Below are 57,055 nucleotides of genomic sequence, written 5' to 3'. Positions count from 1 at the left end.
GGCGCGCTTCTCGTCGAGCTGACCCGCGATGCGCGCAAAGCCTTGCGGGTCCTTGGCGTAAAGATCCGGATCGGCGAGTCTGGCTTCCAGCTTGCCGATTTCGGCAGCGAGATTCTCCATCTCCTTCGGCAGGTTCTCCAACGCGTATTTCTGCTTGTAGGAAAGCTTGCCGGAAGCCTGGCGCGGGCGCGGCTCCGCGCTTTTGGCTTCCTTGCGCTCAGGTTTCTGGGCGCCGTTCGGCCTGCCCGTCGCGGCGGGCTTGCCGCCGCGCTGGGCCAGCATGTCGGTGTAGCCCCCCGCATAGACGATCCAGCGCCCCTGGCCTTCCGAGGCGATGGTCGCCGTCACCGTGCGGTCGAGGAAATCGCGGTCGTGGCTGATGAGGACAACCGTGCCGTCGAAGCCGGCGACGAGTTCCTGCAGGAGATCAAGCGTCTCCATGTCGAGATCGTTGGTCGGCTCGTCGAGCACCAGCAGGTTGGCCGGCCGCGACAGCAGCCGCGCCAGGATCAGCCGCGCCCGCTCGCCGCCCGACAGGTTGCGGATCGGGGTGCGCGCCTGCTCGGGCTGGAACAGGAAATCCTTCATCACCGAGACGACATGCTTCTGCTCGCCGCCAACGAGAAGGCTGTCGCCGCGCCCGTCGGTCAGGTAATGGGCGAGCGTCTCGTCCTCGTTCAGGACACGCTTCTGGTCGATGCTCGCCATTTCGAGGTTGGCGCCGAGCCGCACGGAGCCCGTGTCGGGCTGCAACTGGCCGATCAGCATGTTGATCAGGGTCGTCTTCCCCGCGCCGTTGGGCCCGACGATGCCGATGCGGTCGCCGCGATGCACGCGGATCGAGAAATCGCCGACCACGGTGCGGTCGCCGTAGCTCTTGGTGATGTTCTCGGCCTCGATGACCAGCTTGCCCGATTCGGCCGTCTCGGCCTGGGCCATGCGCGCCGAGCCCTGCGGCCCCTGGTGGCCCCGGAAACTGGCCCGTAGCGCGTGCAGTTCGCCCAGACGGCGGACATTGCGCTTGCGCCTGGCCGTCACGCCATAGCGCAGCCAGTCTTCCTCGCGCGCGATCTTGCGACCGAGCTTGTGGTGCTCGCGCTCCTCCTCCTCGAAGACGGTATCGCGCCATTCCTCGAAATGGGCGAAGCCCTTGTCGTGCCTGCGCGTCGTGCCGCGGTCGAGCCAGACGGTGGCGCGGCTCACCCGTTCGAGGAAGCGGCGGTCATGGCTGATCACGACGAGGGCGGAGGTCGACCGCGCGAGCTCGCCTTCCAGCCATTCGATGGTCGGCAGGTCGAGATGGTTGGTCGGCTCGTCGAGAAGCAGGATGTCGGGCGCAGGTGCCAGCACGCGGGCGAGCGCGGCACGCCTTGCCTCGCCCCCCGACAGGCTTTCGGGAAGCTCGTCACCGGAAAGGCCCAGATGCTCCATCACATAGGTCGCGCGGTAGGGATCGTCGGCGGGGCCGAGACCTGCCTCGACATAGGCACGCACCGTGGCCGCGCCCTGCCAGTCCGGCGCCTGGGGCAGGTAACGCACCGTCGCCGAAGGTTGACGGAAGACCTCGCCCTCCTGCGCCTCGACCATGCCGGCGGCGATCTTGAGCAGGGTCGACTTGCCCGACCCGTTGCGGCCCACCAGCGCGATCCGCTCGCCCGGCAGGACCATCAGCGAGGCGCCCGCCAGAAGCGGCGTGCCACCGAAGGTCAGGTGAATGCCGTCGAGATTGAGGAGTGGTGGGGCCATCAGCGCGCCTCCGGGCCGGTATGGGCGATCAGCATGGCACGTCCCGCGCCAAGCCTTGCCGACAGCCTGTCGGCAACGGCATTGGAAAGCGTGAGCGAGGAGCCGAAGGCGACCTCGTGCCGGTCGAGCGGCCACTTCGCCCCGATCAGCGTCAGGCTGGAGAGCGGCGTGAAGCCCACCACGCTGAACAGCGTACCGGGAGGGTAGTCGAAGGCGCTGTCGCCCGGCAGGAGCGGCACGCCCTCCTGGTCGCCGCTGGACAGGAGGATGTCGAGCCCGCGTTCGGCGAGATTGAGCGCCATGGCCATGTGAAGAAAGGCGTGGTCGGGCCGGGGACCGCCGAAGGCACCGGCCAGCAGCAGCGACGTCGCGCCGCGCTTAATGGCAGCCTCCACGGCGATCTCGCCATCGGTGACATCCTTTTCGGCGGGGAAGACCTCGCGGGCGATGTCGGGGAAGCCGGCTGCCATGTCCGGCCCCACGGAATCGAAATCGCCCGTCCACAATTCCGGCACGAGACCGAGCGGGCCGGCATGGCGCATGCCGGAATCGGCGGCGATGGAACGCCGCCCTTCGAGCTGGCGCGAAAGCCGTGGCGTAGGCACGACGTCTCCGCCGAGAAGGATTGCAAAACGTGTCATGGGAGGAGGCCTCTATCACGCTCCCTCGCCCCATAGGAAGCCGCCAGGGCAAGACGGCTGCCGGTTGCGCGCGCGCGCCATCCGCCTTATGTCGGTTGTTGCAACTAACGGGGTGCCGGGCGCTGATCGCGCGCCGGCTGAGAGACCGAATGGAGCATATGCTCCGGTCAACCCGCCGAACCTGATCCGGCTAACACCGGCGGAGGGATTAGATGCTACCGGCAACGGCGCCTCGATTCCCCTGACAACACGAGAAGAGGAGGCGCAAGCATGCGCGCAGTTTCATTGTTCACGTCCACCGCTTTGGCCCTGGCGATAGCCCTGCCGGCTGCTGCCCAGGACATACTGACCATCTACACCTATGACAGCTTCACCTCCGATTGGGGTCCAGGCCCCGTGATCGAGGCGGCCTTCGAGGCCGAATGCGGCTGCGAGGTCAATTTCGTGGCCGTGGCCGACGGCGTCGCGCTGCTCAACCGCCTGCGGCTGGAAGGCCAGAACACGCAAGCCGACATCGTGCTCGGGCTCGACACCAATCTGGTGGTCGAGGCCAAGGACACGGGGCTCTTTGTCCCGCACGACATCTCTCTCGATAATGTCGACGTGCCGGGCGGCTGGGAGGACGATATCTTCGTGCCCTACGATTATGGCTACTTCGCCTTCGTCTACGACACGGAAGCGGTGGAGACGCCGCCCGCGAGCCTGCGCGAACTGGTCGAGGGCGGTCCGGAGCCGGCAATCGTCATCCAGGATCCGCGCACCTCGACGCCGGGACTGGGCCTGATGTTGTGGGTCAAGCACGTCTATGGCGACGAGGCGGAAGCAGCCTGGGCACAACTGTCCGAGCGCGTGGTCACCGTGACCCCCGGCTGGAGCGAATCCTACGGTCTCTTCACCTCCGGCGAGGTGCCGATGGTGCTTTCCTACACGACCTCGCCGGCCTATCACATCATCGCGGAGGAGACGGAACGCTATCAGGCGGCCGCCTTCGAGGAGGGGCACTACATGCAGATAGAGTTGGCCGGCATCACGACGCGTGGGCAGGAAAATCCGCTTGCCCGCCAGTTCATGGAATTCATGACCGGGCCGGGCTTCCAGGACGCGATTCCCGAGACCAACTGGATGTATCCCGCAGGTGCCACTTCCGAACCGCTGAACCCGGCTTTCGACCGCATGGTCGCGCCGTCGCAGCCATTGCTCTTCACCCCCGAAGAGGTGGCGGAGAACCGTCGGGCATGGGTCGATGAATGGCTGTCCGTGATGAGCCGCTGAGGCGCGGCTTCCCGATCGAACCGAGGGTCGGGGCGGGTCTTGCCGCCCTGGCCGCCATCGCCGTTCTGATCGGCGGTGCCTTTGCCGGGATGATCGGCGAGGCGGCGCGCGACTGGTCGGGCGCCGTCTCCGCCTTCGATGGCTACATGATGCGCGTGGCCCGCTTCACGCTCTGGCAGGCGGCACTCTCGACACTTCTTTCGGTGGTGCCCGCCCTCTTCGTGGCGCGTGCCCTCGCACGACATCCACGGTTTTTCGGCCGGGCGGCCATCCTGCGGCTCTTCGGCGTGCCGCTGGCGCTGCCGGCTCTCGTCGCCGCGCTGGGCGTGCTCGCCCTCTATGGTCGGGCAGGCTATTTCGCCGAGCCGCTGGGCTGGCTCCATGGCGGCCGGTGGCCGGGCATCTACGGTCTGTCGGGCATTCTGGTGGCGCATGTCTTCTTCAACCTGCCGCTGGCGACACGGCTTTTCCTGCACGCGCTGGAAACGATTCCCGCCGACCAGTGGCGGTTGGCCGCCCAGCTCGGCATGAACGGCCGCGCAACCTTCCGCCTCCTCGAATGGCCCGTGCTGCGCGCCAGCCTGTCGGGTGTGGCGGCACTGGTCTTCATGCTGTGCATCACCTCCTTCACCATCGTCTTGCTGCTCGGCGGGGGCCCGCGCGCAACGACGCTCGAAGTGGCGATCTACCAGGCGCTGCGTTTTGATTTCGATCCGGCGCGCGCCATCGCGCTCATCGGCCTGCAACTGGCACTGGTGACGGCGGCGATCTTCCTCATTACCCGGCTGGGGGCCGACGCTGCCGCCGATCGCGGCCTGCCCGTCGCCCCTGCACGCCCGGCGCTGGCCGGACCGCTGGAGCGCGTGTTGAACGCGGTCCTGATCCTCGCCGCACTCGCCTTCGTGGCGGGCCCGATGGCGGCGATCGTGACCGCGGGTCTTGAGGCCGATCTGGCGCGGCTGGCCGCCGACCCCGCCGTCCATGCCGCCACGGCGACCAGTCTCGTCCTGGCAGTCCTTGCAGCCATATTGTCGGTATCGCTGGCCTACGCCATGGTGAGCGCGCGCGGCGTTCTGGCGCAGGCCGGCCGCCGGGGCCGCCCCTCCCTCCTCGAAAGGGCGATGGGCGAATGGGCGGCCTTCGTGCTCGTCATCCCGCCGATCGTGATCGGCGCCGGCTGGTTCGTGCTCCTGCGCCAGACGGGACAGCTCTTCGCGCTGGCCCCGGTGATGGTGGTCACCGTCAATGCGGTGATGGCCGTTCCCTTCGCCATCCGCGCGATCCGGCCTGCCCATGACGCGGCGGCCGCACGCCACGACCGGCTGGCGGCATCGCTTGGCATGTCGGGCATGTCCCGCTGGCGCCTGGTCGACTGGCCGGTCCTGCGCCGCCCTCTCCTGACGGCCCTCGCCTTCGCGATGGCCCTGTCTCTGGGAGATTTGGGGGTGATCGCGCTATTTGGCAGCGATGCGGTACAGACCCTGCCCTATCTTCTGCTGCAGCGCATGGGCGCCTACCGCACCGCGGATGCGGCGGGGCTTGCATTGTTCCTCGGCATATTGTGCCTGCTCCTGATGAGCCTTGCCGATACCCGCCCGACAGCGAGACGATGATGTCAGACGACAATTCCCCGCGCGGCGCGGCGATCGAGCTGGACGATGTCTCCTTTGGCTTCGACGGCGCGCGGATGCATTTCGACCTTGCCGTGGCAGCCGGCACGGTGGTCGCCATCATGGGGGCCAGCGGGTCGGGCAAGACAACGCTGCTCAACCTGATCGCAGGCTTCGAGAAACCCGAGGCCGGCCGGGTCCTGATCGGGGGGCGCGATGTGACGGACTGGCCCCCATCCGCGCGACCGGTCTCGATGGTGTTCCAGGAAAACAACCTGTTTGCCCATCTCGACGTCGCCGCCAATGTGGGGCTCGGGCGTTCCCCATCCCTGCGGCTGTCGGAAAAGGACAGGACGGATGTTTCAGCGGCGCTGGAGCATGTCGGTCTCGGCGGCAAGGAGCGGCGCTTGCCCGGCGAACTTTCAGGCGGCGAACGCCAGCGCGTCGCGCTTGCCCGCGTGCTTCTGCGGCGGCGTCCGGTGCTGCTCCTCGACGAGCCCTTCGCCTCGCTCGGGCCCGGCCTGCGCCGCGAGATGCTGTCCCTGTTGGCAGATCTGCAGGCGCGGTTGGGCATGACCGTGCTCATGGTCACGCACCATCCCGAGGATGCACGCGCCCTCGCCGGGCACGTTGCCTTCCTGAGCGGCGGCCGCATCGAAGCCTTCGGTGAAGCGGACCGGTTTTTCTCCGACACTGGTCCACAGGGATTTCGCAACTATATCGAAGGGTGAAACGGGTCGCGGCGCCGCGACAACGTCACAATTGCCCGGCAGGTGCCTTCCGTGTGCCAGCTTGCAAGCCGACGACCCATGCGGCTATGCGTGTGGTGACCAGGGGTTGATTGCGTCGGTGATCGCCCACGACGAAAGGATTCTGCAGCTGTACCAGCGCCCTGCCAAGCAACGGGAAGCCTCGACGCGGCTCCGCGCGGCCCTCCGGCCGGCGGCGGCCCTGATGCTTGTCGGCCTGGCGCTTTCCGGTTGCCAGGTGCTTCAATCGGCCACCGGCGACGCGACATTGCGGCCGTCCGGCTCGCCCGTGACCGTCGATACGCTGACCCGCAACGACCGGCTGGCCTCCATCGCGCGCGAACAGCACCCGCGTATCCTGGCGACCTATGGCGGCGAATATTCGAATCCCACCGTCGAACGCATGGTGGCCCGCGTCGTCGGCAATCTGACGCTCGATCCGGACAATCCCAACCAGACTTACCAGATCACGATCCTCAATTCGCCCAACATCAACGCCTTCGCTCTGCCGGGCGGCTATCTCTACGTGACGCGCGGACTCCTGGCCCTTGCCAACGATTCGGCCGAGCTTGCTGCCGTGCTGGCGCATGAGATGGCGCATGTGACCGCCAATCACGGCATCCAGCGCCAGCAGCGCGAGGCGGAAGAGCAACTGGCCTCGCAGGTGGTCAGCGATGTGCTCGGCGGCACCGCGCCCGGCAGGCTCGCCCTCATCCGGGGCCAGTTGCGGCTGGCGCAGTTCTCGCGCAACCAGGAACTGGAAGCCGACGCGGTCGGCATTCGCGCGATCGGACGTGCCGGCTACGACCCCCACGCGGCGGTTCGCTTTCTTCAATCGATGGCGGCCTATGGGGAACTGCGTTCGGTCAACGCGAATACCGACCAGCGCCTCGATTTCCTGGCCACCCATCCCAACCCGCCCCAGCGCATCGAGCTGGCGCGCGGCCATGCCCGGCAGTTCGGCCCGCCCGGAACCGGCACGCGCGACCGCGACAGTTTCCTCTCCGGCATCGACGGCATGCTGTATGGCGACACCCCCGACGAAGGTTTCGTGAGGGGCCGCGTCTTCCTGCATCCGGTGCTGGGCATCTCGCTGACGGTTCCAGAAGGCTTCGTCATCGACAACACGGCTGCCGCCGTCACGGCCTCCGGGGCCGGCGACATCGCCGTTCGCTTCGACGGGGTGACACTGAACGACGGCGTAACCCTGGCCGACTACGTGCGCAGCGGATGGGTGGCCGGTCTCGATCCGGCAAGCATCCGCTCGACCGTGATCAACGGCAACGAGGCCGTGCGGGCACGCGCCCGCGCGGAGGGCTGGCAATTCGACGTCACCGTGATCCGCGTGGGAGGCCAGGTCTACCGGCTGCTGACAGCGGCGCCGGTGGACAGCAATCGTCTCGAGCCGGTGGCAAACGCCGTCACCGCCAGCTTCCGCGCCCTCTCGGAACAGGAACGCCAGGGGCTACGGCCGCTCAGGGTCCGGGTGGTGACGGTGCAGGCAGGTGACAATGTGGCGACACTTGCCGCCCGCATGAGCGGCGTCGAACAGCCCCAGCAACTTTTCAGGATCATCAACGGGCTCGGTCCCGGCGAAACACCTTCGGCCGGGACACGCGTCAAGATCGTGACGGATCGCTGACGCGGCTCACAGGCCGGGTGCGGCGAGTTCGGGATTGCTGCGCACGAGCGCCGTGCGCAGTTTCTCGATGGCGCGGTTCTCGATCTGGCGCACGCGCTCCTTCGAAATGCCGAGCATGGCGCCCAGCACTTCCAGCGTCGCGCCTTCGTCGCGCAGGCGCCTTTCCCGGATGATCTTGAGCTCGCGCTCATTGAGCGCGCCCAGGGCCGCATTTAGCCAGGCGGACCGGCGCTCCGTATCGATCGCTTCGCCCACCACCTGGTCGGGCAGCGGCTCATCTGAGGGCAGGAAGTTGATCCGTTCGGCGGCCGCGCCGCCTTCTTCGGTAACAGGCTGGTTCAGCGAGGTATCGGGCCCCGACAGCCGCGCGTCCATGTTGGCCACGTCGGCGACCGAGACCCCGAGCGTCCCCGAAATCTGCCGGTAGATGTCGCTGGTGGAGAGTTGCTCACCCCCGCTCGAAAGCTTGGCACGCAGGCGGCGCAGATTGAAGAACAGCGCTTTCTGCGTCGAGCTCGTGCCGCCGCGCACGATCGACCAGTTGCGCAGCACATAGTCCTGCATGGAGGCTCGGATCCACCAGGTCGCGTAGGTGGAAAAACGCACTTCGCGCGTGGGGTCGAAGCGGGCCGCGGCCTCCAGCAGACCGATATGGCCTTCCTGGATGAGGTCGCCCATCGACAACCCGAAATGGCGAAATTTCGAGGCCATGGAGATCACGAGCCGCATGTGGGCCATGGTGATGCGATGCAGCGCCTGCTGGTCGCGCTCTTCCTTCCAGCGCACGGCGAGCTCGTGTTCCTCTTCACGTTCGAGGTAAGGAGCTTTCATCGCCGTCTGGATCATCGTCCTGCGTGACAGATCGTCCATCGTCGTACTCCCGCTCTCGGTTGCTCTGCGGAATACTACGCCTCGGACTTCGCTCCGGATCAGGCGCGCAAATGCGCGCGCCAGCAACGCAGTGTCTCCAAAAAAGGAACGATCGGAACGCTCATACGTTCCGCAGCCCGCCAAGCGATGCTGGAAAACGAAAAAGCCCGGCGCAGGGGCCGGGCTTTGTCGAGAGCGTTACCGCGTTCAGATCACGCAGCTTCTTCCTGCTCGGTGTCTTCGTTGTCGGCCTTCGCGCCGCGGCGCGGACCCTTGGCGAGGTTGACCTCGATCAGCCGCACGGCCTCCGTCTCGGAGACCTTGTTGACGGCCGCGATCTCGCGCGCCATCCGATCCAGCGCCGCTTCGTAGAGCTGACGCTCGGAATAGGACTGCTCGGGCTGGTTTTCTGCGCGATAGAGGTCGCGAACGACCTCGGAAATCGAGATCAGGTCGCCGGAATTGATCTTGGCGTCGTATTCCTGCGCGCGGCGCGACCACATGGTGCGCTTCACGCGGGCGCGGCCCTGAACAACCTTCAGCGCACGATCCACGTAATCGGTCTCGGCGAGCTTGCGCATGCCGGTGGAGGTCGCCTTGCCGATAGGGACCTTGAGACGCATCTTGTCTTTGAGAAAATCGACAACGAAAAGTTCCAGCTTGTGGCCGGCAACCTCCTGCTCCTCAATCGCGACGATCTGGCCGACGCCATGCGCCGGATAGACGATATATTCGCCGGTCTTGAAGCCCTGGCGGGTCGCCGATTTCTTCTGCTGGTTTGCCATACGCCCGATACTCCCTGTTATCGCGCCAGCCGGGGGGCCGGCGGTTGGGTCTGACCAATTGGTCAAGTCCTGGCCGTGACAAGCGGATTTGCCCGGAGCGGCAGAAGCCTGGGCGGCAAAAAGCCAAGGCTCAGTCCCGAGTCACCTCGGTCCGGGTTCGGTTGTCGCCTTTCGATGATTGGAGCGCACGCGCCAAATTCGACTTTATCTACGGCATGTATCAGATGTGTAACACAAAAAGCTGAAAGAATCAACAATTTGCGGCACGTTGCCGATTACAGGCCCGCGCGGCAATGCCAATATTTCGCACCTGCGGCATGATGTCGCCGCGCCGATCAGGGGCGTCAATCGCCCTCGCCGGGCTCCGCCGAGAAGAACTTCTCGTACTTGCCTTCCACACCGTCAAATTCCGCCGCATCGGCGGGCGCATCCTTCTTGGCGGTGATGTTGGGCCATTTCTGCGCGTATTCGGTATTGATCTCCAGCCACTTCTCGAGACCCGGCTCCGTGTCGGGCTTGATCGCCTCGGCCGGGCATTCCGGTTCGCACACACCGCAATCGATGCACTCGTCGGGATGGATGACGAGCATGTTTTCACCTTCATAGAAGCAGTCGACGGGGCAAACCTCGATGCAGTCCATGTACTTGCACTTGATGCAATTGTCGGTGACGATATAGGTCATACGGCTTCGCCTGGGGATGGATACGAGCGTGAGGTAGCGCCTTTGCCGGCCCCTTGCAAGGTCGCCTATTGCGCCGATCGTCTTCCTACCGGAATGGATGTCCAAAAGGACCGACGCCTCATTCGGCGTCCCTCAGCCGGTCCAGCGCCCGACGTTCCTTCTTGGTCGGTCGGCCGGCGCCGTGATCACGCGGGGCTGTCTCATCGACGGGCGAAGGACGGCTTTCGGCCGGCGGCGTCAAATCCTCATAGAGCAGCCGCGCTTCCTCGGCCGGCCCGCGCCGGCTGCCCGGGGCCAGAACCCGATAGACCAGCACGCGCCGTTCGAGCGTGATGGTCAGCACGTCGCCTGGCCCGACCTGACCGGAGGGGAGTTCGAGCTTGTCGCGGTTGCGCCTGATCTTGCCTGCGGCCACGAGCCTGGCCGCAAGCGATCGGGATTTCACGACGCGCGCGAAGAACAGCCAGCGATCGATGCGCTGTCTGCCGGCCTCGGCCATCTACTTCTTCAGCTGGTCCTTGAGGGCGGCGAGCTTGGCAAAGGGAGAATCGGGATCGATCTCCTTCGGCCTCGGTTCGCGGGCCGGCCTCGCTGGCTTGTTGCCTTGCGCGCCGGCTGCTTCCTGCGGACGCTGGGGCTTGCCCTTGAAGCGCCGCGGACCGCGATCGCCGCCACCGCCCTTGCGTTCGGCATCGCCCTTCGGCTCGCCACCGCGTTTCTCGCCCGGCCTGCCCTGGCGATTCGGCCGAGCGCCCTGCCCCTGGCGGCCGCGCCCGCCATCGAAGCGGCCGGGACGCCAGAGCATCACGGTCTTGGGACCTTCTTCCCCGGAGACCTCCGCGGCGGGCGTCGGATCGCCGGCACCCTCGTGGGTCTCGGGGACGGGCGCGGGGCTCTGCGCTGCGGAAGCCGGTTCGGCCGGCTGCTCAGGCGCGGACTCTGCCGCAGCCTGGGCCTCGGGTGAAGCGGGCTGGCTTTCGTCGGCGGCTGGCTCGGCCACGGCATCGGCTGCCGCGGCGGGCGCTTCGCTCCCGGCAGCGGCGGCGGCTTCCGGCTCGGACGCTGCGGCCTCCGGCTCAGGCGTCTGGGCGGTCTCGTCGCCAGCATCGTGCTGCCCGGTCGCCTGGGCGACGGCGGGTTCCAGCGGCGCGGTGCTCGCGGCCTTGGCCTCGGCAGCCGCCTGGTCGAACCCGGCGAGCTTCGCCTCGACTTCCGCCGCCTGCGCTTCCTGCCCGCGATAACCGAGCGCCCTGAGGATTTCTTCCATGTCCTGGGGCGTGGCCCCGAGGATGGACATCATGCCCGGCGTCACCATGAAGGCACTGCCGTCATAGGCGCCATCGGGCCTGGCGCCCTGCCCGGGCTTCCAGGCCAGTGCCGGCCGGATGAGGTCGGCGAGGCGCTCCAGAATGTCGACGCGCACGGCGCGCTTGCCGACGATGCGGAAGCCGGCCAGGCGGTAGAAGTTCTTCTCGAAGCTCTCGTCGACCGCGATGGAGGTGCGGCCGGCGGCAAGCGCACCGACCACGTCGCCGAAGCCCGGCTTGTCCTTGGCATCGTTCTGGAGTGCCCAAAGCAGCGACAGGAGCCCCGCCGGCGCCGGCTTGATGAGTGCCGGCACGAAAATGTGGAAGGCCCCGAACCGCACGCCAAGTCGACGCAGCGCGCCGCGCGCTTCCTGATCGAGCGCGCGAATGTCCTCCGCGACGTCGCGGCGATTGAGGATGCCGAAATTCTCGACGAGCCGGAACGCCACGCCGCGTGCCATGCCAGACAGCTGCTCGGCGGACTTGAGGTCGTTCAGCGGCTTCAGCGCCGTTTCGATCTGATAGGCGACGAAACGCTCGATCCGTGCGGCGACCTTGTCGCGCGCGGGGCCCGTCAGATGCTCGTCGGCGAGAAGGATCGCGCGCGGACGAAGCGGATCCTCCGCGCTCGACAGCGCGGCCACCGGCGCACCCAGCCACCTGACGAGACCTTCCGACGACAAGGCGAGGTCACCGTTCGCGCACAGCGAGAAACGCTGGGCCCGGTTCTCGAACTCGGTGGCAAGCGCCTTCTGGGCAGCGGCACGCACTGCCTTGGCATCCTCGCCCTCGGCCGTCTGGTCCGCCGTGAAGCGAAACCCTTGCAACTCTCCGACATGGTGGCCTTCGACCAGCACTTCTCCCGTCGGGTTTATTTCTGCTTCCAGCATTTCGTTCTCTCTGAGACGCCTCATGAGCACGGATGTCCTGCGGTCTACGAAGCGTTTCGTCAATCGCTCATGCAGGGCATCCGACAATCTGTCCTCGATATCGCGTGTTTTTTCCTGCCAGTGGGCCGGATCGACCAACCAGCCAGGGCGATGCGAGACATAGGTCCAGGTCCGGATCTCGGCGATCCGCTGGGAAAGCGTGTCGATATCGCCTTCCATGGAATCGGCCCGGCGGACCTGTTCGGCGAGATAGGTCTCGTCGACATGGCCCTTGCCCGCGAGGTCGAGAAAGAGCGAGGAGATGAGATCCGAATGCTGGGCAGGCGCGATGCGGCGGTAATCCGGCAGCGCGCAGACTTCCCACAGCAGCTGGACATTGCGCCTTCCGCTGGCCGCGTCCCGAATGCGCCCGTCCTGGACCAGCCTTTCCAGCGCGCGGGCATCGGTGGCCGGCAGGGCACGCGTCAGCCCCTCCACCGGCGGGATGGCCTCGATCGAGGAGCGCAGCGACTCCAGGCTGGTGAAGTCGAATTCCGCGGTGCGCCACTGCAGCACCTTGATCGGCTCGAAATCGTGGCTCTCGATCCGCTCCACGATTTCCTCGGAGAAGGGATCGACCTGACCGGTCTCGCCGAAGGTGCCGTCGCGCACGTGGCGGCCGGCCCGGCCTGCGATCTGGCCGAGTTCCGCCGCGGTCAGCTGGCGGTACTGGTGGCCGTCGAACTTGCGGTCCTGCGCGAATGCCACATGGTCGACATCGAGATTGAGCCCCATGCCGATCGCGTCCGTGGCAACCAGGAAGTCGACGTCGCCGGACTGGTAGAGTTCCACCTGGGCGTTGCGGGTGCGCGGGCTGAGCGCCCCCAGAACGACCGCCGCCCCCCCGCGCTGGCGCCGGATCAGCTCCGCGATGGCATAGACCTCGTCCGCGGAGAAGGCGACGATGGCCGACCGCCGGGGCAGGCGCGTGATCTTCTTCTGGCCGGCATGGGCAAGATGCGACATGCGGGGCCGGGTGACGACGGAAAGCCCGCGCAGCAGCTTTTCCAGGATGCCGCGCATCGTCGCGGCGCCGAGAAGCAGCGTCTCGTGACGCCCGCGCAGATGGAGGATGCGGTCGGTGAAGATGTGCCCGCGCTCCATGTCGGCGGCCAGCTGCACCTCGTCGATCGCCACGAAGGCGGCATCGGTCTCGCGCGGCATGGCCTCCACGGTGCAGACCGAATAACGCGCGCCGGGGGGCGCGATCTTTTCCTCGCCGGTGATAAGCGCCACATTGGCGGCGCCGACCTTCTGCGCCACGCGCCCATAGACCTCGCGCGCGAGCAACCGCAGCGGAAGCCCTATGACACCCGACTGGTGCGCCACCATGCGCTCGATCGCCAGATGCGTCTTGCCGGTATTGGTCGGTCCGAGCACCGCGGTGACGTCGCGGCCGGAAAGCACAAGGGGAGATGGGGTCATTGGCGGGAGATTCGCGTCTCTTGGGCAGGCATTGCTTTCTTCTTAGCAGGCACCCGGGCGAATTGCATCTCCGCAACCCAATGCCCAGATTGTACACGACACGAAAGGTGCAGCCGATGACCACCTCCCCCGATGACCGCGCGGAACACTGGCAGAAGGTCTACGAAACCAAGGCCGAGCAGGAAGTCAGCTGGTTTCAGGAATGCCCGCAAATCTCGCTCGACATGATCGGCGCCACGGGGATGGGGAAGGAAGCGAGCATCATCGACGTGGGTGGTGGCGAATCGCGTCTCGTGGATGCCCTCCTGGACCGCGGGCACAGCAAGGTGACGGTACTCGACCTCTCGCAGAAAGCCCTCGAGGTCGCGCGCGACCGGATTGGAGACAGGGCCCGGTCCGTCGACTGGATCGTGGCGGACGCCACGACCTGGAAGCCGGAAGCGACATACGACATCTGGCACGACCGCGCGGCTTTCCACTTCCTCGTCCAGACCGCCGATCGCGAGGCCTATGTGAAACGCTTGCGCGCGGCGCTCAATCCGGGCGGCCACGTCATTATCGGCACTTTCGCGCCCGACGGCCCGGAAAAATGCAGCGGGCTGCCAGTGATGCGCCACGACGCGCGGTCGCTGGCAACCGAACTCGGCGCGGGCTTCATCCTGCGCGAGACACGCCAGCACGACCACATGACACCCGGCGGCAATGTCCAGCACTTCCAGTTCAGCCGCTTCGAACGTCTGTGACCCAGCCACATTTGGAACGGGCCTCGAACGAAACGGCGACGAATCGCTGACTCCGGCCGCTTCCCTATTTGTTCCCTACAAGATCTAGGGATAAGGGCCGGCCTCACGGCCGGAGACACCACCCCTTGCGGCACCAGGCAGGTGGCGTGAATCTTATCCACAGCTTGCCCACAGCTTGTGAGACCTTATCCACCGCTCGTCCACGGGAGAGCGGTGGATAGACGGCGCCATGCATCAGGAGAAGAACTGCCCGCCATTGGCCGAGATGGTCGAGCCCGTGATGAAACCGGCCTCGTCGGAGGCGAGGAAGACCACGCAGCGGGCGATCTCCTCCGGCTCGCCCAGGCGGCCGACGGGAATCTGGCCGATGATCGATTCGCGGACCTTTTCGGGCACGGCCATGACCATCTCCGTAGCGATGTAGCCGGGGCAGATCGCGTTGACGGTGATGCCGGCCCGGGCTCCTTCCTGCGCCAGCGCCCGGGTGAAACCGATGTCGCCAGCCTTGGCAGCCGAATAGTTGGCCTGCCCGGCCTGGCCCTTCTGGCCATTGATGGAAGAGATGTTGATGACGCGGCCGAACTTGCGGTCGCGCATGCCGGACCACAGCGGATGCGTCATGTTGAAGACGCCGGACAGATTGGTGTCGATCACCTCGCGCCACTGTTGCGGGGTCATGCGGTGGAACATGGCGTCGCGCGTGATGCCGGCATTGTTGACCAGCACCTCGACGGGACCGAGTTCCGCCTCGACCTGGGCGATGCCGGCCGCGCAGGCCTCATAGTCGGCGACCGACCATTTGAAGACCGGGATGCCGGTCTCGTCGCGGAATTTCGATGCCGCTTCGTCATTGCCGGCATAGTTGGCGGCGACCTTGTAGCCGGCTTCCTTCAGGGCGACCGAGATGGACGCGCCGATGCCGCGGGACCCGCCCGTGACCAGTGCAACTCGTGACATGCAGTTCTCCTCCCATTGGATCTCGTATGACTGGCGGGCAGTGACGGATCGCGCTCAGCGAAGGGATCGCTTCGCGCTTCCGTTCTTCTTGCCCGCCTTCATCCCGTCATTGGCTTCAGTTCATCGATTCCACGCACATGGCGACTCCCATGCCGCCGCCGATGCACAGGGTCGCAAGACCCTTTTTCGCGCCGCGCCGCTGCATCTCGAACAGAAGCGTGTTGAAGACGCGCGCGCCGGACGCGCCGATCGGGTGGCCGATGGCGATCGCGCCGCCATTGACGTTCACGATGTCGGGGTTCCAGCCCATGTCCTTGTTGACCGCGCAGGCCTGCGCGGCGAAGGCCTCGTTGGCCTCGACGAGATCAAGATCATCGACCTTCCAGCCGGCCTTCTCCAGCGCCTTGCGCGAGGCCGGGATCGGCCCGGTGCCCATGATCTGCGGGTCGACGCCAGCGGTCGCCCAGGACACGATGCGGGCGAGCGGGACGATGCCGCGTTTGCCGGCCTCGGCCTCGCTCATCAGCACCACGGCGGCGGCGCCGTCATTGATGCCGGACGCGTTGGCGGCCGTCACCGTGCCTTCCTTGTCGAAGGCGGGACGCAGCTTCTGCATCGCCTCGATGGTCGCGCCGTGGCGGATATACTCGTCGTCCTCGACGATCGTGTCGCCCTTGCGACCCTTCACCGTGAAGGGCACAATCTCGTCCTTGAAGCGCCCGGCCTTCTGGGCGGCCTCGGCCTTGTTCTGGGACGCGACGGCGAAGACGTCCTGCTCCTCGCGGGTCAGCTGCCACTTGCGGGCCACGTTCTCGGCCGTGTTGCCCATGTGGTAGCCGTAGAACGCATCCGTCAGGCCGTCCTTGATCATGGTGTCGATGAACTTGAGATCGCCCATCTTGTGGCCGGCGCGCAGATGCGCGCAATGCGGCGCCATGGACATGGATTCCTGCCCGCCCGCGACGATGATCCCGGCATCGCCGGTCTGGATCTGCTGCATGCCGATGGCGACCGCGCGCAGGCCGGAACCGCACAGCTGGTTGAGGCCCCAGGCCGTCGTCTCGTCGGGGCAGCCGGCCAGCCGCGCCGCCTGGCGGGCGGGGTTCTGGCCCTCGCCTGCCGACAGGATCTGGCCCATCACCACCTCGTCGACCTCGCCCGCATCCAAGCCCGCGCGCGCGAGGGCTTCCCGGATGGCGGCGGCACCAAGCTCGTGCGCGGCGACGGTGGCGAAGGCGCCGTTGAAGGATCCGACGGGCGTGCGCGCGGCGCCCGCGATGACGATCGAAGCTGACATATGGCTCTCCCGATGGCCTGTTGAGGCAAAATGTTGCCTATGTTTCTTGCCGTTTCAATGACACAAGTCAAATGGGTCAGCCCCTCCGGCAAACGCAAGACGATGGCGGCATAGCGAGGGGCCGGGTCGCCATTATGGCGTTGCACAAATCGCTTTCAATTGCCCGCCCTTTGCGCATATGCTGCCGCGCGGCTCGAAGGATTTCAGGCGCTTACTGCGGAACGCGAACCATTGGAGCGTGTACATGCCCGCCAGGAACGGCCCGGTCGTCATCAAGAAATACGCCAACCGTCGCCTCTATAATACGGGCACCAGCAGCTATGTGACGCTGGAAGACCTCGCGCAAATGATCCGCCGCGACGAGGAGTTCACCGTCCAGGACGCCAAGAGCGGCCAGGACATCACGCATCCCGTCCTGACCCAGATCATCTTCGAGCTGGAGAACAAGGACGGCCAGAACATGCTGCCCGTTTCCTTCCTGCGTCAGCTCATCTCCTTTTACGGCGACCAGATGCAGATGGTGGTCCCGAGCTTTCTCGAGCAGTCCATGATCGCCTTCGCCAAGGAGCAGGAGCGCTTCCGCGAGCAGATGCAGCAGGCAATGCCCAAGACGCCGCTCGACATGATGAACATGGCCACGCCCATCAAGGCGATGGAGGAACAGGCCCGGCGCAATGTCGAGATGTTCCAGAACGCGATGCGCCTGTTCACGCCGTTTCCGGTAGCCGGCGGCGAGACCGATGCGGGCGCAGAAGAAGCGTCGGCCGAGGCGCCGCCAGAGGCCGCGGAAAAACCCGACGACCTGCGCGACCTCAAGGACCAGATTGCCGCGATGCAGCGCAAGCTGGACCAGATGGATCGCGGCTAGGCCATCGGCACTCAACGATTTCCGGACTCTTTTTCGGAACATCTCTCCCCAGTGAGGATTGGTTAGGCAGGGTTGCGACGCCGATGGTGGCGAGCGCAGCCAGCGGCCCCGCACTTCGTGCATGCCGCAAATGCTTCTCAACCAGGGAGAACGAGACACATGATTCGCAAGCTACTTGCTACAACCGCCCTTACCGCATTCGCCGTTACCGGCGCCTATGCCCAGGGTCAGGCGGAACACGAAATTACCGTTCAGGCCGGCGACACCGTCATCATCGAGGCCGAGCGTGAGAACGCCCAGATCAACCTGATCCTTCATTCCGGCGCGGCCGGCGTGGAAAACCAGACGCCCGAGCAGGCGGCCGGTCAGGACGGCATCGAGCCGGGCGGCACCGAGCAGCAGCAGACGCAGGCTGCCGACCAGGACCAGCAGATGGCGCAGGACGGTCAGGCCCAGACGATGGACCGCGGCCAGTTCGAGGCGACCGATCTGCAGCAGATCAGCGCTGACGACCTCATCGGCTCGGACGTCTATTCCGCGCAGGACGAGAACATCGGCAGCGTCGGTGACGTGCTTCTGACCGAAGACGGCCAGGTCGACGCGATCGTCGTGGACGTGGGCGGTTTCCTCGGCATGGGCGCCAGTGAAGTCGCGCTCGGCATGGACGATCTGGAGCTGATGTCCGATGGACAGGGCAACCTCTACGTCTATTCGCCCTACACCCAGGAACAGCTCGAGGGTTCGCCCCAGTATGACCAGGCGACCTGGACCGAGCAGCGCGACGAACAGCGCATGACGGGTGACATGGCTGCCCAGCAGCAGCCTGCCCAGCAGGACGGTCAGCAGCAGGACATGGCTGCCCAGCAGGACGGCCAGCCCGCACAGGCCGGCATGGGTGGCGAGCACGTCGTCGCCGATGGTGGAACTGTCATGGTCCAGTCGGACCAGCAGAACTTCCAGCTGAACTTCGAGGTTCGTCTCGCCGGTCAGGATGAGGCCCAGGTTGGCGCTGCTGCCGACCAGCAGGCCGCAGTTGACGGCGAGCAGGCCGAGCCTGGCGTCGACCAGACCGAGACCGCAGCGGTCAACCGCGACGGCATGGAAGCAGTCGACATGGGCCAGCTCCGCGCTGACGACCTGATCGGCTCGGATGTCTATGGCGCCAACGATGACAACATCGGCAATGTTGGCGACATCCTGCTGACCGAAGAAGGCTCGTTCGATGCGATCATCGTCGATGTCGGTGGTTTCCTGGGCATGGGTACCCGCGAGGTTGCCCTTGGTCTGGACGAAGTCGAGTTCATGCGTGACCAGAACGAGAACTGGTATGTCTATACCGGCTACACGCAGGAGCAGCTCGAGGCGGCGCCGGAATATGACGAGGCGACCTATGCCGAGCAGCGCGACGAGCAGCGCATCGTTCCTCAGTAAGCTGAGGGCTCAGGACCAGCCTCTTTGAGGCAAATAGAAGCGCCCGGTGTCGATGACGCCGGGCGCTTTTTCGTTCACCAGCCCGCCGCGCAGCCGTCCTTCCGGGGATCGGAGGCGCCCACGAGGAAGCCGTTTGCGCGATCGATGAGAATCATCTGGCCGCCGCCATGCGGCATGTCGCAGGCGCCGATGCCGTGCCCCAGCTCTTCGAGACCCTGCAGGATGGCGGGCGGAAGCCCGCTTTCGGCGGCCAGCGTGCCGTCCTCGTTCCAGAACAGGCGCGGATGATCGATCGCCTCCTGGGGATTCATGCCGTGGTCCACCAGGTTGGAGAAGACATGCGCATGGCCCATCGGCTGATAGGCCCCGCCCATGACCCCGAACGATACCGATGCCAGGCCCTCCTGCATCGCCATGGCGGGAATGATCGTGTGCATGGGGCGTTTGCGCGGGCCCAGCTCGTTGGGGTGGCCTTCCTTCAGGGTGAAACAGCCACCGCGGTTCTGGAGCACCACCCCGGAATTCGGCGTCACCACCTTCGAGCCGAAGGCGCTATAGGTCGAGTTGATGAAGGAAACGGCGCGGCCGTCGCGATCGACGACCGTGAGATAGACGGTGTCGGAATCCGGCATGGCCGGCAGCTCGATCGTCTCGACGCGGCGCTTCCGGTCCACCCGGGCGGCCAGCGCCTCGATGTGGCGGTCCGATAGCAGCTCGTCGGTCGTGACCGTCATGGCCACAGGGTCGGCCACCAGATGATCCCGCACCGAATAGGCCAGGCGCCCGGCCTCGATTTCCAGATGCCACCGCTCAACGCTGTCCGGCGCAAGCGCGCCAGTGCCGAGTTTCTCGAAGAGCTTGAGGAGGATCAGCGCGGTGATGCCCTGCCCGTTGGGGGGGATCTCGAGGACGTCGTGGCCGCCATAGGGCGCGGCAATCAGGTCCACCCAGTCGGCCTCGACCTCGGCAAGGTCGACCTCGCTCATGAACCCGCCCTTGGCCCTGATCGTGGCAACGATCTCGGCCGCGATCTCTCCCTCGTAAAAACCTTTCGCGCCCTTTTTCGCGATGTGGCGCATGGTAGCCGCCAGGGCTGGCCAGCGATGGCGCTGGCCGATGCGGGGTGCATGCCCGTCAACGAGGCAGTGGCGCCGCGCGCCCTCGTCGGCGGCCAGTTCGCCGACATAGCGCGACCACATCGTGCCGACCCGCTCGTGGACGGCGTAGCCCTCCTCGCCATAGCGGATGGCGTCGGCGAAGAGACGGTCGAAACCAAGCGTACCGAAGCGGTCGGCCAGCACCTCCCAGGCCTTGATGGCGCCCGGCACCGTGACCGAATGCACCCCGGTCTGCGGCATCCGCGCATGACCGTTTTCGCGATACCAGGCAGCATCGGCGCCCGCCGGTGCCCGGCCCGATCCGTTGAGCCCGAAGACGGAGCCGTCCGGCTCGGCCAGAATCACGAAGCAGTCGCCGCCGATGCCGGTCATGTGCGGCTCGACCACGCAGAGCGTCGCCGACGCCGCGATCGCCGCATCGACCGCGTTGCCGCCCTCGCGCAGCACCTGCACGGCCGTCTGCGTTGCCAGCGGATGGGAAGTGGCCGCCATGCCGTTTTCGGCGATGACCGGCGAACGGCCGGGAAGATCGGGTTGGCGCATGTCGGGTTCCTGATCTCGTTGATGGGGACCCCAGACATACCGGCTCGATCATGCCACGGCCAGCCCGGCGCAAACGCCTTGCGAAACGAAAAAGGACCGGTCGAAACCGGTCCTTTGTCGAAAATTCGTCGAGGCGAACGGAGATCAGCTCTCCTTCGGCTCCAGAACCTGGCGGCCGCGATACATGCCGGTCTTCAGGTCGACGTGATGCGGACGGCGCATCTCGCCGGAATTCTTGTCCTCGACATAGGTCGGGGCCTTCAGCGCGTCGGCGGAACGGCGCATGCCGCGCTTGGACGGCGAGGTCTTTCTTTTTGGTACGGCCATCTTACAGCTCCAATCGTCAAATGACCGCCGCCGCCCTTGGTCGAAGGGCCACGCGGAACGGCCGGAATACGTGAAATTCGGCGTGGCTATACACGTCCTCGCTGCGTTTGGCCAGAGCCCGGCAGCCATATTTCAACGCAGACAGCCGACATATCCCCCCGCTCCACGCGCGCGCCGCTCGATCGTATTGGCGACCCGGTTGAGGTTGGCCGTCGGATTGGCGGGATTGCGCCCGGCCGGATGAGGAAGGGTGACGGCCATCAGGGCCGCCTGCCGCGGCGTCAACTGGCTCACGCCGACACCGAAATGGTGGCGGGCCCCGGCCTCCGCGCCATAGACACCCGGCGCCCATTCGGCGATGTTGAGATAGATCTCCATGATCCGCTTCTTCGACAAGACCGCATCGAAATAGACCGCGAGCGGCAACTCGATCGCTTTGCGCACATAGGAGCGGCCGTGCCAGAGGAAGAGGTTCTTGACCGTCTGCATGGTGATGGTGGAGCCGCCGCGCGTCGCCCCGCCGGCCAACGCCTCCTCCAGCAGGGCCCGGAATTCTCCCACATCGATGCCGCGGTGGCGGCAGAACTGGCCGTCCTCCGACATCATCACCGCGTTGACGATGTTGGGGCCCATATCGTCCAGCTCCACCCAGCGCCGGTCGTATCCGCGCAGCGTGGCAAGGTCGAGCATCATCAAGGTGGAGACGGGCCGCACCGGGGGCACCGCGTAGACGAGGGTGAGACCAAACGGCACGAGCGCCAGCACGACCAGCCCGACGAAGGCGCGCAGCAGCCACGTTCGAACGCGGCTGCGTGATCTCGGCTTGCTCCTACGCCGCGGTTCGACCACGATTTCCGGTTCCTCGCCCAAACCCAATCAACCTCCTGCCTCTGCCAACCGCATACAGGACTCGACTGCCGCCATGCAACGCACGATCGGTTGCCTCGGGCTTGACCGCCATCGCATTTGCGGCCATCGCTCCGCCATGGACCACACGGTTGACGACGAATTCGAAGCCGCCCTCGCGCACCGGGCCCGCCAGGTCGACGCGACCCTGGACGAGCTGCTCGACGCCCGTCCCCGCGACGGCGAAATCACCCGTCCCGCGCGCCTGCTCGAGGCGATGCGGCACGGAGTCCTCAACGGCGGCAAACGGCTCAGGCCGTTTCTGGTTCTGGAAAGCGCATCGCTCTTCGACGCCGATGGTCCCGGCGCCCTGCGGGTGGCGGCTGCGGTGGAATGCGTCCACTGCTATTCGCTGATCCATGACGACCTGCCCGCGATGGATGACGACGATCTGCGCCGTGGCATGCCGACCGTCCACCGCGCCTACGACGAGGCGACCGCCATCCTTGCCGGCGACAGCCTGCTGACGCTGGCCTTCGACATCCTGGCCGACGGGATGGATCATCTGGCGACGGACCAGCGCTCCGATCTCGTGCTTTCACTGGCGCGGGCGGCGGGGCTGGGCGGCATGGCGGGCGGCCAGGCGCTCGACCTGCAGGCCGAAAAGCAGGCGCCGGACGAGGCGGGCATCATCACGCTGCAGGCCATGAAGACCGGCGCGCTGATCCGCTTTTCCTGCGAAGCGGGCGCGGTGGTCGGGCGCGCCGATCCGGCCCGGCGCGAGGCGCTGCGAGAATATGGAAACGCTGTCGGTCTTGCCTTCCAGCTCGCCGACGACCTTCTCGACCTGACCGGCGACAGTGCCGCGCTCGGCAAGGCAACGGGCAAGGACCAGGCGGCGGGCAAGGCGACGCTTGCCGCCCTGCACGGCGAGGAATGGGCGCGCCGACAGCTTCGCGGACTGGTCGCGCAGGCGGAAGAAGCGGTCGCGATCTTTAAAGACAGAGCCGGGCGGCTGCGCGCCGCCGCGCGTTTCGTCGCGGATCGACGGCGATAGTCCGTTAGGCAATCATTCAGCATAATCGACATCGTTATCGCGGGCGGCGGAACCCGGCGACAGGATTAATCCCCGCTTAATGTCGATGTTAAAGACTTCAGCTGTTGATGACGGGCGGGGGAAGTCCACGATGACAGTTGCGGTGACGCGCGCCTATTTGCGCGGCAGATTGCTGGCGATGCTGGCGGGCATCCTCCTCGCCGTCGGCACAGGTGCCGTCGTCATCCACTATCTGGCCGAGGAATCGAAGACGAGCGTCAAGTTCAGCGCCGTCATCAGCCACATGGGGGATGCCACCAGCGACGTCATCCACCATGCGCTGAGGCTCGACAATACCCGCATCTTCTCTGCCCAGAACTCCATTCAATGGCAGCAGCTCGAACGCGGCGAGGACGGCATGCTGCGGCCAGCCCCCATGCAGCGCGCGCTCAACGACCAGACCTTGCGCGTGATCGACGAGGTCAGAGCCGATCTGGCCCGCGCCTTCGAGCGGCTGGACGAGGTGTTCACGCTCATCGAGGCAGCGGCTGGCGAGGATCTGCGCCGCCAGGGGCCAGTGGCCACCACCGATGAAGAAGCGACAACCGCCTCGCCGATCCTCATCGCGGTCGAGGGGCTGACCCTGCCCAAATCCCTTCGCACGATCTGGGAGAGCGGCGCGGACGGCGTGGCGCTCAAGAACGACATCGCGCAGGTTCTCCAGCTGGCCGACCAGCTGCACCAGTTCGACGACTATTCCGATCCCGCCGCGCAGTCCGTCTTTACCAGGCTGCAGAACCTGGCCAGCCACAGCGTGCGCCCTCACCTCGCCAGCACGACACATCGTCTCAGCGAGGAGATGATCAACGACTATGGCACGCTGCAGCTGATGCTGGCGCTGGTGGCCGCGGCCATGGTCATCGCAGGGGCAGGCGTGGCATTCTGGGTCTTCCCGCCAATGATGCGCAACATCGAGGCGGCACAGGACAGCCTGCAGCGGGCCAACGCCTCCATCCAGGCCGAGAAGCTGAAGGCGGAATCGGCCGACCGGGCGAAATCCGAATTCCTGGCCAATATGAGCCACGAGATCCGCACGCCGATGAACGGCGTTCTCGGCATGGCCGAGCTGCTGTCCAAGACCGAACTCGACAAGCGCCAGAAGACCTTTGCCGACGTGATCCTCAAATCGGGCAATGCGCTGCTCACCATCATCAACGACATCCTCGACTTTTCGAAGATCGACGCCGGGCAGCTCAGCCTCGACCCCGCGCCCTTCGCGCTCAACGAGGCGATCGAGGACGTGGCGACACTGGTGGCGACGCGCGTGGCGGAAAAGGACCTCGAACTGATCGTGCGCACGGATCCCGGCCTGCCCGGCTGGGTGGTCGGCGATGTCGGGCGCATCCGCCAGATCGTGACGAACCTCGTCGGCAACGCGGTGAAATTCACCGAAAAAGGCCATGTTCTGGTCGACGTTTCGGGCGCGGTCGAGGACGGCGTGGCGCACATCACGGTCCGGGTCGAGGATACCGGCATCGGCATTCCCGAGGAAAAGCGCAGCCACATCTTCGAGAAGTTCAGCCAGGTGGACGCAACCTCGACGCGGCGGCACGAGGGCACGGGTCTCGGCCTTGCCATCGCTTCGCGCCTGATCGAACTGATGGGCGGCGAGATCGGCGTCGACAGCACGGTCGGCCGCGGCTCCACCTTCTGGTTCACCGTTCCCCTGCCGGTCCATGCCGGCGAGATGCAGATGCCGGTGCCGGTCGACGTTTTCGGCTCGCGCGTCCTCGTCATCGACGATCACGAGGTCAACCGCGACATTCTTCTGGAGCAGCTGCGCAGCTGGAACTTCGACTGCGCGGCGGCCGAGAGTGGCGAGGTTGGGCTGGCATTCGTCGACAAGGCCGTCGAGATCGGCGCGCGCATCGACTGCATCATCCTCGACTTCCAGATGCCCGGCATGAACGGCACCGAGGTCGCACAGCGCATCTCGCACAACCCTGCGACCGCGCACATTCCCATCCTGCTGTTGACCTCGGTCGATCAGGCAGTGACCGGCAAGCTGACACTCAATTCCGGCATCTGGGCGCATCTCAGCAAGCCGGCGCGTTCCCAGCTCCTGCTGCAGACGCTGGTCGAGATCATGCAGACCGCGCGTGCGCGCCGCACCGGCCAGTGGCGGCCGGCTGGCGACGAGAAATCGGGTCAACCGAAGGCGGAAGTTCACAAGCTGCAGGTCGTCCAACGTCCCGCTCCCGTCGACCAGAACGGTTTCGATGTGCTGGTGGCCGAGGACAACGAGGTCAACCAGCTGGTCTTCAGGCAGATCCTCGAAGGGCTCGGATTCAGCTATCGTCTTGCCGACAATGGGCGCACGGCAGTCGAGATGTACCGGGCGCACAGGCCCCGGATCATCCTGATGGATGTATCGATGCCCGAAATGAGCGGGCTCGACGCCACGCGGGCGATCCGCGACCTCGAAGAGGCATGGGGCGGCCACACGCCCATCATCGGCATCACCGCCCACGCGCTGAAGGGAGACCGCGAGGACTGCCTGGCGGCCGGCATGGACGACTACATGTCCAAGCCGATCTCGCCCAACAAGCTGGCGGAGAAGATCGAGTCATGGCTGCGCGAGGGCCGTCCCGCACTGACGGCCTGAGGCCCCTGGTTGCCGCCTATTCGGCGGCGCGCTGGCCGGCGCCGAAGCGGGCCTCGATGTAATCGGCGACCATCTTCTGGAAATCGTCGGCAATCGCGGGACCACGAAGGGTCGCGGCCTTCCGGCCATCTATATAGACGGGCGCGGCGGGCGTCTCGCCGGTGCCGGGCAGCGATATGCCGATATCGGCATGCTTGGATTCGCCCGGTCCGTTGACGATGCAGCCCATCACCGCAACCTTCAGCGCCTCGACGCCCGGATATTTCTCGCGCCAGACCGGCATGTTGCAGCGCAGATCGCCTTCGATGGTCTGGGCCAGTTCCTGGAACACGGTGGAGGTGGTGCGCCCGCAGCCGGGACAGGCCGCCACCACGGGCACGAATTGCCGGAAGCCCATGGTCTGGAGCAGTTCCTGCGCGACCTGCACCTCGCGGGTGCGGTCGCCGTTCGGCTCCGGGGTCAGCGAGATGCGGATCGTGTCGCCGATGCCCTGCTGAAGAAGAATGCCCATGGCGGCCGAGGAGGCGACGATGCCCTTCGATCCCATGCCCGCCTCGGTGAGGCCCAGGTGCAGGGAATGGTCGGAACGCCGCGCAAGCTCGGTGTAGACGGCGATGAGATCCTGCACCTGGCTGACCTTGGCCGACAGGATGATCTTCTCGCGCGCGAGCCCGATCTCCTCGGCCAGCTGCGCCGAGAGAAGCGCGGACTGCACGATCGCCTCGCGCGTGACCTCCTGGGCTGTCATGGGGAAGCCGTTTGCCTGGTTCTCGTCCATCAGCCGCGTCAGGAGTTCCTGGTCGAGAGAGCCCCAGTTGACACCGATCCTGACCGGCTTGTCGTGGCGGATCGCCATCTCGACAATCTCGGTGAACTGCCGGTCGCGTTTCTCGCGAAAGCCGACATTGCCCGGATTGATGCGGTACTTCGCCAGCGCTTCGGCACAGGCGGGGTGATCGGACAGAAGCTTGTGGCCGATATAGTGGAAGTCGCCGACCAGCGGCACGAAATGGCCGATGCGCTCCAACCGCTCGCGGATGCGCGGCACCGCGGCAGCGGCCTCGTCGCGGTCCACGGTGATGCGCACGATCTCGGAGCCGGCGCGGTGAAGGGCAGCCACCTGGGCAACCGTCGCATCAACGTCGGCCGTGTCGGTGTTGGTCATGGACTGCACCACCACTGGGGCCACCCCGCCCACGACGACGCCGCCAACATCGACGCCGACGGAGGAGCGACGTGGAAAAGGTGAGGAATAGTAGCTGGCCATCAAGGCAGCTCCCTGAGCGAGACTGTTCGCCAATCAGGTGGAGAAGCCGCGCCACCGTGTCAAGCCATGCGAGGCCCATGCGGCGACGCCGCGAGGGTCCTCTATCGCAACAAGCAGTGCCGCCGCGGCGGGCGACGCCTGGATTTCCAGGCCTATCGCCATCCGGGGTTCACGGCAGGGCCTGGCTTGCCGAATTGGTTTGCTATTGGTATTAATGCCAATCATGGACCAGCTTGGTTTTCTCAGTTCCTTCCTTCCTGATGGCGACGGCCCGGTCTATCGCCGCCTTGCCCGCACCATCGCCGAGGCGATCAGGCAGGGGGAGCTTGGCGAGGGCGCGTCGCTGCCCACCGAACGCGCGCTGGCGGGCAGTCTCGGCCTGTCGCGGGTCACCGTGCGTGCGGCCTACCGCGTGCTGGCCGAAGACGGGCTTCTGGAGACCAGGGCCGGCAGCGGCAATTATGTGCGTGGCGGTGCGCGGGCGCTGGAGCAGCCTTTGTGGCTGCTCTCTTCCTTCTCGGATGACATGGCCCAGCATGGGCGCGACGCCACCAATCGCGTGCTGGACCTGGCCCGGGCACCCGCCAGCCAGCGCGAACGCGAGGCTTTGGCGCTCGGCGGCGACGAGCAGGTGGTTCGCCTGACCCGGCTGCGGCTGGGCAACGGGCGCCCCCTCGCCATCGAAGCTGCCTGCCTGCCGGAACGGCTCGTGGGCGAGGCGCCGCTGGGGGAAGGCTCTCTCTACGCCGAACTCGCACGGCTGGGCCTGAGTCCGTCGCGTGGAATGCAGCGCATGCGCGCGGTGTCGCTGGATCGGCGGCAGGCCGAACTGCTCGGCACCGCCGAAGGCACGGCCGGAATGCTGATCGAGCGCATCGCCTTCCTGCCCGATGGGCGGCCGATCGAATATACGAAATCCCACTACCGGGGCGACGCCTATGATTTCGTCGCCCGGCTCGATGCCGGAGACCTAAAATGAGCGCCAGCCAGATGTCGATCGAAGCGGACCAGGCGGCAGGAGCGGTGCGCCGTCTGCTGGCGACGGAGCGTGCGTCGCTCGAGGCCGCCGCCAAGATGCTCGCCGCCGCGACCGGTCCGGTCACCACGGCGGCGCGCGGCTCGTCGGACCACGCGATGACCGCGTTCAAATATGCGTGCGAGATCATGCTGGGGCGACCGGTCGCCTCGATCGGTCCGTCCGTGGCATCGGTCTATGGCACGGCGCTGAGGCTGACGGGCGGCTTGCACCTGACCGTCTCCCAGTCGGGCGCGAGCCCGGACATCGTTGCGCTGCAGGCGACGGCGGCAGGGGGCGGGGCGAAGACCATCGCCGTCGTCAACGTCGCCGACAGCCCGCTCGCGCGGGCGGCCGACCGCGTGGTGTCGATACAGGCGGGCGAGGAGAAAAGCGTCGCGGCCACAAAGAGCTTCATCGCGTCCTGTGCCGCTTTATTCGCGATCGTGGCCGGCGCATCCGGGGACCAAGCGCTGAAGGCCGGACTTGCAGCGCTGCCCGACGCGCTGGACGCGCTCGCCCCGGAGGCGACCGACGCTCTGGCCCAGACTCTGGCGAAGGCCCAGTCGCTTTATGTCACGGGACGCGGGCCGGCCTTCGGCATTGCGCTCGAAGCCGCACTCAAAGCCAAGGAGACGGCTGGCATCCATGCCGAGGCATTCTCATCGGCCGAACTGATGCACGGCCCGCTTCAACTCGTGCAGCCCGGTTTCCCGGTCGTCGTGTTCGCGGCGCAGGACGCTTCCTTCAAAGGCATGGTCGAAACGATCGACCGGTTGCGTGGGATGGGTGGCGTGGTGCTGCCGATCTCCACGGCCGAGCTTGCCGATGGCATCCGCACGCCCTCCACCGGCCATGCCGTGACCGATACGCTGGTCTTTGTTCTGGCCTGGTATCGCGCCATCGAGAAGGCGGCGCTGCTGCGCGGGCTCGACCCGGACAGGCCGGCCAATCTGCGCAAAGTGACGGAGACGGTCTGATGGGCCACCTCGCATTTGCAGGCGCGCGCCTGTTCGATGGGGAGCGCATTCTCGACGACCACCATCTGGTGACCGAGAACGGCCGCATCGTCGGCATCGCGAAGGGCAAACCGCCTTCGGGATCCGCCGTGCATTGGCTCGATGGGGGCATCCTGTCGCCGGGCTTCATCGACGTCCAGGTGAATGGCGGCGGCGGCATCCTGCTGAACGACGATCCTTCGGCGGAAGGGATGGCGCGCATCGCCGCGGCCCATCGACCGTTCGGCACGACGGCCTTGCTGCCTACGCTCATCACCGACACACGCGAGAAGGTGCTGGCGGTACTTGATGCCGCTCGGGGCGCACGGATTGCCGGCGTGGCGGGCATACATCTGGAAGGGCCGCATCTCGACCCTGCCCGCAAGGGCGCGCATCTGGCGGAATTCATGCGCCCGCTGGGCGATGACGACATCGCCCTCTACCTGGGCGCGGCAAAAACCCTCGGCGCGCTGGTCGTGACGCTTGCGGCCAACCAGGTCTCCGCCGAGGCGGTTCACCAGCTCGCCGATGGCGGCGTGATCGTCTCGATCGGCCACAGCGACTGCACGGCCGACCAGGCCGAGGCGCTCTTCGATGCGGGCGCGCGCGGCGTCACCCACCTCTACAATGCCATGAGCGGGCTTTCGCATCGCGATCCGGGTCTGGTGGGTGCGGCGCTGACGCGGCCGGACGTGTGGGGCGGGATCATCGCGGATGGCCACCATGTCGATCCGCGCGCGCTCGAGATCGCCTTCGCGGCCAAGCGCGGACCGGGCCGGCTGTTCATCGTGACCGACGCGATGGCGCTGGTGGCCAGCGACAAGGACAGTTTCACCCTCAACGGCCGAACCGTGCGCAGCGACCATAGCGGCCATTGTCCCAAGCTCACCCTCGAGGACGGCACCCTCGCCGGTTCCGACATCGACATGGCGGCCTCGCTGCGCTTCCTGGTCGAGCGCGTCGGGCTCTCGCTGGAGGACGCGCTGCGCCGGGCAACAGCCGATCCTGCCGATTTCCTCCGCATGGGCCATGTGCGCGGCAGGCTTGTCGCCGGCGCGCGTGCCGACCTCGTCCACATGAGCGACAGGATCGACATCCGCGCCGTCTGGCTGGCGGAGGAGCTATGAGCGGCGATCTCTATATCGGGCTCGATGCGGGAACGTCGCTGACCAAGGCGGCGATCTTCGACCTTCAGGGAAACCAGCTCGGCGAAGCCCAGCGGCGCACGACCGTGCATCGGCCGCATACCGGGTGGAGCGAACTCGACCCGCGCGAATGCTGGAACGCGACGCTCGACGTGATCGGCCGCGTCGTGCGCGAAAGCGGCGTGGACGCCACGCGCATCCGGGCCATCGGCTTGACCGCCGCGATGGTCGGCGCATGGGTGACGGATGAGGCAGGAAACGCGCTGCGGCCAGGCATCACCTGGGAGGACAGCCGCGCTCAGGCGCTGATCGTGGATCACATCGCCCGCGATCCCTCTTTCATGAAGAAGGTCTTCATGTCGTCCGGGTCGGTGATGCAGCAGGGCTGCACGCTGCCTGTGCTGGCCTGGCTGGTCGCCCATGAGCCGCACGTGATCGCCCGCGCGCACCATGTGTTGAGCTACAAGGATTTCCTGCGGTTTCGCCTGACCGGCAAGGTCGCGACGGACCGCACGGAAGCATCGGTCATCCCCGGGTCGGCGCGCCAGCGCACGCGCAGCAGCGAAATGACAAGCCTGTTCGGCCTGGAGGACCACGCGGCACTTCTGCCGCCCGTCGGGGAATCCGAGAGTCTCGCCGGCGGTCTGACGGCCGAGGTGGCCGGCATGCTCGGCCTGCCCGCAGGGCTGCCGGTGGCCATCGGTGCGGGCGACGTTGCCGCCACGGTGATCGGCGCGGGCGGGCTGACGGCGGGCACCGCCACCGCCGTTCTCGGCACCACCTGCATGGTCGGCATCGTGCACGACAGGCCGGTATTCGAGCCGGCCGACATGGGGCTCCTGTTCACCCTGCCGGGCGAGCGCTGGTATCGCGCCATGGTGAATGTCGCCGGAACGCTCAACCTCGACTGGGCGTTCTCCGCCCTCGCACCGGACATTGCCGACAAGCCCGAACGCTTCGCGCTCCTGGACGAGATGTTGCGCGCGACCCCGCCGGGTGCGCGCGGGCTGAGCTACCTGCCCTATCTGTCGGAAAGCGGCATCATCGCACCACGTGTCAATCCGGCTGCGCGGGCGCAGTTCGCCGGCCTCTCGCCGCGCCATGACAGGGCCTGCCTCTTCCGCGCGGTGCTCGAGGGCGTGGCATTCGCCATGCGTGACCTGTTCGACGCGCTGTCCTTCGACGGCGAACGCGTGCTGCTCACCGGTGGCGGCGCGCAGAACCCGCACTGGGTGCAGATGATCTGCGACCTGGTCGGCAAGCCGATCGAGGTTCCCGCCGGATCGCAGTTCGGCGCACGCGGGGCGGCCCTGCTGGCGGCCACGGCCGTGGGCGCATTCGCGACCATCAACACCGCGTCGGCATCGGTCGCCGGCAAAGGTCGGATCTACCGGCCGGATGAGGCCGGGGCGATCGCGCTGGCGCCCGCTCTCGGCAGTTACAGGCAGGCCCGCGACCGGCTGCTTTGTTGAGCGCAAAAACATTTGACTCCGATGCCCGGCCGAGTCAGAGTAAGTGGTATATACCACTATGAAGCTGGACTATACCAGTTGCGGGAACATTCGATGGACGATGCGCCGCTCTATTTGAGGATCGCCAGCGATCTCGAATCCGAGATCACGTCGGGTGCGCTCAAGGCCGGCGAGAAGATCGAATCCGAACGCGTTCTTTCCGAGCGGATGGGCGTCAGCCGCATGACCGCGCGCCAGGCGCTGCGCCACCTGAGCGCCAAGGGTCTTGTCGAAACGCGCACCGGACAAGGCACTTTCGTCGGCAGCCGCCAGATCGAACAGCGGCTTGAGACCCTTTCCGGCTTCACCGAGGAAATGGACCGGCAGGGCCGGCATGCGTCCAGCGTGATCGTCACATCCGGCACCCGCCAGCCGGACGAGGATTGCGCCCGCGCCCTGTCGCTGCCTGCCACGGGCAAGGTGCACAGCCTGACCCGCGTGCGCTTCGTGGATGGCGCGCCGGTGGCGCTGGAAACCACGGATGTTGTGGCGAGCCGCACGCAAGGCCTGCTGGAACTGGCGGATTTCCAGAGTGCCTCGCTCTATGCGACGCTGAGCGCCCATTTCGGCATCGTTCCGACCCGGGCCGAGCAGACCCTGATGGCCGGCCTGGCGGATGCGGCGATCGCCCGCACTCTTCACACCGAACAGGGCGCGCCGGTTCTCAACCTCACCCGACTGACCCGCGACCAGGACGGCAACGCATTCGAATATGTGCGCTCCACCTATCGCGGTGATTTCTTCGTCATGAAAGTCAATCTCTCGCTGGGAGCCGGAACACAGGCATGAGCACCATCGCGGACGCATATCTCTCCGATCTTATCGCCCGCCTGGCGGCGCTGAAGGACTCGCTTGCAGAGCCGATCAAGCAGGCCGAAGACGCGATCGTGGAGACCGCAAAGCGAGACGGGCTGGTCTATGTCTTCGGCACCGGTCACTCCCACATGCTGGCGGAGGAGGTGCATTTCCGCGCCGGCGGGCTGGCACTGACCGTGCCGATCCTGGCCGGGCCGACCATGCTGCATGACGGCGCCGTCGCCGGCACGGCCTATGAACGGATGGACGGCATCGTCGGCCCCATCATGGATCGCTATCCGATCGGCGCCAATGACGTGCTGTTCGTGTCGTCCAACTCGGGCGTCAACGCAGCCCCCCTGGAGGCGGCACGGATCGGCAAGGCGCGCGGCGCGACGGTGATCGCCATCACCTCGGTCGACTATTCCACCGCTGCCGCCAAGGGACGCGAGCGGCTGGCCGATCTGGCCGACATCGTTCTCGACAACGGTGCGCCTCCCGGCGATGCCGTGATCGCCGTTCCCGACAATGAACTCAAGGTCGGTCCGGTCTCCACCGCGCTGGGCGTGGCGGTCATCAACGCGATCCTGGCGGGCGCCGCCGCGCGGCTTTCGAAGGAGGGCGAAGCGCCGATCTATCTCAGCGCCAACATGCCGGGCGCCAAGGAAAACAACGAGCGACTGATTGCGCGGTACCGGCCCCGGAACCCGCACCTTTAGGCACTGAAAACGGGGCTCTTTGCGGAGTGAGGAAAGGGAACACGAGATGAAAACGATTTTGAAGCTTGCACTGGCGACGACGATGCTGATGCCTGCCGCGGCCTTCGCGCAGGACGCGGTCGAGATCACGTTGTGGCATATGGAACAGCCGCCGCACCGCGTTGCGCGCGTCCAGGAACTGATCGACGCCTTCAACGCCGCCAATCCCGGCATCGTCGTGACGCAGGAGCCGCAGAACTGGGGCGAGGTCTATGCCAAGACACCGGCAGCACTCGCGGCCGGCCAGGGCCCGGACATGCTGTTTGCCATCCCCGACTTCACGCCGATCCTGAAGGACATCGGCGCGCTGACCTCGGTCGAGGAGTTCGTGGAGGAACTCGACGCCAAGCACGATTTCGTCGATTCCACCGTCGAGGCCTATTCCTACGATGGCGGCGTGTGGGCGGTTCCGCTCTACAACATGACGATGAACCTGTGGTACCGCAAAAGCGTGCTCGAAGAAGCCGGTATCGAGGTCCCTTCGACATGGGAAGAGTGGCGGGACGCCGCCGAGACGCTGTCGGTTGACGGCGTGTCGGGCATGGGCCTTCCCGCCAACAGGCAGCTCTATACCGACCAGACGGTCTATTCCGTGATGACCAATGGCGGCGCGACCGAAATCTACAACGAGGACGGCACGCTGCGCTTCGACAATCCCGAGACGGTCGCATCGTTCGAGTTCTACAACGACATGCTTCAGTTCTCGCCCGCCGATTCAACCTCGTGGACCTGGGGCGAAGCCGAGGCATGCTTCTCGTCCCGCAGCTGCGCAATGGTCATGCAGTTCTCCGTCATCGCGACCTACGACACGCAGGCCGAAGGCGACGCCGCCGACCTCGGCGTCGCGCCGATCCCCTCCCGGGATGGCGAGGAACACAACACCATCGCCTATGCGAACGCGGTGATGCTGCTGTCGACCGACGACGAGAAGATGGAGGCCTCCAAGAAGTTCGTCTCCTTCCTGCTCGAGCCGGAGAATTACGGGCGCTTCCTCAACATGGAGCCGGGCCTGTTCATGCCGGTGACAGCCGATGGCGCAACAGCCGAGACCTTCTGGTCCGACCCGATGGTGGAGAAATACCGCGAGCAGATCGAAACCATCATCGACAACGGCCAGAACGGCAGGCTGTTCGGCTTCACCAGCGGCCGCACCTTCCCCTCGATCGCAGCGATTTCGGCACAGAACATCATCGCCGAGACGCTGCAGGCAGTGGCCGTGTCGGGCCAGTCACCGGCCGACGCCGTTGCCGCCGGACAGGCGCGCATGGAAGAAGCGGCGCGCTAAACGAAAAGGTATCGCCGGATGCAACAGTCGAAAGCGCTTGCCTTCGCTCTCGTCGCTCCGGCGATGCTCGTGCTGGCGGCTACCCTCGGGTGGCCGCTGGTCCAGGCGGTGCAGCTCTCGCTGCAGGACGTGCGGGTCATCGGATCGCCCGGCACGTTTGTCGGCTTCGACAATTACCGGCACATTCTCGGTGGCTCCGCCTTCTGGAACGCCGCGGGGCTGAGCATCGTGTGGGTGGTTGCCAATGCCGTATTGCAGACCGCCCTGGCCCTGGTCGCAGCGCTCATTCTCAACGAGAAATTTCCGGGCGTGCGGGTCGCGCGCACATGGATCATTCTCGCGTGGATCGTGCCGACCGTCGTCGTCGTGGTCATCTGGCGATGGCTGTTTTCCACGTCCGGCGGCATGATCAACCCGCTCCTGATCCAGAGCGGACTGGTGGATCGGCCGATCGGCTTCTTCGCCACGCCGTGGACCGCGATGGCAACGCTGGTGTTCGTCAATTCCTGGCGCTGGTTCCCCTTCATCGCGCTGATGATCCTCGCCGGCCTGACACGTATCCCTGACGATCTGCACGAGGCGGCGCGCATCGACGGCGCCAATGCCTGGCAGCGTTTCCGCCGGATCACCTGGCCGCTGCTCGCCCCCACACTCGTGGTGCTGGCTGTCATCGGCACGATGCTTTCCTTCAACGTGTTCGACATCATCTGGCTGCTCACCAGCGGGGGCCCGGCAGGCGGATCGCGCACCTTGCCGGTGCTGATCTACGAGACCGCGTTCAAGAGCTACCGCCTGTCGGAAGCAGCCACCATATCGGTGCTCGCCACGCTGCTGCTGATGGCCTTCGCGGTGATCGCGACACGCGCGCTGGACCGTGACGGAGCCGAACGATGAACCGCTCGCTGCCGCTCAACGTCGCGCTCGTGGCCTGCCTTGCCTTCTTCATCGTGCTGATCGGGCTGCCTTTCTGGTGGGTCGTGTCGGGCTCGATCAAGGTGCCGCAGGAGATCATTGCGCGCACGCCGACGATGTTCCCGCAGAGCTTCACGCTCCAGCATTATCAGAAGCTTTTTGAGGCCTCGGATTATCCGGTCTATCTGGTCAACAGCCTGCTGGTGGCGGGTAGCTCGACCCTGCTCACGCTGGTTCTCGCCATACCGGCCGCCTACGCCTTTTTCCGCCTGGAATTTCCGGCACGCGGCGTGCTCTACCGGACAATTCTCCTGGCCTACGCCTTTCCGTCGATCGTGGTGCTGATCCCGCTTTTCGGCCTGTTCGCCAAGGTTGGCCTGATCGACAGGCTTCCCGCGCTGGTCGCCGTCAACGTGGCCTTCGCGCTGCCCTTCTCGATCTGGATGCTCCGCTCCTTCCTGGCCGGCGTGCCGAAAGAGATCGAAGAAGCCGCCGTCATGGACGGCGCGCCGACCCTGACCATCCTGCGGCGCGTGATGATACCGCTGATCGCGCCCGGCATCGCCTCCGTCGGCATCTATGCCTTCGTCACGGCCTGGACCGAATATGTGTTCGCCTCGGTGCTCATCCTGTCCGACGCCAGGCGCACGCTTCCGGTCGGCTTTTCCGGCATCATCGGCCAGTACCAGATCGACTGGGGCCTGCTTCTGGCGGGTGCGACCGTGGCGATCGTGCCCGTCATCGCCATCTTCGCCCTGATCGGGCGCGGCTTCGTCAGCGGCCTCACCGAAGGCGCGGTCAAGTAAGGAACAACCCCATGGCAGAACTGGTCCTGACAGACCTGCACAAGAAGTTCGGCGCGACGGAGGTCATTCGCGGCGCATCGCTGACGGCGGAAAGTGGCGAGTTCGTTGTCTTCGTCGGCCCCTCCGGCTGCGGCAAGTCCACGCTGCTGCGCATGATCGCGGGGCTGGAGAAGACGAGTTCGGGCACGATCAGCATCGACGGCCGGGACGTGACAGATACCGATCCTGCGAAACGCGGCATTGCGATGGTGTTTCAGACCTACGCGCTCTACCCGCATATGAGCGTGGCCGAAAACATGGGCTTCGGCCTCGAAATGGCCGGCATGGCAAAGGCGGAGCGCGAGGAAAAGGTTCGGCAGACCGCCGCCACGCTCCACCTCACCGACTATCTCGACCGCAAGCCGCGCCAGCTCTCCGGCGGCCAGCGCCAGCGCGTCGCCATCGGCCGCGCCATCGTCCGCGACCCCAAGGTTTTCCTGTTCGACGAACCGCTGTCCAACCTCGATGCCGAACTGCGCGTCAAGATGCGGCTGGAGATCGCCAAGCTGCACAAGGATCTGCGCGCGACGATGATCTACGTCACCCACGACCAGGTCGAGGCGATGACGCTGGCCGACAAGATCGTGGTGCTGCGGGCCGGCCTGATCGAGCAGATCGGCAGTCCGCTGACGCTCTATTCGGACCCCGACAATCGCTTCGTCGCGGGCTTCATCGGCTCGCCGCGCATGAACTTCGTGGAGGCGGCAGTGAAGGGCCGCGATGGCGATGCGCTGGTGCTCGACGTGCCGCAGCTTGGTCTGCCGGCGCTGCCCGTGCGCCCTCGCGCCATGCCCGAAGCACTGCCGCGCACGGCGACGCTCGGCATCCGGCCGGAGAGCTTTTCCGAGAACGCCGACGGCCCGTACCGCGTGACCCTGCCCTGCACCGCCATCGAACATCTGGGCTCGGTGTCGTATCTCTACACCGCGCCCGGAGACGACGCGACACTGATCGCGGAACTCAAGCGCTCCGCAAATGTGGAGAGCGGTGAACAGGTCGACATGAGCATCGACCCATCCGACTGCTTCCTGTTCGACACCGACGGCCACCGCATCTGACATCGCCGCGGTCGCGGGATATCGGGGGGTCTGAACGCCTCAGCTGATGGCCGCCAGCTCCGCCTCCCGTTCGGCCGGCCGGCTGGCCACCTTGATGTGGCGGAACACGCCGAAGACGATCAGCGGCAGCAGAAGCAGCGCGGCGAATACCGCCAGCGTGTCGTCGGGATGGAAGATCACGACGAAGGCGAGCAGCGCCAGGCCCACACGCATCGCACTGTCGAGCGGCCTGCCCGACACGAAGCGGCCGAATGTGGCGAATGTCACCCCGCAGGTACCGATCGCCACCAGGGCCGTGTCGTGGATCTGCGCCCAGCCCGGATTCACCACCATGTCCTCACGCACGAAGATGGCGAACGACATGAAGGTGATCGGCAGGCAGATTTTCAGCGCTTCCCACATGGTCTTCATGAAGGAGGCGTTGGCGATGCGCGAGGCGACCGCCGCCGTGAGCGAGGTGGGCGGCGACAGCTCGCCCCAGATGGCCAGGAGGAAGGCGAAGAAATGCGCCACCCAGGGGTCGACACCCAGCTGGCGCAGCGGCGGCACGATGATGATGGCCACGATGATGTAGGTCGCCGTCGGCGGCAGACCCGCACCCGCCAGCCAGCCGAAGATCCAGGCGGCGATGATCGTGGCGATCAGGTGCCACTCGCCGAGTTGCAGGAGCATCGCGCCCATGCGCAGGATGAAGCCGGTGACCGTGAACAGCCCGATCATGATTCCGAGCGTGGCCATCAGCAGCACGATGTAGGAAGTCATTTCGGCGTGGGTCTCGACCACGCGGCGCAGATTGCCAAGCAGCGTCTCCCTCTCAAGTTCTTCCGCCTTCAGCACGTGTTTGAAGTAGAGAAAGGCCACCAGCAGCAGGACGAACATGAACATGGTCGTCCAGAGAGCGGCCCGGAGCGCACCGAACCCGAACTGGCCCATCAGCAGGACGAGGAAGAGGATCGCCGAGAAGAAGATGGTCGTTTTCACATAATGATAGAGCGGCACCGTCGGCGAGACGATCGGATCGTTGGGCAGAAGCCGCACGCTCAGCAGATAAACCGCCAGGATCAGCGAGCAGAAATAGACGAAGGCGACGGCAAATCCGCGCACCACCACGTCCCAATAGGGCACGCCCAGGAACTCCGCCATCAGGAAGCCGGCCACGCCCATCAGGGGCGGCATGATGAGCCCGCCCATCGAGGCCGAGGTTTCGACCGCGCCCGCAAAGACAGGCGGCACGCCATAACGTTTCATCAGCGGGATCGTGAACGAGCCGGTGACGGCGGTGTTGGCCGCGCCGGAGCCCGACACCATGCCGACCGACACGGAGGCGAGCACCGCCGTCTGCGGGATGGTGTGGCGCGACTTGCCGGCAAGCCGGCGCATGACGTTGACGAGCGCATTCTGCGCATCGAAGCCGGCGGCAGTCGCCGCCAGAAGCAGGAAGGCGGCAATCAGCGTCAGCGCCAGCTGCGCGTAGAGCCCGTAGACGCCGGTCGCCAGTTCCATGGTCGAGGAGGTGACCACCCGGTAGAAGGTGGTGCCGGGATGCCAGAAGAAATCGATCGGGCTGAGATAGCCCCAGATCGTGTAGATGATCAGCACCACGTTGACCCAGAACAGGATGCGGTGCGCGAGCCGTGAAAGCTCCATCACGAGAAGAAAGACCAGCAGCCCGACGATGAAATCGTGCCGGGTGTAGGAGCCCTGCCGCCAGATCGCGATCTGCTCGTAATTCTGGTAGAAATAGTAGAAGGCGTAGGCGCATATGCCGAGATAAACCGCCACCGCCAGATGGTTGACGATTGTCGGCAGACGCTCGTAGAGCGGGCCCTCCTGGTAACGGAACAGGATGTGGACGGCGAGCGCGATCGGGACGATGTGGGTGGCCAGATAGCGCGGCCCACCGGAACCCGTGTAGAAATAATAGACCAGCCAGCCGAACATGACGAGCGAGACCAGAAGGGTCAGATTGCGCAAGTTCGCGTAGGCTGAAAGCTGCCCGTTCATGGCGTTGTCCCGTTCCCCAGATTGTTCGGCGAAGCCACGTGTTCTTCTGACACGGTGTGCGATGTCGCAGGGGAGACGCGGCAAAGGCCGCGTCTCCCGGACGGCCTGTTATTCGGCGATCGTCCAGCTGTCGTCCCAGGCGTCGTGCTCTTCGAGGAAGCGCGCGAGGCCCTGATGGACCGGGATGTCGGGATTGGCGTTGATGCCGGCGACCTGCATGCCGACGAAGTCGTTCGCCATCGGCACGAAGCCCGGATCGGACTCGGCAAGTTCGTCACGTGCCTCGTAGAAGGCCACCAGCATGCGGTAGGCCAGATCCGCATCCATGTCGGGGCGCAGGTTGTAGGCGAACAGGATCGGTACGCCATAGACCGTCTCGACGCCGACATCCTTCGAGAAGGCGTTGGTCGGATCGACTTCCATCGGCGCCAGGCCGGCCGCGCGCAGAGCCTCGATCTCGTCCTCACAGGGATTGATCACCCGCACATCGGTGCGCAGTTCGGTCTCACGCCAGTAGGAGGCGAGCGAACGGCCGGCGGTCGTGTAGGCCACGGCACCGGTGATGCTGCCGCCATCGAGCGCGTCGGCCTGTGTCGAGGGATCGATCTCGACATGGTTGAACTCGTAGCCGAGCGCATCGTAGATGCGGCGGAAATTGAGCCAGTTCATGAAGCCGGCAGGCGTGAAGAAGACCGGCTCGCCCGAGAAGTCGCCCCAGCAGGAATAGTTGTCGGCGGTCGCCACGGGCGCCGCCATGAAGCTTTCCATGGGATAGGCGTACCAGGTGTGCACGAGCCGCCCGTTGGGAGCTTCGTAGCCCTCGAACGCGCCGTCCTGGTCGTAGATCTGACGCATGCCGACATCGGCGGTGTAGCCGACCTCCGCATCGCCTTCCATTGTCGCCTTCATCGCGGCGGTGGTCGAAGGATAGGGCTGGACGGTGACGACGACCTCGTCGCCGAGCGCCCGCTCGAGCACCTGTGCCATGGCGCTGCCCACCATGTAGCCATACGAGCCCGTGTTGGACGTCGCCCAGCGGATCGACTGACGCTGGGCGTCGGCCGGCAGGACCGTGGCAAGCGTGAAGGCGCCCACCACCGCGGTGGCGGCGAGCAGATGCAGTGCTTTGTGATGTGACCTCATGTAAAACTCCTCCCTTGGGTTTTTGTGGTCAGTTCCGCGGAGTTTCCTCCTCCGCGGTCTTGGCTGCCCGCTGGTCCGCAGGCAGCGGCATGGCGAGCAGGACGGTCACGGGCGTGTTGGTTCTGTTCTCAAGTGCCCGTTTTTCATGTGGCGCGAGACGGCACGAATCCCATTTTCCGAGCGTCTCCTCGCCTTCCTCCGTGCGGATCGTCAGTTCTCCCTCCAGCACGACGTAGAATTTCTCCTCCGGTGATCCACCCAGCGTCGTTCCTCCGCCCGGCAGGATATGTGACATGCCCAGCCAGAGCAAATCGGTTTGACCCGCCTCGTGCCCCTGGAGGCGCAGACAGCGCATGTCCTCGTGATTGGGCGGGAAATAGGCCGGCGCCTCGGCCAGCCGGGTCACCTTCATCGGCCCGCGCCCCGAGGTTCGAAGACGAGCCGGTCGCGCGTGGCGCCCAGCACATCCGCATAGGCCCTGGCCGCATCTGAAAGCGACAGCGTGGGGGCGATCTCGTAGGGCTTCAGCGCCCCGCTGTCGAAACCTTCGCGCATGCCGTCCAGCCGGTCGCAGGTCTCCGCCGTGGAAAGTGCCAGCGTATCGATGCCGAAATAGGTGTGGCGGCCGCGATAGAAGGCGAAGATGTCGAAGGGCACGGCGCGGTCGATCGTGGCGATCAGGATCATTCTCCCGCCCTTGCCGAGCGCCGCCGCACCGGCCGTGTAGTAGGGCGACCCGACCGTGTTGAAGACGATGTCGGCGCCGCGACCATCGGTCATTTCGCGCACCCGCTCGGCCAGGTCCGTGCTCGAGACGTCGACCACCTCGACCGGGCCGCTCGCATGGCCGGCATAAGGCTCGTCGCGACGGACGGCGCCGATCACTTTCGCCCTCAGCATGGTGGCAATCTGCGTGGCGGCCTGCCCGACCTTGCCGTTGATGCCGAGGATCAGCACGGTCTCGCCGGCTGCCGGCATGCCCGAACGCAGGAAGCCTTCCCAGGCCGTGACGAAGGGAACGCCGATGGAACCGGCCTCGACCATGGAAAGTGCGGCGGGCTTGGCCCGCACGGCATCGGCCTCCATCACCATATGCGTCGCGTGCGATCCGTCGCGGCGAATGCCGAGCACGCCGCTCGACCCCCAGACTTCGGTGCCGACCAGCGCGGACGGTCCCGCCACCACGACGCCGGCGAAATCGCGGCCCGGCGTGCGAGGCCAGACAGCCTGGGGCATCATGCCAAGCGCGGCCTTCACATCGGAGGGGTTGATGGCGGCGGCATGGATTTCGACCAGGACCTCGTCCGGGCCGGGCTCGGGGATGGGAAGCGATTGCGGCCCAAGCTGCAGTTCACCCACCTCCTTGACCGGAGCTGCGATGCGCAGGGCATCCGCCGTTCGCGACGGGGCGGTGTTCAAAGTCTGCGCGGCGCGCTCCATGTCCTGCTCCAACTCAGATCGTCCTTGATGCAATTTCATTGAGATCCCTCGCCCGTCCCGGCAGGCCGATGAGCCGGCGCGCGTCTTCGGTCGTGGCGACGGACGTGCCCAGATCCTCGATCATGCGCCGCGCCTTCTCGACGAGCGCGGCATTGGACGGTGCCAGGACGCCACGGTCGATATAGACGGCGTCTTCCAGCCCGACGCGCACATGCCCGCCCGCCAGCACGCTCTGCGCGGCCATCGGAAAGGAATGGCGTCCCACGCCGAAGCCGGTGAAGACCGAACCGGACGGCAACAGGTTGCGCGCGTAGATGACCGTTTCTGGAGATGGCTGGAAACCGTATTTCACGCCCATCACCAGCGAACACATGATCGGCGCGTCGAGGCTGCCTTCCTTGACGAGGTCGTGGCAGAACGCGATGTCGCCGGTGTCGAACAGCTCGATCTCCGGCTTGATGCCGGCCTCGTTGATGACCTTGATCATGCGCCGGACATTGGGCGGCGTGTTGATCACCACTTCCTTGCCCGAGTTCATGGTGTTGAGGTCGAGCGTGCAGATGTCGGGCCTGAGCGGCGTCAGATGCGCGACGCGCTCTTCGGGTGGCAGCAAGGTCGTCCCGGGTCCCGCGACCCGGGGGTTGTCCGGCGAAGGCACGAAGCGGCCGCCGGGGCCCGTCGTCAGGTTGAGGATCAGATCCTCGTTCTTCTCGCGGATGCGTTCCATCACCTCGCGGTAATGGTCCAGTTCCATCGACGGCTTGCCGGTCTCGGGATCACGTACATGGATATGGGCGATGGACGCGCCCGCTTGGGCCGCCTCAAGCGCGGAATCGGCGATCTCCTTCGGGCTGCAGGGCAGACCGGGATGCTGCTCGCGCGTGGTCAGGTTTCCGGTGACGGCGCAGGTGATGATGATCTTGGCTTGCATCGCCATCATCCTCAGAGCGCCCGCCCGCCATCGACGATCAGCGTCGAGCCGGTGGAATAGTCGAGATGCGTCGCGCAGGCGAGAATGGCGCGCGCCACGTCCCCGGCTTGGGCCACGCGCTTGAGCGGGATCGCGGCGGCGAGCTTTTCCATCGCAGCAACGTCACGGCCGGGCACGAAGTCGGTTTCGACCACGCCGGGCGCCACGCCCATCACGCGAATGTCGGGCGCCAGCGCGCGTGCCAGCGACTTGGTCATGCTGTCCATCGCCGCCTTGACCGCGCAGTAGGCAATGTTGGAGCCCGCACCGTTCATGCCGGCGATCGAGGACACATTGACGATCAAGCCCTTGCCGCTTGCCGCCAGCAGAGGGCGCAGGGCACGCACCATGGCGAAATGGCCACGCCAGTTGGCTTTGAACATGGCGTCGATGAAATCGTCATCGAGCGCGTCCAGGTCGCCATGGGGGATGGCGCGGGTGAAGCCGGCATTGTTGACGAGGATGTCGCAGCGGCCCCCGCCACGCGCGACATCCCCGGCGAGCGCGGCAATCGCGCCCGAATCCTCGATCTTCAACTGGCGTGCGGCATGCCCCTCGCCCGGCAGCGCCGCCAAGACGGCCTCGGCGGCCTCGCGGTCGCTGTGATAGGTGCCGATGATGCGTGCGCCTGCGTGCGCCAGGATCTGGGCCGTCGCCGCGCCGATGCCCCGAGAGGCGCCGCTGATGAGGGCTACCTTGCCGTCGAGAAGTTGCTGGGCGTCGGTCATCCGGTTCTCATTTAATCGGGGGGACGGGCAGCTTGGCCTCGCCCTTCATCATGACGAAGCGGTGCTCCAGCGAATACCAGGGCGTTCCCGCCTCGGGCTCGGGCGGCGCATCGTCATGTTTGCGGAAATCGCCCACGAGCGCCTCGGTCACGCCGAAGACGACGTCGGTTTCCAGATTCTCGTCATCGTCGACAAAGACCTGGGTGACGAGCGTCTTGAACCCTTCCTTGAAGAGGAGCGCATGGATATGGGCGGGGCGATAGGGGTGGCGCTTCTGCGCCTTCAGGAGATCGCCGGCCGGACCGTCGGTCGGCACCGGATAACCTGCCGGCTTGACCGACCTCAGCCAGAAGCGGCCCTCGGCATCGGTCGTGAACTTGCCGCGCAGATTCATGTCGGCCTGACCGGGATCCTGGTTCTCGTACATGCCCACCGGCGACGCCTGCCAGATGTCGACATCGACGCCGGGGATCGGATTGCCGTCGGTGTCCACGACCTGACCGCGCATAAAAAGCGCCGGACCCGGGGTCTGCGAACGCAGGATCGATCCGCCATTCTCCATCCGCGGCGAATGCATGCGCCAGAAGGGACCGAGCAGCGCGGCAGCCGTTTCCGTCGGGCCACCGGCACCGTTGTTCATCAGGCAGACGAGCGTCGACAGGCCGAGCACGTCGGACATGAGGATCATCTCGTTGTGGGTGTCGGTACACGCCTTGCCGGAACGGATCAGGGCATCGAGGCCCATCTCCCATTCGTCCTCCGTGAGACGCACCTCGGCGGCAAAGGCGTGAAGATGCCTCACCAGTGCTTCGGTGATTCCACGCAGCCGTGCATCCGGCGTGTCGGCCATCGCCGACACCACCGCTGCGGTGACGTCCTCCTCCCGTTTTATTATCATTCTGCCTTCCCGGCTTGTGCATTCGATTGCATAATTAGCTCTTTTCTTAGACAATCGATTGCACTAGGTCAAGCTTCAAGGTCAGTGGAACGGGAAATCCGATTGACCGCGCTCGGGGCTGTCGGCCATCTGGATGCGGGAGGAGCGAGAATGGCCGGACGGGAGCGCACCAAGCGCGACGTCACGCTGAAACAGGTCGCAAAGGCTGCCGGCGTTCACTCGTCGACCGCCTCCCGGGCCCTTGATCCAAGCAAGCGGCACATGCTGGGCACGGAGGTCGTGGAGCGGGTGACCGCTGCCGCGACAAGTCTCGGCTATCGCCGCAACAGCCTGGCGGCCAGCCTGCGCACGCAGCGTTCACGACTGGTCGGCGTCCTTTTGCCCGACCTGACAAACTCGGTCTTTTCGCCGATACTGGGCGGCGTGACCGAAGCGCTCGGCGAAGCCGATTATTCGGTCGTGATCGCCGATGTGGGAACCGCGGGCGAGCACCAGTTGCGCCTCTTCAACGAACTGCTCGCGCGCCGGGTCGACGGGCTCATTCTCGCCACCGCCAGCCGCAGCGACCCGCTGGTCGAGCGAACACTCGAATCCGGCGTCCCCACCGTGCTCGTCAACCGTGCGGAGAGCGGCAACCGCGTCGGCTCCGTCGTGTCGGACGACAGCGAAGGCATGCGCCTGGCGGTCGAACACCTGATCGATCTCGGTCACCGGGAGATCGCTCACATCGCCGGCCCGCCACACCTCTCGACCGGCTTCCTGCGCCGCCGCGGGTTGGAAAAGAGCCTTTCGGCCCACGGGCTCTTGCCCGCCGCCACCACCATTGCAGGCGCCTTCTCGCGCGAAGAAGGCCGGCTCGCCTGCCTCGCGCTTCTGGACAAGGCGCCGAAGGCGACCGCCATCGTGGCCGCCAACGACCTCCTGGCCATGGGCGCCTATGAGGCGTTGCGCGAACGCGGCCTGAACTGCCCCGGCGACATCTCGATCGTGGGCCATAACGACATGCCGCTGGTCGACATGATCGCCCCGCCGCTGACCACCGTCCGCATCCGCCACCGCACCATGGGGCGCGAGGCCGCCAGACTGCTGCTCTGCCAGATCGAGGATGCCGACACACCCGTCCAGAGCATCGTGCTGATGCCCGAACTGATCGTGCGGGAATCGACGCGCCGGCTCTGACCCCCGGCGCGCGCGGATCCCCGCCTCAGTGCTTGTCGGAAATCGCGATGCGCAGCTCGAGAAACGCCTGGCGCCGTTCGTTGCGGATCACGCCAACCGCTCTCTCCAGCGCGGCGGGCAGGTCCTCGCCATGTTCGACGCGCTCGACATGGGCACGGCTCGCCGCGGCGATCTGCGTGTAGTCGGGTGCGGGCTCGAGCGAGGTAAGGGGCATGCGGTTGGCTTTTGCCGCCGCCCCGCCCGGATAGGCGCTGACCACCGAGCGGCGAACCGCGTTCCACATGCCGTTATTCTTCACGATGGTGAGGATGGGCAGTTCCAGCGCCTCGGCGATCTGGTGGCAGGCGACCGGATTGGCGAACATATACGAGCCGTCGCCGATGCAGCATATCGTCAGCCGGTCGCGGTCGGCGAGTTGGGCCCCGAGCGCGGCCGGCATGCCCCAGCCGAGACCGCCCGAATGCGGGTTGCAGAATATCTGATTGGGCCGCGATACGGTCATCGCGCCCGGCACGATCCCCAGTTCGCCGAAGACCACCGCCCGTTCATCCATGACGTCCGATATGCAGCGGCTCATCCATTCCGCGCTCATCGGGCTGGACCTGCCTTCGAGCGCAAGTTCCGCCATCGTGCGTCGCCGCGCCTGCGCGCGCTCGGCCACGGCTTTGCGGCGCGGCTCGACGCCCGGGCCGGGCTTGCCCATTGCCTGGGAGATCGCCATCACGCCGCCGGCGGCATCGGCGGTGATCGCCAGGTCGCTGCGATAGCTGCGGATCGGCATGCGCTGGAAAAGCGGGTCGGGGCCGAGCTGGATCACCCGTGTCTCGTCGCCGGGCCGATGCAGGGCTTCTATCCACGGTACCGCGCTGTCGACCACCAGCACCACGTCGGCTTCCGCGAGCGCAGCCTTGGGGTCGTGTCCGAGGAACATCGGATGCGCCGAGGGCATGACGTTGCGGATCATGAAGGGCTCGACAACCGGAATGGCATGGGCGTCGGCCAGTTCCACCAGCGCGGCGCTGAGCTGGCCAGCCGTGTCGCCACGCTGGCAGAGCACCAGGGGCGAACGCGCCGAGGCGAGCCACTTTGCAGCCTGCTCGATGGAAGCGGGGTCGGCCGCGGCCGGGGTTGCCGGCGCCTGGCGCGGTGTCGGGCGCGCCTTCTCGGGCAGCGCCTCCATCAGCGGCTCGCGCGGCAGGCTGAGATAGACCGGCCCGCGCGGCTCGCTCATGGCCAGGGTGGCGGCGCGCATGGCCAGCATGTCGCCCTGCTCGGGATAGCGCATCTCGTAGTGGAACTTCACGGCGTTGGCGACGAGCGAGGACTGGTCGTACATCTCCTGGCCATACTGGATGGGGGTCACGCGCCCGCCAAGCCGGCTGCCCTCGGTAAGCGGCGTGCGACCCGACATCATCAAGACCGGCACGTTGTCGCTGGCGGCGTTGATGACGCCCATGATCGAATTGGCCAGCCCGACATTGACATGCACCATGGCCGCCTGCGCCTGGCCCGTGACCAGATAGTAGCCATGCGCCATCGCCACGCCGGCTGTTTCATGCGGCACGGTCACCGCCATCGGCACGCTGTCAGCATCCAGCGTCGCAAAGGCCTCGATGATGGGCGGGAAGTCTGTACCGGCATTGGCGAAGATGTAGTCTATGCCGCTCGCCTTGAGGCCGAGAAGCAGGTTCTCGGCGCCCGTTTGAGCCGCGCCAAGGGCGGTTCCCGCCGTTTTCGTGCTTTCCGACATTCCTGTTCTCCTGCCCTTCAATTCCTGCGACCTTGCCCGGGGGTGGCCATGGCAAAGCGACTGAACCAAGTTTGGCCTTGTAAAAAGGGTGAAGGCAAGTGCAATATGGTCCAAAATCTCATTTTAAGGGATTTTTGCGCCCGACCCTTCGGGCACGCACTGCCAACCGAGTGGAGGAAATCATGAAGCATCTTGTAGCCGCGGCGGCGCTTGCCGCCGGCCTCGCCGTCAGCGGCACGGCCGCCGCCCAGACCGTCGGCATCGCCACCTCGAACCCGGGTTCGATCTTTCACAACATCGGCACCGCGGTCGCCAATGTCGCCAATCAGGCGGGCATCAACGCCACGATCCAGCCGGCCACAAGCCCGAACCAGTACATCCCCTTCGTCGGCCAGGGTGGCATCGAATTCGGCGTCGCCAACCTCCAGGAGGTCAACTACGCCATCGAGGGCCAGGAATGGTTCGAAGGCCAGCCCTATGCGGATCTGCGCATCGTCGGCCGCATCATGCCGCTGGTCGGCGCCGTATTCGTGCGGGCCGATTCCGACATCCACACCCTGGAGGATCTGCGCGGCCAGCCCATGGTCGACGGTTACACCGCCCAGCAGACCATTCTCCCGCAGCTCGACGCGATCTACGCCACGGTCGGCATGAGCCGCGCCGACATGCAGGCCGTCAACGTGGCCAGCGTGGTGGCTGGCGCCGACGCCTTCATCGAGGGCCAGACCGCCGGCTTCTACTTCGCACACGGTGCCGGCAAGGTCCGCGAGGCCGATGCCGCAGTAGGCGGACTTCGCGCGCTCGGCGTCGAGCCGACCGATGAGAACCTGGAGCGGATGCGCGAATTCTGGCCGACGGCCTATTTCGGTGAAATCGCAGCCGGTGCCATGCCGGGCGTCGATGAAAATACGCACTTCTTTGCCTATCCGCAGATCGTCTTCACCCATGCCGGCGTCGACGACGAGACGGTCTATCAGCTGACCAAGGCCATGTATGAGGGCAAGGAAGCACTGGTCGCGGGCTTCCCGCCCTTCGGCGCCTTCCAGCCTGACCAGATGGCGGGCGACATCGGCATTGCCGAGTTCCACCCCGGCGCCTTGCGCTTCTACGAAGAAGCGGGTCTCCTGAGCGAATAAGGGTTAAACGATGGCCGATCCAAATCCCGTCGGGTCGGCCACGGCCGCCCGTCCCACCTGGGGCATTGCAGCCGACGTGCTCGCCGCCCTCATTACATTGGTGGCGATCGCGTGGGCCCTCGGCCTCCCGCGCCAGCTCGGCTATTCGTTCTATCCGCAGCAATTCCTGGCGGCAGTGCTGATGCTGGCACTGCCGCTGGCCTTCCTGTCACTGCCCGCGCGACGGGGCGGCGCGCGAACACACGTCCCCTGGTACGATCTGCTGGCCGCCGCGATAAGCTTCGCCGCGCTCGCCTGGATCACCTTCCGCTATCCCCAGATCGTCAATGTCATCTTCATGCGCGCGCCGGCGGCATGGATACCCGGTGTCGTGGTTATCCTGCTGCTCCTGGAAGCGCTGCGCCGCGCGACAGGCTGGGCACTGGTCATCATCATCCTCGTCTTCCTCGCCTATGCGCTGTTCGGCGACATGGTGCCGGGAAGGCTCCAGGGCCGGGCCCAGAACTGGCAGCTGCTGGCCGGCTACATGGCCGTCGATTCCAACGGCATCCTCGGCCTGCCGCTGAACGTCGCGGCCGTCGTCATCATCGCCTTCATCCTGTTCGGGGGACTGCTGGCGGCCACCGGCGGCTCCGCCTTCTTCACCGATGCCGCTCTCCTCGGCATGGGAAGGTTTCGCGGCGGCGCCATGAAGATCGCCGTCCTGGCCTCGGGCCTGTTCGGCTCGATCTCCGGCTCAGCCGTCGCCAATGTCGCGGGCACCGGCGTCATCACCATCCCGATGATCAAGCGCAACGGCTATCCCGCCCACAAGGCGGCCGCCATCGAGGCGGTGGCCTCGACGGGCGGACAGCTGATGCCGCCCGTCATGGGCGCGGCCGCCTTCCTGATGGCGGAGTTCCTGGCCATCCCCTATTCCTCGGTCGTGCTGGCCGCTCTGGTGCCTGCTGTCCTGTACTATGTCGCGCTCTTCATCCAGGCCGATCTCGAGGCGGCAAAGCTGGGCATTTCCGGCGTGCCGAAATCCGAGATGCCGCCGCGCAAACCCGTGCTTCAGGGCATGCACTTCCTGCTCGCCTTCGTGCTTCTGATCTGGGCGCTCTTCTGGCTGCGCTGGCAGCCGGAGCGCGCCGCCCTCCTGGCGGCGGTCTCCGTCGTGGTCACGTCGCTGATCTTCGGCTATCGCGGGGTTCGGCCGAACATCCGCACGCTCCTCGGTTCCGTCGCCGGGACGGGCCACGTCGTCGTCGAGATCATTCTCATCTCGGCGGGCGCCGGCCTTGTCATCGGCGTCCTCAACGTCACCGGGCTGAGCTTCAACCTCACCTATGCGCTGGTCCAGATCGGCGGCGGCAACATGATCCTGCTGCTGGCCCTGTCGGCGCTGGTCTGCATCGTGCTGGGCATGGGTCTACCGACGCTGGGCGTCTATGTGCTGCTGGCGGCCCTGGTCGCGCCGGCGCTGATCGAGGTCGGGATCGAACCCATCGCGGCGCATCTCTACGTGCTCTATTTCGGCATGATGTCGATGATTACGCCGCCCATTGCGATGGCGGCCTTCGCGGCCGCCTCGATCGCCCGCGCCCCCGCCATGGCAACCGGCTTTGCCGCCATGCGCTTCGGCTGGTCAGCCTATGTCATCCCGGTCCTCTTCGTCTTCTCGCCGACGCTGCTCATGATCGGCGCGCCGATGGAGGTTGGCCTGGCGATCGTCACGGCGACCGTCGGTGTCTGGCTGATTTCGGCGGCGCTTGCCGGCTACTTCACTTCCAGGCTGACGCCCGCCATGCGCGGCCTCTTCATCCTTTTCGGACTGATGGCCCTTGTCCCGGCGGGGGCCTTCCCCGGCGCCGTCTACAGTGATATCGCAGGTGTAGTCGGCGGCGTAATTCTGATGATTCTGGATTTCCGGCGCTCGATGAAGATGAAAGAGAGCGAAAGCGCGGGCGATTGACAGACAAAAAAGGAAACAGTCTTGAGCGCGTTCTTGCCGTTCTTGAGGTGTTTACCGAGGACCGGCTGGAGTGGACGCCCGAGCAGTTGATGGAAGAATTGGGCTATAGCCGCCCTACCCTCTATCGCTACCTCAAGACACTCAAGGAGGCGGGGCTTCTCTCCTCCATGCCGAATGCAGGGTTCACACTCGGGCCGAAGGTGGTCGAGATGGACTATCTCCTGCGCCAGTCCGATCCGTTGATCCTGAAGGGCGAGCGGCACCTGGCCGAGCTGACCCGGCGGTTTTCGTGCACCACGCTTCTCGTGCGCTGGTACGGAAACCGCATCCTGTGCGTGGATTCGCGCACGTCGGCCAAGGATCCGCTATCGAGCTATCCACGAGGTCGGCCGATGCCCATGGGCCGTGGCGCGATCGCCCGCTCGATCATCGCCTTCCTGCCACGCCGCCATATCCTGCCGCGTATCGAAGCCTCACTCGAAGATCTGCGTTCCGTCGGTCTCGGCGCGACGGTGGAGGAGATTCACGACAACCTCAAGAGAGTGCGCAAGGCCGGCTATGCCGTCGCCAAGGGTGAGGTCACACCGGGCGTTGTCGGTGTCGCGGCCCCCGTCTTCGATGCCGGCCAAAGCCCGATCGCCAGCCTGTGCGTGACCATCGCCGCCGAACTGGTCGATACGAAGGTTGTCGAGGAGATCGGAACCTGCGTGCGCGAAGCCGCAGCCAGTCTCAGCGCGGAACTGTCGGCGGACCGGCGGGCTCCGGCGGAACGGCAGCGGGTCCGAGAGGACTGACGGCTATAGCAAGCAATCTCACTTTGTGAGAATATCGTTGACAACTTGCGTGTCGGTGATCATGCTTTGGGACACTAGTGAGGGAGTGCCCAATGAAAAAGATCGACATTTTCAATCACATCTGGCCGAAGCCGTTTTTCGACCGGCTGATCGACCATATCGGTACGATGACCGACATCACCATGCGGTCCGGCGCCGTGCCCATGATGACCGAGTTGGATCGACGGTTCGAAGTCATGGACATGTTCGGCGAGGACTACCAGCAGGTGCTGTCGCTGGCCTCTCCTCCGCTCGAGAAACTCGCCGGCCCGGAAAAGGCGCTGGAACTCTCGCAGGTGGGCTCCGATGCCATGGCCGAACTGTGCCAGAAATATCCCGAGCGCTTCCCCGCCTTTATCGGCACCGCACCGATGAACAATCCCGACGCCGTGGTCGAGGAATCGCGCCGCGCGATCGAAGATCTGGGCGCCGTGGGCATGCAGATCTTCACCAACATCGCCGGCAACCCCGTCGATCTGCCGGAATACGAGCCCTTTTTCGACTACATGGCGAAGTCCGGCAAGGCCGTTTGGCTGCACCCCGCCCGCGCGGAGAACTTCCCCGACTACCTCAACGAGAAGCGTTCGGAATACGAGATCTGGTGGACCTTCGGCTGGCCCTACGAGACCTCGGCAGCGATGGCCCGCATGGTCTTCTCGCGCTTCTTCGACAAGTTCCCCGGCCTCAAGGTGGTCACCCACCACGCCGGCGGCATGGTGCCCTTCTTCGAGGGCCGCGTCGGACCCGGCTGGGACCAGATGGGCAAGCGCACGACCGACCGCGACCTGGCAGCAGTACGCAAGTCGCTCAAGCGCCCGCACCTTGAATACTTCAAGGAATTCTACACCGACACGGCTTCCTTCGGTTCGCGCAAGGCGATCGAGCACGCCATCGAATTTTTCGGCGAAGACCGCGTCATGTTCGCTTCCGACGCGCCCTTCGATCCCGAAGGCGGCCCGATGTACATTCGCGAGACGCTCAAGATCCTCGACTCGCTCCACGTGTCGGACGAACTGCGTCGCAAGCTCTACCAGGACAATGCCATCAAGCTTCTCGGCCTGAAGCAGTAGGGAGGACGCCATGGAAGCCCAGCTTCCCCGCGCCGACAACTATGTCGGCGGCGAATGGATTTCGACGGACAACGTTGCCCAGAGCACCAACCCGGCCACCGGGGCGGTTCTGGGCAGCTACAGTCCCGGCAGCCGCGCGCTGGCCGACCAGGCCGCAAGGCTCGCCCGAACGACATTCGAAGAGGGCAGCTGGGCCGCCTCGCCCCGCCTGCGCGCCGCCGTTCTCTTCGAGATCGCCGATCGCATGGAGGAGGCGAAAGACGAGATCGTCGACCTCATCGTGGCGGAAAACGGCAAGCTGCGGGCCGAAGCCATGGGCGAGACCATGGGCGCGATCTCGGAGACCCGCTACTATGCGGGTCTCGCCCGCACCGTGCTCGGCCGGACGATCGAGACGGCGCCCGGCAACTTCTCCATGATGAACCGGGAACCGGCCGGCGTGGCGGCCATCATCGTGCCCTGGAACGCGCCGGTGACGCTGCTCTTGCGCTCGCTTGCACCGGCCCTTGCCGCAGGCTGCACGACGGTCATCAAGCCGGCACCGCAGACGCCGCTGATCCACCGGCGCGTGATGCAGTGCATCCACGAATGCCCGTCACTGCCCAAAGGCGTCGTTCACTCGGTCAACGAGAACGGCATCGAGGTCGGCCAGGCCATGGTCGCGTCGAATGATATCGACGTCATCTCCTTCACGGGGTCCAGCGCGACCGGCAAGCTGATCATGGCGGCGGCCGCCCCGACCTTGAAGCGGCTGTCGCTGGAACTCGGCGGCAAGGCGCCGGCCGTCATCTACGACGATGCCGATCTCGACGTCGCAGCACGCGAGCTCACCCGCGGCGCGCTGGTCATGGCGGGCCAGATCTGCGTGGCGGCCACGCGTTTCCTCGTCCACGAGAAGATCGCCGACGATTTCACCGCCCGCATGAAGGCTGCCTTCGAGGCGGTTCGCGTCGGCCCCGGCAGCGACCCTGCAAGCCAGATGGGCTCGCTGATCGACATGCCGAGCCGCAAGCGCCAGGCCGAGCTGATCGAGCAGGCGGGCGACGAGGGCGAACTCGTCCTCAGGGGCCAGGTTCCCGGCGGCGATCTCGCCAATGGCGCCTTCATCACCCCGACCCTCTTCAGGATCGACGACCTCGCCTCCCCGCTCGTCCAGGAGGAGCTGTTCGGGCCGATCGTCTCGATCGAGACCTTCGGCGACGAGGCCGAGGCCGTGCACAAGGCAAACGCCTCGCGCTACGGGCTGGCGGCCAGCGTCTTCACCCGCGATCTGGCACGCGCCACCCGGACAAGCCGGGCCATCCGCTCCGGCACAATATGGCTCAACTGCCACGGAAGGCTCTTCGCGGAAGGCGAGACGGGCGGCTTCGGCCAATCCGGTCTCGGCCGTCTGCACGGCCCCGAAGGTCTCGACGATTTCCTCGAGACCAAGCACGTCTATCTAGAAGCGGGCCGTATCTGAGGCCCGAACATGTCGGAGAACAATGTGAAGGAAACTGAGGTCGTCATCGTGGGTGGCGGGCCCGTAGGCATGGGACTCGCCATCGAGCTCGGCCAGCGCGGCATCTCGACCATCGTGATCGAACAATATCCGACGCCCCAGCCCGTGCCCAAGGGCCAGAACCTGACCCAGCGGACCATGGAACATTTCCATTTCTGGGGCGCCGAGAAGGAGCTGCGGGCCGCGCGGACCATTCCGCCGGAATACGGCATTGGCGGCATCACCGCCTATGGCACGTTGCTGTCGGGCCATCATTACGACTGGCTCCAGCGCGAACTCGTGCGGCCCTTCTATTTCACCGACAACGAACGCCTGCCCCAATACGCGACCGAAGAGGTGCTGCGCGCGCGTGTCGCCGACATCCCGGCCGTCGAGGTGCTTTACGGCTGGTCGGGCGAGGCGATCACCCAGGACCACGAGGGCGTCACCGTCAAGGCTGTTCGGCGCGAGGGCGGCGAGCCTATCGAGATCCGCGCCGCCTATGCGGTGGGCTGTGACGGCAGCCGCTCGGTCGTGCGCGACAAGGCCGGCATCACCGAGACGAAGTCCGAACACGACAAGAAGATGGTGCTTCTCGTCTTCCGCTCACCGGAGCTCCACGATCTCCTGAGCGTCTTTCCCGGCAAGCAGTTCTACAACGTGCTGCACCCCGACCTGGAGGGCTACTGGCAGTTCCTCGGCCGGGTCGATCTGGGCAACAGCTTCTTCTTCCACGCGCCCGTTCCGCACGACACCACGAAGGACAATTTCGATTTCGCCGGCTATCTGCACAAGGCGACCGGCGCGGAATTCGAGGTCGAGTTCCAGCATATCGGCTTCTGGGACCTTCGCGTCGCCATCGCCGACAGCTATTCGAACGGCCGCGTCTTCATTGCCGGCGACGCCGCCCACAGCCATCCGCCCTATGGCGGCTACGGGATCAACACCGGCTTCGAGGATGCCCGCAACCTGGGCTGGAAGCTGGCGGCCGCGCTGAGGGGCTGGGCGGGGCCGAAGCTGCTCGACAGCTACAGCGTCGAGCGCCGGCCGGTCTTCGCCTCAACGGCACGCGATTTCATCGAGAAGGCGATCGAGAGCGACCGCGATTTTCTCGCCCGTTTCGACCCGGAGACCGACCGGGAAGCATTCGAGGCCGAGTGGAAGAAGCGCGGGACCGGCGCGACTGGCGAAGTCAATGCGTTTGCACCCAATTATGCCGGCTCGCCGATCATCCTGGGCCCGCCCGGGCAGGAGAGCGGGGCAAAGGGCGGCCATGCGTTCGAGGCACGCCCCGGCCATCATCTGGCACCGCAGCCGCTGTCGGATGGCCGCAATGTCTTCGAGGCGCTGGGGACGGGGTTCACGCTACTGGCGTTCGGTGCCGAGCCTGCCGCGACCGCGCGCTTTCGCGACGCAGCCGAGACTGCCGGTCTGCCACTTGCGATTGTCGAGGATGACCGTGATGGCACGCGCGCACGCTACGGAGCGACATTCGTTCTGGTCCGCCCGGACCAGTTCGTCGCGTGGGCCGGCAACGAGACGCCGGACGATGTCGATGCACTCATGCGCACGATTGCCGGCGGCTGAGCTTCAGGTGCCGCAGAAGGTCTGCAGCACCCGCTCCTCCGGCTGCGGCGGCAGCGCATAGATCTCGCGACCGGGTTGTTCGTCATAGGGCCGCGAGGTGATTTCGCACAATTCGTGGAACGGGCCGAAATCGTCGCGTTCGACGGCGGCCTGGATGGTCGCCTCGACGAGGTGATTGCGCGGGATGTATTTCGGGTTGGCCGATAGCATGGAGGCGCGCCGGGCCTCGGGCTCGGCATGCTCGTGGCGGAGCCGCTCGCGCCACCGTCCCACCCATCCATCGAAGCCGGCCGCGTCGGCAAACAGCGCCCGTGCCGTCCCCATGTCCTCTGCCGCTGCATCTTCCGCAAGTCCGCGAAAGGTCAGGGTGAAATCGGCCTTGGCGTCAGCCATCAGCTGGAAGAGGTCGCGGAAAAGCTCGGCATCTTCCTCGCGCGCATCGGTAAATCCAAGCTTGCGGCGAAGGCCGGCCTGCAGAGCCTGGTTGAAGAGTTCGGGAAACGCTTCCAGCCTCTCCTGCGCCCGGGCGACCGCTGCATCCTCATCGGCCCCGAACAGCGGCAGCAACGTCTCGGCGAAACGGGTCAGGTTCCAGTGCGCGATATGCGGCTGGTTGCCATAGGCATAACGTCCGGCATGATCGATCGAGGAAAAGACGGTCGAGGGGTGGAATTCGTCCATGAAAGCGCAGGGGCCGTAATCTATGGTCTCGCCCGCGATCGAGAAATTGTCGGTGTTCATCACGCCGTGGATGAAACCCAGATGCATCCAGCTCGCCACCAGCCGGGCCTGCGCCTCCACCACTGCCGCCAGCAGCGCGACGTAGGGCGACTCGACGCCCTGCAGCTGCGGATAGTGACGGGCGATCACATGGTCGGCCAGAAGCCTTAGCGCTTCGGTGTCGCCACGCACCGCGAAATACTGGAAGGTGCCGACGCGCACATGGCTGGAGGCCACCCGCGTCAGCACGCCGCCCGGCAGAACCGTTTCGCGCAGCACCTGTTCGCCCGAAGTCACCGCGGCCAGAGCCCGCGTGGTGGCGACGCCCATGCGGGCCATCGCCTCGCTCACCACATATTCGCGCAGCACCGGCCCGAGCGCCGAGCGCCCGTCGCCGCCGCGCGAGAAGGCGGTGCGTCCGGAACCCTTGAGCTGGATGTCGCGACGGCGGCCGCTTCCGTCCACCACCTCGCCAATCAGCAGCGCGCGCCCGTCGCCAAGCTGCGGCACGAAATTGCCGAACTGGTGGCCGGCATAGGCCTGGGCGATGGGATCGGCATTGTCGGGCAGCCGGTTGCCGGCCAGCATGTCGAGGCCCTCCGGACTTGCCAGCCAGCCGGCGTCGATGCCGAGATCCTCGGCCAGCTCGCGGTTCAGCCGGATGAGCGACGGTCTTGCGACCGGAAGCGGATCCCGCCTCTCGTAGAAGCGCTCGGGCAGCGCCGCGTATGAATTGTCGAAACGGATCGGCGGTTGGTGCTGGTTCATGAGCGTTCTGTCCGCGGCGGTCGGGCCGCTCCTCTTTGATGAACCGAATATAGGTCGTCGCCGTCCGGACGCCACCGTCGCGACCGGCCACGCATCTCAGTCAATTTCGAGAAGATTGGAATTAATGGATTGACTCGACGGCAAGGCAGACTTAATCCGCTATTTCCGGATTTATCGAAATAATGCCGAAAGACGATACATGCCAGGATCAAACGGCGTCGACGACGCTCTCCCGAACATCCGCGAGGGTTCCCTACACCCGATCGACATGGCCGCGTTGCTGGCCCCGCCACGCGCCGATCACAAACCACGCATC

The 57,055-nt window shown here is 65.9% G+C and carries 49 protein-coding genes and 1 riboswitch (2 of these 50 running past the window's edge); of the genes, 27 read left to right on the top strand and 22 right to left on the bottom strand.

Features of this window, described 5'->3' with window-relative positions; genetic code table 11:
* Window positions 1-1,746: the 5' portion of an ABC-F family ATP-binding cassette domain-containing protein gene (locus GRZ55_RS15785; RefSeq protein WP_169287900.1), read on the bottom strand. Its footprint begins 66 nt before the window's first position; the window shows 1,746 of its 1,812 coding nt (coding positions 1-1,746); the start codon lies at window positions 1,744-1,746; its stop codon lies off the left edge, out of view.
* Window positions 1,746-2,387 (bottom strand): thiamine diphosphokinase, encoded by a 642-nt coding sequence (locus tag GRZ55_RS15780; RefSeq protein WP_169287899.1) that lies wholly within the window; start codon window positions 2,385-2,387, stop codon window positions 1,746-1,748. The genes GRZ55_RS15785 and GRZ55_RS15780 overlap by 1 nt, the downstream gene beginning before the upstream one ends.
* Window positions 2,388-2,485: 98 nt before the next feature.
* Window positions 2,486-2,612: riboswitch (TPP riboswitch) on the top strand.
* 45 nt (window positions 2,613-2,657) lie between these two features.
* Here GRZ55_RS15780 and thiB point away from each other — a divergent pair.
* The 4 genes from thiB to GRZ55_RS15760 all read left to right on the top strand — a co-directional run bounded on the left by thiB (window position 2,658) and on the right by GRZ55_RS15760 (window position 7,660).
* Window positions 2,658-3,659: a thiamine ABC transporter substrate binding subunit gene (gene thiB / locus GRZ55_RS15775; RefSeq protein WP_169287898.1), complete on the top strand. Its 1,002-nt coding sequence runs from the start codon at window positions 2,658-2,660 to the stop codon at window positions 3,657-3,659.
* Complete coding sequence (gene thiP / locus GRZ55_RS15770) at window positions 3,635-5,272, top strand: thiamine/thiamine pyrophosphate ABC transporter permease (RefSeq protein WP_169287897.1); 1,638 nt, start codon at window positions 3,635-3,637, stop codon at window positions 5,270-5,272. The genes thiB and thiP overlap by 25 nt, the downstream gene beginning before the upstream one ends.
* A complete protein-coding gene (thiQ, locus tag GRZ55_RS15765) occupies window positions 5,272-6,000 on the top strand; it encodes a thiamine ABC transporter ATP-binding protein (protein ID WP_169287896.1) in 729 nt (242 codons plus the stop codon). The genes thiP and thiQ overlap by 1 nt, the downstream gene beginning before the upstream one ends.
* A gap of 223 nt (window positions 6,001-6,223) precedes the next feature.
* Window positions 6,224-7,660, top strand: a complete 1,437-nt coding sequence (locus GRZ55_RS15760; RefSeq protein ID WP_169287895.1) for a M48 family metalloprotease — start codon at window positions 6,224-6,226, stop codon at window positions 7,658-7,660.
* Window positions 7,661-7,666: 6 nt separating this feature from the next.
* On the opposite strand, the gene GRZ55_RS15755 is transcribed toward GRZ55_RS15760, so the two are convergent.
* The 5 genes from GRZ55_RS15755 to GRZ55_RS15735 all read right to left on the bottom strand — a co-directional run bounded on the left by GRZ55_RS15755 (window position 7,667) and on the right by GRZ55_RS15735 (window position 13,659).
* On the bottom strand, window positions 7,667-8,530 hold the full coding sequence (locus GRZ55_RS15755) for an RNA polymerase factor sigma-32 (RefSeq protein WP_169287894.1): 864 nt from the start codon (window positions 8,528-8,530) through the stop codon (window positions 7,667-7,669).
* Between the two features lie 212 nt (window positions 8,531-8,742).
* A complete protein-coding gene (locus GRZ55_RS15750; RefSeq protein WP_169287893.1) occupies window positions 8,743-9,315 on the bottom strand; it encodes a CarD family transcriptional regulator in 573 nt (190 codons plus the stop codon).
* A gap of 344 nt (window positions 9,316-9,659) precedes the next feature.
* Complete coding sequence (gene fdxA, locus GRZ55_RS15745; RefSeq protein ID WP_169287892.1) at window positions 9,660-9,998, bottom strand: ferredoxin FdxA; 339 nt, start codon at window positions 9,996-9,998, stop codon at window positions 9,660-9,662.
* Window positions 9,999-10,116: 118 nt separating this feature from the next.
* The gene (locus tag GRZ55_RS15740; RefSeq protein WP_169287891.1) at window positions 10,117-10,497 is read right to left on the bottom strand and encodes an RNA-binding S4 domain-containing protein; all 381 of its coding nucleotides are present in this window, start codon (window positions 10,495-10,497) and stop codon (window positions 10,117-10,119) included.
* Window positions 10,498-13,659, bottom strand: a complete 3,162-nt coding sequence (locus GRZ55_RS15735) for a helicase-related protein (protein ID WP_169287890.1) — start codon at window positions 13,657-13,659, stop codon at window positions 10,498-10,500. It abuts the gene before it with no gap.
* Window positions 13,660-13,775: 116 nt separating this feature from the next.
* On the opposite strand from GRZ55_RS15735, the gene GRZ55_RS15730 reads away from it, so the two are divergent.
* Window positions 13,776-14,402 carry a trans-aconitate 2-methyltransferase gene (locus tag GRZ55_RS15730; protein ID WP_169287889.1) on the top strand — a complete coding sequence of 209 codons (627 nt, stop codon included), beginning with the start codon at window positions 13,776-13,778 and terminating at the stop codon, window positions 14,400-14,402.
* 234 nt (window positions 14,403-14,636) lie between these two features.
* Here the strand turns inward: GRZ55_RS15730 and GRZ55_RS15725 are convergent, their stop codons facing one another.
* Complete coding sequence (locus tag GRZ55_RS15725; protein WP_169287888.1) at window positions 14,637-15,359, bottom strand: beta-ketoacyl-ACP reductase; 723 nt, start codon at window positions 15,357-15,359, stop codon at window positions 14,637-14,639.
* 115 nt (window positions 15,360-15,474) lie between these two features.
* Window positions 15,475-16,656 (bottom strand): acetyl-CoA C-acetyltransferase, encoded by a 1,182-nt coding sequence (locus tag GRZ55_RS15720; RefSeq protein WP_169287887.1) that lies wholly within the window; start codon window positions 16,654-16,656, stop codon window positions 15,475-15,477.
* A gap of 244 nt (window positions 16,657-16,900) precedes the next feature.
* On the opposite strand from GRZ55_RS15720, the gene phaR reads away from it, so the two are divergent.
* Both phaR and GRZ55_RS15710 read left to right on the top strand, forming a co-directional pair.
* Window positions 16,901-17,524 carry a polyhydroxyalkanoate synthesis repressor PhaR gene (phaR, locus tag GRZ55_RS15715; protein WP_169287886.1) on the top strand — a complete coding sequence of 208 codons (624 nt, stop codon included), beginning with the start codon at window positions 16,901-16,903 and terminating at the stop codon, window positions 17,522-17,524.
* A 159-nt stretch (window positions 17,525-17,683) separates the two neighbouring features.
* The gene (locus tag GRZ55_RS15710) at window positions 17,684-18,955 is read left to right on the top strand and encodes a PRC-barrel domain-containing protein (RefSeq protein ID WP_169287885.1); all 1,272 of its coding nucleotides are present in this window, start codon (window positions 17,684-17,686) and stop codon (window positions 18,953-18,955) included.
* Window positions 18,956-19,029: 74 nt separating this feature from the next.
* Here the strand turns inward: GRZ55_RS15710 and GRZ55_RS15705 are convergent, their stop codons facing one another.
* From GRZ55_RS15705 to GRZ55_RS15695, 3 genes are all read right to left on the bottom strand, one after another.
* Window positions 19,030-20,616, bottom strand: coding sequence for a gamma-glutamyltransferase family protein (locus GRZ55_RS15705; RefSeq protein ID WP_246734790.1), 1,587 nt, complete (start codon window positions 20,614-20,616; stop codon window positions 19,030-19,032).
* A 144-nt stretch (window positions 20,617-20,760) separates the two neighbouring features.
* Window positions 20,761-20,943, bottom strand: coding sequence for a 50S ribosomal protein L32 (gene rpmF, locus GRZ55_RS15700; RefSeq protein ID WP_054313720.1), 183 nt, complete (start codon window positions 20,941-20,943; stop codon window positions 20,761-20,763).
* Window positions 20,944-21,075: 132 nt separating this feature from the next.
* Window positions 21,076-21,819, bottom strand: a complete 744-nt coding sequence (locus GRZ55_RS15695) for a transglycosylase domain-containing protein (RefSeq protein ID WP_169287884.1) — start codon at window positions 21,817-21,819, stop codon at window positions 21,076-21,078.
* A 109-nt stretch (window positions 21,820-21,928) separates the two neighbouring features.
* Here GRZ55_RS15695 and GRZ55_RS15690 point away from each other — a divergent pair, with 109 nt between their 5' ends.
* Both GRZ55_RS15690 and GRZ55_RS15685 read left to right on the top strand, forming a co-directional pair.
* Window positions 21,929-22,846, top strand: a complete 918-nt coding sequence (locus GRZ55_RS15690) for a polyprenyl synthetase family protein (RefSeq protein ID WP_169287943.1) — start codon at window positions 21,929-21,931, stop codon at window positions 22,844-22,846.
* Between the two features lie 130 nt (window positions 22,847-22,976).
* On the top strand, window positions 22,977-25,490 hold the full coding sequence (locus tag GRZ55_RS15685) for a response regulator (RefSeq protein ID WP_246734789.1): 2,514 nt from the start codon (window positions 22,977-22,979) through the stop codon (window positions 25,488-25,490).
* A 16-nt stretch (window positions 25,491-25,506) separates the two neighbouring features.
* Here the strand turns inward: GRZ55_RS15685 and ispG are convergent, their stop codons facing one another.
* Entirely contained in the window at window positions 25,507-26,757 is a 1,251-nt protein-coding gene (gene ispG / locus GRZ55_RS15680) for a flavodoxin-dependent (E)-4-hydroxy-3-methylbut-2-enyl-diphosphate synthase (RefSeq protein ID WP_169287883.1), read from the bottom strand.
* Window positions 26,758-26,980: 223 nt separating this feature from the next.
* Between ispG and GRZ55_RS15675 the strand changes: the two genes are divergently transcribed.
* The 10 genes from GRZ55_RS15675 to GRZ55_RS15630 all read left to right on the top strand — a co-directional run bounded on the left by GRZ55_RS15675 (window position 26,981) and on the right by GRZ55_RS15630 (window position 37,079).
* On the top strand, window positions 26,981-27,736 hold the full coding sequence (locus GRZ55_RS15675; RefSeq protein ID WP_169287882.1) for a GntR family transcriptional regulator: 756 nt from the start codon (window positions 26,981-26,983) through the stop codon (window positions 27,734-27,736).
* Window positions 27,733-28,752 carry an SIS domain-containing protein gene (locus GRZ55_RS15670; protein ID WP_169287881.1) on the top strand — a complete coding sequence of 340 codons (1,020 nt, stop codon included), beginning with the start codon at window positions 27,733-27,735 and terminating at the stop codon, window positions 28,750-28,752. Before GRZ55_RS15675 ends, GRZ55_RS15670 begins: the two co-directional genes overlap by 4 nt.
* The gene (nagA, locus tag GRZ55_RS15665; protein ID WP_169287880.1) at window positions 28,752-29,897 is read left to right on the top strand and encodes an N-acetylglucosamine-6-phosphate deacetylase; all 1,146 of its coding nucleotides are present in this window, start codon (window positions 28,752-28,754) and stop codon (window positions 29,895-29,897) included. The genes GRZ55_RS15670 and nagA overlap by 1 nt, the downstream gene beginning before the upstream one ends.
* Complete coding sequence (locus tag GRZ55_RS15660; protein ID WP_169287879.1) at window positions 29,894-31,387, top strand: FGGY-family carbohydrate kinase; 1,494 nt, start codon at window positions 29,894-29,896, stop codon at window positions 31,385-31,387. Before nagA ends, GRZ55_RS15660 begins: the two co-directional genes overlap by 4 nt.
* A gap of 93 nt (window positions 31,388-31,480) precedes the next feature.
* Window positions 31,481-32,215: a GntR family transcriptional regulator gene (locus GRZ55_RS15655; protein ID WP_169287878.1), complete on the top strand. Its 735-nt coding sequence runs from the start codon at window positions 31,481-31,483 to the stop codon at window positions 32,213-32,215.
* Window positions 32,212-32,940 (top strand): SIS domain-containing protein, encoded by a 729-nt coding sequence (locus GRZ55_RS15650; protein WP_169287877.1) that lies wholly within the window; start codon window positions 32,212-32,214, stop codon window positions 32,938-32,940. The genes GRZ55_RS15655 and GRZ55_RS15650 overlap by 4 nt, the downstream gene beginning before the upstream one ends.
* A gap of 46 nt (window positions 32,941-32,986) precedes the next feature.
* Entirely contained in the window at window positions 32,987-34,264 is a 1,278-nt protein-coding gene (locus tag GRZ55_RS15645; protein ID WP_169287876.1) for an ABC transporter substrate-binding protein, read from the top strand.
* Between the two features lie 18 nt (window positions 34,265-34,282).
* A complete protein-coding gene (locus tag GRZ55_RS15640; RefSeq protein WP_169287875.1) occupies window positions 34,283-35,158 on the top strand; it encodes a carbohydrate ABC transporter permease in 876 nt (291 codons plus the stop codon).
* Window positions 35,155-35,982 (top strand): carbohydrate ABC transporter permease, encoded by an 828-nt coding sequence (locus tag GRZ55_RS15635; RefSeq protein ID WP_169287874.1) that lies wholly within the window; start codon window positions 35,155-35,157, stop codon window positions 35,980-35,982. Before GRZ55_RS15640 ends, GRZ55_RS15635 begins: the two co-directional genes overlap by 4 nt.
* 11 nt (window positions 35,983-35,993) lie before the next feature.
* Window positions 35,994-37,079, top strand: a complete 1,086-nt coding sequence (locus GRZ55_RS15630) for an ABC transporter ATP-binding protein (RefSeq protein WP_169287873.1) — start codon at window positions 35,994-35,996, stop codon at window positions 37,077-37,079.
* Window positions 37,080-37,118: 39 nt separating this feature from the next.
* On the opposite strand, the gene GRZ55_RS15625 is transcribed toward GRZ55_RS15630, so the two are convergent.
* The 7 genes from GRZ55_RS15625 to GRZ55_RS15595 form a co-directional block, all read right to left on the bottom strand.
* Complete coding sequence (locus GRZ55_RS15625) at window positions 37,119-39,083, bottom strand: TRAP transporter fused permease subunit (RefSeq protein ID WP_169287872.1); 1,965 nt, start codon at window positions 39,081-39,083, stop codon at window positions 37,119-37,121.
* A gap of 108 nt (window positions 39,084-39,191) precedes the next feature.
* Complete coding sequence (locus GRZ55_RS15620; protein ID WP_169287871.1) at window positions 39,192-40,226, bottom strand: TAXI family TRAP transporter solute-binding subunit; 1,035 nt, start codon at window positions 40,224-40,226, stop codon at window positions 39,192-39,194.
* A 28-nt stretch (window positions 40,227-40,254) separates the two neighbouring features.
* The gene (locus tag GRZ55_RS15615) at window positions 40,255-40,638 is read right to left on the bottom strand and encodes a cupin domain-containing protein (protein ID WP_169287870.1); all 384 of its coding nucleotides are present in this window, start codon (window positions 40,636-40,638) and stop codon (window positions 40,255-40,257) included.
* Window positions 40,635-41,666: a zinc-binding alcohol dehydrogenase family protein gene (locus GRZ55_RS15610; protein ID WP_169287869.1), complete on the bottom strand. Its 1,032-nt coding sequence runs from the start codon at window positions 41,664-41,666 to the stop codon at window positions 40,635-40,637. Before GRZ55_RS15610 ends, GRZ55_RS15615 begins: the two co-directional genes overlap by 4 nt.
* Window positions 41,667-41,679: 13 nt before the next feature.
* Window positions 41,680-42,597, bottom strand: coding sequence for a 3-keto-5-aminohexanoate cleavage protein (locus GRZ55_RS15605; RefSeq protein WP_169287868.1), 918 nt, complete (start codon window positions 42,595-42,597; stop codon window positions 41,680-41,682).
* 11 nt (window positions 42,598-42,608) lie between these two features.
* Window positions 42,609-43,364, bottom strand: a complete 756-nt coding sequence (locus tag GRZ55_RS15600; RefSeq protein WP_169287867.1) for an SDR family NAD(P)-dependent oxidoreductase — start codon at window positions 43,362-43,364, stop codon at window positions 42,609-42,611.
* A gap of 7 nt (window positions 43,365-43,371) precedes the next feature.
* Entirely contained in the window at window positions 43,372-44,262 is an 891-nt protein-coding gene (locus tag GRZ55_RS15595; RefSeq protein WP_169287866.1) for a dioxygenase, read from the bottom strand.
* 150 nt (window positions 44,263-44,412) lie between these two features.
* On the opposite strand from GRZ55_RS15595, the gene GRZ55_RS15590 reads away from it, so the two are divergent.
* The gene (locus tag GRZ55_RS15590) at window positions 44,413-45,441 is read left to right on the top strand and encodes a LacI family DNA-binding transcriptional regulator (RefSeq protein WP_169287865.1); all 1,029 of its coding nucleotides are present in this window, start codon (window positions 44,413-44,415) and stop codon (window positions 45,439-45,441) included.
* A 25-nt stretch (window positions 45,442-45,466) separates the two neighbouring features.
* Here GRZ55_RS15590 and GRZ55_RS15585 read toward each other — a convergent pair whose 3' ends face one another.
* The gene (locus GRZ55_RS15585; protein ID WP_169287864.1) at window positions 45,467-47,191 is read right to left on the bottom strand and encodes a thiamine pyrophosphate-requiring protein; all 1,725 of its coding nucleotides are present in this window, start codon (window positions 47,189-47,191) and stop codon (window positions 45,467-45,469) included.
* Between the two features lie 182 nt (window positions 47,192-47,373).
* On the opposite strand from GRZ55_RS15585, the gene GRZ55_RS15580 reads away from it, so the two are divergent.
* The 6 genes from GRZ55_RS15580 to GRZ55_RS15555 all read left to right on the top strand — a co-directional run bounded on the left by GRZ55_RS15580 (window position 47,374) and on the right by GRZ55_RS15555 (window position 55,251).
* Entirely contained in the window at window positions 47,374-48,327 is a 954-nt protein-coding gene (locus GRZ55_RS15580; protein WP_169287863.1) for a TAXI family TRAP transporter solute-binding subunit, read from the top strand.
* A gap of 10 nt (window positions 48,328-48,337) precedes the next feature.
* Window positions 48,338-50,281, top strand: a complete 1,944-nt coding sequence (locus tag GRZ55_RS15575) for a TRAP transporter fused permease subunit (protein ID WP_169287862.1) — start codon at window positions 48,338-48,340, stop codon at window positions 50,279-50,281.
* Entirely contained in the window at window positions 50,278-51,075 is a 798-nt protein-coding gene (locus tag GRZ55_RS15570; RefSeq protein WP_169287861.1) for an IclR family transcriptional regulator, read from the top strand. Before GRZ55_RS15575 ends, GRZ55_RS15570 begins: the two co-directional genes overlap by 4 nt.
* A gap of 92 nt (window positions 51,076-51,167) precedes the next feature.
* The gene (locus GRZ55_RS15565; RefSeq protein WP_169287860.1) at window positions 51,168-52,184 is read left to right on the top strand and encodes an amidohydrolase family protein; all 1,017 of its coding nucleotides are present in this window, start codon (window positions 51,168-51,170) and stop codon (window positions 52,182-52,184) included.
* Window positions 52,185-52,194: 10 nt separating this feature from the next.
* Window positions 52,195-53,646 (top strand): aldehyde dehydrogenase family protein, encoded by a 1,452-nt coding sequence (locus tag GRZ55_RS15560; RefSeq protein WP_169287859.1) that lies wholly within the window; start codon window positions 52,195-52,197, stop codon window positions 53,644-53,646.
* A 24-nt stretch (window positions 53,647-53,670) separates the two neighbouring features.
* Entirely contained in the window at window positions 53,671-55,251 is a 1,581-nt protein-coding gene (locus GRZ55_RS15555; protein ID WP_368856628.1) for an FAD-dependent monooxygenase, read from the top strand.
* Between the two features lie 3 nt (window positions 55,252-55,254).
* Here the strand turns inward: GRZ55_RS15555 and GRZ55_RS15550 are convergent, their stop codons facing one another.
* Window positions 55,255-56,739 (bottom strand): YdiU family protein, encoded by a 1,485-nt coding sequence (locus GRZ55_RS15550; protein WP_169287857.1) that lies wholly within the window; start codon window positions 56,737-56,739, stop codon window positions 55,255-55,257.
* 199 nt (window positions 56,740-56,938) lie between these two features.
* Here GRZ55_RS15550 and arsH point away from each other — a divergent pair, with 199 nt between their 5' ends.
* On the top strand, window positions 56,939-57,055 hold the beginning of the coding sequence (gene arsH, locus GRZ55_RS15545) for an arsenical resistance protein ArsH (RefSeq protein WP_169287856.1). The gene runs 615 nt beyond the window's last position; 117 of the gene's 732 nt are visible here — the first part of the coding sequence; its start codon is at window positions 56,939-56,941; its stop codon lies off the right edge, out of view.

Origin of the sequence: Chelativorans sp. ZYF759, from assembly GCF_012911015.1 — a bacterium.
Taxonomy (GTDB): Bacteria; Pseudomonadota; Alphaproteobacteria; order Rhizobiales; family Rhizobiaceae; genus ZYF759.
This window is presented reverse-complemented; position numbering and strand designations above follow the sequence as displayed.

Excerpts from the sequence above, each read along its gene's own strand:
- GRZ55_RS15780 (WP_169287899.1), bottom strand. The coding sequence starts at position 2,387 with ATGACACGTTTTGCAATCCTTCTCGGCGGAGACGTCGTGCCTACGCCA.
- thiB (WP_169287898.1), top strand. The coding sequence starts at position 2,658 with ATGCGCGCAGTTTCATTGTTCACGTCCACCGCTTTGGCCCTGGCGATA.
- thiP (WP_169287897.1), top strand. The coding sequence starts at position 3,635 with ATGGCTGTCCGTGATGAGCCGCTGAGGCGCGGCTTCCCGATCGAACCG.
- thiQ (WP_169287896.1), top strand. The coding sequence starts at position 5,272 with ATGTCAGACGACAATTCCCCGCGCGGCGCGGCGATCGAGCTGGACGAT.
- GRZ55_RS15760 (WP_169287895.1), top strand. The coding sequence starts at position 6,224 with ATGCTTGTCGGCCTGGCGCTTTCCGGTTGCCAGGTGCTTCAATCGGCC.
- GRZ55_RS15755 (WP_169287894.1), bottom strand. The coding sequence starts at position 8,530 with ATGGACGATCTGTCACGCAGGACGATGATCCAGACGGCGATGAAAGCT.
- GRZ55_RS15750 (WP_169287893.1), bottom strand. The coding sequence starts at position 9,315 with ATGGCAAACCAGCAGAAGAAATCGGCGACCCGCCAGGGCTTCAAGACC.
- fdxA (WP_169287892.1), bottom strand. The coding sequence starts at position 9,998 with ATGACCTATATCGTCACCGACAATTGCATCAAGTGCAAGTACATGGAC.
- GRZ55_RS15740 (WP_169287891.1), bottom strand. The coding sequence starts at position 10,497 with ATGGCCGAGGCCGGCAGACAGCGCATCGATCGCTGGCTGTTCTTCGCG.
- GRZ55_RS15735 (WP_169287890.1), bottom strand. The coding sequence starts at position 13,659 with ATGACCCCATCTCCCCTTGTGCTTTCCGGCCGCGACGTCACCGCGGTG.
- GRZ55_RS15730 (WP_169287889.1), top strand. The coding sequence starts at position 13,776 with ATGACCACCTCCCCCGATGACCGCGCGGAACACTGGCAGAAGGTCTAC.
- GRZ55_RS15725 (WP_169287888.1), bottom strand. The coding sequence starts at position 15,359 with ATGTCACGAGTTGCACTGGTCACGGGCGGGTCCCGCGGCATCGGCGCG.
- GRZ55_RS15720 (WP_169287887.1), bottom strand. The coding sequence starts at position 16,656 with ATGTCAGCTTCGATCGTCATCGCGGGCGCCGCGCGCACGCCCGTCGGA.
- phaR (WP_169287886.1), top strand. The coding sequence starts at position 16,901 with ATGCCCGCCAGGAACGGCCCGGTCGTCATCAAGAAATACGCCAACCGT.
- GRZ55_RS15710 (WP_169287885.1), top strand. The coding sequence starts at position 17,684 with ATGATTCGCAAGCTACTTGCTACAACCGCCCTTACCGCATTCGCCGTT.
- GRZ55_RS15705 (WP_246734790.1), bottom strand. The coding sequence starts at position 20,616 with ATGCGCCAACCCGATCTTCCCGGCCGTTCGCCGGTCATCGCCGAAAAC.
- rpmF (WP_054313720.1), bottom strand. The coding sequence starts at position 20,943 with ATGGCCGTACCAAAAAGAAAGACCTCGCCGTCCAAGCGCGGCATGCGC.
- GRZ55_RS15690 (WP_169287943.1), top strand. The coding sequence starts at position 21,929 with ATGGACCACACGGTTGACGACGAATTCGAAGCCGCCCTCGCGCACCGG.
- GRZ55_RS15685 (WP_246734789.1), top strand. The coding sequence starts at position 22,977 with ATGACAGTTGCGGTGACGCGCGCCTATTTGCGCGGCAGATTGCTGGCG.
- ispG (WP_169287883.1), bottom strand. The coding sequence starts at position 26,757 with ATGGCCAGCTACTATTCCTCACCTTTTCCACGTCGCTCCTCCGTCGGC.
- GRZ55_RS15675 (WP_169287882.1), top strand. The coding sequence starts at position 26,981 with ATGGACCAGCTTGGTTTTCTCAGTTCCTTCCTTCCTGATGGCGACGGC.
- GRZ55_RS15670 (WP_169287881.1), top strand. The coding sequence starts at position 27,733 with ATGAGCGCCAGCCAGATGTCGATCGAAGCGGACCAGGCGGCAGGAGCG.
- nagA (WP_169287880.1), top strand. The coding sequence starts at position 28,752 with ATGGGCCACCTCGCATTTGCAGGCGCGCGCCTGTTCGATGGGGAGCGC.
- GRZ55_RS15660 (WP_169287879.1), top strand. The coding sequence starts at position 29,894 with ATGAGCGGCGATCTCTATATCGGGCTCGATGCGGGAACGTCGCTGACC.
- GRZ55_RS15655 (WP_169287878.1), top strand. The coding sequence starts at position 31,481 with ATGGACGATGCGCCGCTCTATTTGAGGATCGCCAGCGATCTCGAATCC.
- GRZ55_RS15650 (WP_169287877.1), top strand. The coding sequence starts at position 32,212 with ATGAGCACCATCGCGGACGCATATCTCTCCGATCTTATCGCCCGCCTG.
- GRZ55_RS15645 (WP_169287876.1), top strand. The coding sequence starts at position 32,987 with ATGAAAACGATTTTGAAGCTTGCACTGGCGACGACGATGCTGATGCCT.
- GRZ55_RS15640 (WP_169287875.1), top strand. The coding sequence starts at position 34,283 with ATGCAACAGTCGAAAGCGCTTGCCTTCGCTCTCGTCGCTCCGGCGATG.
- GRZ55_RS15635 (WP_169287874.1), top strand. The coding sequence starts at position 35,155 with ATGAACCGCTCGCTGCCGCTCAACGTCGCGCTCGTGGCCTGCCTTGCC.
- GRZ55_RS15630 (WP_169287873.1), top strand. The coding sequence starts at position 35,994 with ATGGCAGAACTGGTCCTGACAGACCTGCACAAGAAGTTCGGCGCGACG.
- GRZ55_RS15625 (WP_169287872.1), bottom strand. The coding sequence starts at position 39,083 with ATGAACGGGCAGCTTTCAGCCTACGCGAACTTGCGCAATCTGACCCTT.
- GRZ55_RS15620 (WP_169287871.1), bottom strand. The coding sequence starts at position 40,226 with ATGAGGTCACATCACAAAGCACTGCATCTGCTCGCCGCCACCGCGGTG.
- GRZ55_RS15615 (WP_169287870.1), bottom strand. The coding sequence starts at position 40,638 with ATGAAGGTGACCCGGCTGGCCGAGGCGCCGGCCTATTTCCCGCCCAAT.
- GRZ55_RS15610 (WP_169287869.1), bottom strand. The coding sequence starts at position 41,666 with ATGGAGCGCGCCGCGCAGACTTTGAACACCGCCCCGTCGCGAACGGCG.
- GRZ55_RS15605 (WP_169287868.1), bottom strand. The coding sequence starts at position 42,597 with ATGCAAGCCAAGATCATCATCACCTGCGCCGTCACCGGAAACCTGACC.
- GRZ55_RS15600 (WP_169287867.1), bottom strand. The coding sequence starts at position 43,364 with ATGACCGACGCCCAGCAACTTCTCGACGGCAAGGTAGCCCTCATCAGC.
- GRZ55_RS15595 (WP_169287866.1), bottom strand. The coding sequence starts at position 44,262 with ATGATAATAAAACGGGAGGAGGACGTCACCGCAGCGGTGGTGTCGGCG.
- GRZ55_RS15590 (WP_169287865.1), top strand. The coding sequence starts at position 44,413 with ATGGCCGGACGGGAGCGCACCAAGCGCGACGTCACGCTGAAACAGGTC.
- GRZ55_RS15585 (WP_169287864.1), bottom strand. The coding sequence starts at position 47,191 with ATGTCGGAAAGCACGAAAACGGCGGGAACCGCCCTTGGCGCGGCTCAA.
- GRZ55_RS15580 (WP_169287863.1), top strand. The coding sequence starts at position 47,374 with ATGAAGCATCTTGTAGCCGCGGCGGCGCTTGCCGCCGGCCTCGCCGTC.
- GRZ55_RS15575 (WP_169287862.1), top strand. The coding sequence starts at position 48,338 with ATGGCCGATCCAAATCCCGTCGGGTCGGCCACGGCCGCCCGTCCCACC.
- GRZ55_RS15565 (WP_169287860.1), top strand. The coding sequence starts at position 51,168 with ATGAAAAAGATCGACATTTTCAATCACATCTGGCCGAAGCCGTTTTTC.
- GRZ55_RS15560 (WP_169287859.1), top strand. The coding sequence starts at position 52,195 with ATGGAAGCCCAGCTTCCCCGCGCCGACAACTATGTCGGCGGCGAATGG.
- GRZ55_RS15550 (WP_169287857.1), bottom strand. The coding sequence starts at position 56,739 with ATGAACCAGCACCAACCGCCGATCCGTTTCGACAATTCATACGCGGCG.